Genomic DNA, 56,154 nt, shown 5'->3' on the forward strand with positions numbered 1-56,154 from the left:
CTCGACCTCGACCAGTTGCGCGCCGCGATCGACCGCGCACGGCCAGGTCTGGTGGCCGGCCCGCTCACCGCCCGGCTCATCGAGGGCGGCCGGTCGAACCTCACGTACGCCCTGACCGACGGCACCGGCCGCTGGGTGCTGCGGCGGCCCCCGCTCGGCCACGTCCTGGCCACCGCGCACGACATGAAGCGCGAGCACCGGGTGATCAGCGCGCTGCACCCGACGGACGTGCCGGTGCCGAAGCCGGTGCTGCTGTGCGAGGCCGCCGAGGACAACGGGGCGCTCGGGGCGCCCTTCTACGTCATGGAGTTCGTGGACGGCACCCCGTACCGCACCGCCGAGGAGCTCGCGCCGCTCGGCCCGGAGCGGACCCGGGGCGCGGTGCTCGGCCTCGTCGACACCCTCGTCGACCTGCACGCCGTCGCCCCGGAGGCCGTCGGGCTCGGGGACTTCGGCCGGCCCGAGGGCTTCCTCGACCGGCAGCTGCGCCGCTGGGGCAAGCAGCTCGCCGCCTCCCGGGGCCGGGAGCTGCCCGGCATCGAGGAGCTGCACGCGGCGCTCGGGCGCAGCCTGCCCGACTCGCCCGCGGCCACCGTCGTGCACGGCGACTACCGCCTGGACAACGTCCTGATCGGCCCGGATCCGGCGACGGGCGCCGACCGGATCAGGGCGGTCCTCGACTGGGAGATGTCCACGCTCGGCGACCCGCTCACCGATCTGGGCCTCCTGGTGATGTACAGCGCGAAGCTGGATCTGCCCGGCTCCCCCATCTCCACGACGGCTTCGGCCCCCGGGCACCCGGATCCGGCCGAGCTGATCGAGCGGTACGCGGCGCGGTCGGGGCGCGATGTGTCCGCCGTCTCCTGGTACACGGCGTTCGCCTGGTTCAAGCTCGCCGTGATCCTGGAGGGCATCCACTACCGCTACACGCTCGGGCAGACGGTCGGCGCGGGCTTCGACCGGATCGGGGAGCTGGTCCCGGTCTTCATCGAACACGGACTGACGACCCTTCAGGAAGGCTGAGCCACCATGGACTTCGCGTACGACGCGCGCACCGAGGAGCTGCGGGCCACGCTCCGGTCCTTCATGGACGAGTACGTGTACCCGGCCGAGGCCGTCGCACACGAGCAGCGCGCACGGCTCGCCTCGCCGTGGGACACGCCGCCCGTGGTCGAGGAGTTGAAGGCGCGGGCGCGCGGGCTCGGCCTGTGGAACCTCTTCCTTCCGGACGCCGAGCACGGCGCCGGACTCACCAACCTCCAGTACGCCCCGCTCGCCGAACTCACCGGCCGCAGCCCGCAGTTGGCGCCGACCGCCCTCAACTGCGCGGCGCCCGACACCGGCAACATGGAGGTGCTGGCGCAGTTCGGCACCGCGGAGCAGAAGAAGCGGTGGCTGGAGCCGCTGCTCGCCGGGGAGATCCGCTCGGCCTTCGCGATGACCGAGCCGGACGTGGCCTCCTCCGATGCCACGAACATCACCACGCACATCGAGCGGGCCCCCGACAATCCCGCCGAGTACGTCATCACCGGGCGGAAGTGGTACATCTCCGGTGCGATGAACCCGGACTGCAAGATCTTCATCGTCATGGGCAAGACCGCCCCGGACTCCCCCGACCCGCGCCGCCAGCAGTCCATGGTGCTCGTACCGCGCGACACCCCGGGGCTCGAAGTCCGGCGCGCCATGCAGGTGTTCGGGTACGAGGACCACTACCACGGCGGGCACGCGGAGGTCGTGTTCGACCGGGTGCGGGTGCCGGTGGAGAACCTGATCGGCGAGGAGAACGGCGGCTTCGCCATCGCGCAGGCCCGGCTCGGCCCCGGCCGCATCCACCACTGCATGCGCCTTATCGGCATGGCGGAGCGCGCCATCGAGCTGATGTGCCGACGGGCCGTGTCCCGCGCCGCGTTCGGCAAGCCGCTGGCCGCGCAGGGCGTGGTGCGGGAGTGGATCGCGGACGCGCGGGTCGCGGTGGAGCAGCTGCGCCTCCTCGTCCTGAAGACGGCCTGGCTGATGGACACGGTCGGCAACCGGGGCGCGCACACGGAGATCCAGGCCATCAAGATCGCGACGCCGCGCACGGTCTGCGACATCCTCGACAAGGCGGTCCAGCTGCACGGCGCGGGCGGGGTGAGCCAGGACTTCCCGCTGGCCGAGCTCTGGGCGGCGGCGCGGACGCTGCGCCTCGCGGACGGTCCGGACGAGGTGCACCAGCGGTCGCTGGCGCGGCGGGAGCTGAAGCAGTACCTCTGACGGGACGGATGGGACTTTGGGCCCGGCGCCCCGGCGACTCAAGTCCGGGGAGTCGGGCCCTTCGCCGTGCGGGGGCGGCCGGGCGGCCTGCGTAACGTTGGCAGGTCGTCGAGTGAAAGATCCCCCCTCTGCCATGTCCAGCGCACTGCTTGAAGCACCCGTCCCCGCCGCCGAAGCCGTGGCCCCCGCTCCGGTCACCCCGGTCACCCCGGCCGCACCGGCGCCGAAGCTCGCCAACCCCGGCCCGCTCGGGCTCGCCGCCTTCGCGCTGACCACCTTCGTGCTCAGCATGTTCAACTCCGGCCTGGTCACGAACGCCGCGCTGAGCGCCGTCGTGCTGCCCCTCGCCCTGTTCTACGGCGGTCTCGCGCAGTTCGTCGCGGGCCTCTTCGAGTTCCGCCGCGGCAACACCTTCGCCACGACCGCGTTCATCTCCTACGGGGCGTTCTGGATGGCCTTCGCGGGCTATGTGAAGTTCGTCGTGCCGGGGCTGCCCGCGGCCGACGCGCACCTGGCGACCGGGCTCTTCCTGATCGCCTGGTTCGTCTTCACCCTGTACATGACCGTGGCCGCGATGAAGCTCGACCTCGCGCACAAGGTCGTCTTCGTCTCGCTGTCGCTGACGTTCCTGTTCCTGGCCCTCGGCGACCTGGCGCAGTCCACCGCGCTCGGCCACATCGGCGGCTGGCTCGGCCTGCTCTGCGCGGCCGCCGCCTGGTACACCTCGTTCGCCGTCGTCACCAACGAGACGTGGGGCCGCAAGGCGCTCCCGCTCGGCTGACCGCACCGACGGCGCCGACCGGGCCCGCCGTCACGGGCGCAGCGCCCGCAGCAGCAGGTCGGCCAGGTGGTCGGCGAGCTGCTGCGGGGTGAGCGGCCCGTCCGGGCGGTACCAGGTCGACAGGTGGTGGATCGAGCCGAAGTGGTAGTCCACCACCAGGTCGGCGGGGGTCGCGGTGGAGAAGACCCCCGCCTCCTGGCCCTCCTCGACCAGGGCGCGGAAGCGCTCGTGGTAGCGGCGGCGTTCGGCGCGGACCTGCTTGTTCTTCTCCGGGCTCAGCTGGTGCATGGAGCGGAAGAAGATGGACGCGTCGTCGAGGTTCTCGATGGTGGTCACGACGACGTCGGCGGCGGCGTCGCGCAGCCGCTGCTCGACCGGGGCGTCCGAGTCGGCGTATGCGTCGAGCCGCTCCTGCTGGAGCCGGAGCAGCCGCGCGTACACCTCGTGCAGCAGGTCGTCCTTGGAGCCGAAGTAGTGGTACAGCGCCCCCTTGGTGACGCCGGCCGCCTCCACGATCTCCTGCACCGAGGTGCGGTCGTACCCCTGGTCGGCGAAGAGCCGGGTGGCGGCGGCCAGGAGCCGCTGCGGGACCGGGGTGCCCTCGCCGCCGGAGCCCTCCGCCGGTGCGGACGTCGGTGTGGACACGGCCGCCACCTGCCTTTCTGTCACTCTGTGCACACGTGATCCGGTTGCTCACGTGGTCTTGTGCGCATGGGAACGGAGTTCCCGCCGGAGGATCTTCCCACTCGTCGTCTTCGGCAGCTCCGGAAGGATCTCGACGACCCGCGGATATTTGTACGCCGCGAGCCGCTCCTTGCAGTACGCGGCCAGCTCGTCCGCGGTCGCCGCGGCGCCGGGCCGCAGACTCACGTACGCCTTGACGCTCTCGCCCCGGTACGCGTCGGGGACGCCGACGACGGCGGCCTCGCGCACGGCGGGGTGGGTGTAGAGGACGTCCTCGACCTCGCGCGGCCAGACCTTGAAGCCGGACGCGTTGATCATGTCCTTCTTGCGGTCGACGACGTAGAGCCAGCCCGCCGTGTCCATGAACCCGATGTCCCCGGTGCGCAGTTCACCCTCGGGGAACGCCTCGGCGGTGGCGTCGGGGCGCCGCCAGTAGCCGGGCACGACCTGCGGACCGCGCACCACGATCTCGCCCTGTTCCCCGAAGGGCACCTCGCGCCCGAGGTCGTCCAGGATGCGCACGACGGTCTCGGGGCCCGGCACGCCGACCGCGAGGGTCCCGGAGACCGGGTCGACCGGTGCCTGAAGGCCCGGTGGCACCGAGGCGCAGGGGGCGGTGCACTCGGTGAGGCCGTAGCCGTTGTGGAGGTAGGGGCCGAAGGCGGCGCGGAACCGCTCCACCAGGGCGGGCGGCAGCGGGGCGCCGCCCGAGGAGATCATCACGAAGGAGCCGAAGTGGTCGCGGGTCGCGGCGGGGTGCGCGGCCAGGGCCATGAAGGCGGTGGAGGGGCCCACGGTGTAGGCGGGCCGGTGCTCGGCGAAGGCGTCGAGGACCACCCCGGCCTCGAAGCGGTAGGCGAGCGCGAGGGTGCCCGCGTTGGCGATGCAGCCGGCGACCTGCGCGACCATCCCGGTGATGTGGAACAGCGGCGCCATCGCGAAGTAGCAGGCGCCCTCGGGTATGCCGGAGCCGGTGCGCTGGCGCTCCGCGTTGTAGGCGATGTTGCCGTGGGTGTTCATGGCGCCCTTGGGGGTGCCGCTGGTGCCGGAGGTGTAGCTGATCAACGCGACGTCGTCCGGCCCCAGTTCACGGCCGGCCGGAGGCTTGTGGCCCGCGCGGGCGACGGCCACCAGGTCGTCGGCGTCGGCCGCCTGCGGCAGGCGTGCGAAGTCGAGGACCCGCCGGTCGTCGCGGCTCTGCAGGTCGAGCTGGCAGGCCGTCAGGACGACGCGTACGGGACTGGTGGCGGCCGCCTCGCGCAGATAGGACTCCCAGGCCCGGTCCGCGCAGATCAGCGCGGCCACCTCGGCGTCGGCCAGGACGTGTCCGACCTCTCCCGCCTTGTACATCGGGTTCACGGGCACCACGGTCGCGCCCGCCTTCCAGGCGCCGAGCAGCGCGATGACGAAGTGCGGGGTGTTCTGCAGGAGGATCGCGACCCGGTCGCCGCGGGCCACGCCCCGGGCGGCCAGGTGACCTGCGACCGAGTCGGACAGGGCGTCGGTCTCGCGGTAGCTGAGCCGCCCGTCGAAGTAGGCGAGCGCGGTCCGCTCGGGCGCCGTGGCGACGGCGCCCGCGAAGGCGTGGACCAGGGAGGGGGCGGGGGTGACGGGGGCGCGCTGGGCGTCGTTGAGGCGGTCGAGCCAGGGCTTGGCCGCGTACAGGGAGGCGGCGGGGGGCGGGGGCAGGGTCTCGTCGGTCACCGCTCGGCCGCCTCCCACTTCTGCTGGATGTGGTTCATGTTGGTCAGCCAGTCGTCCGGCTTCGCGGCCCGGGCCCGGTAGTACGCGGCGACCTCGGGGTGCGGCAGGATCAGGAAGCGGTCCTCGGCCATGCCCGCGAAGAGCGCGTCGGCGACGGCGGCCGGCTCGATCGCGGTGGGTGCGAGGACCAGCTCGCCCGCGGACCCGGCGGCCGTGAGCATGTCCGTGCGCACCCCCTGCGGGCAGATCGCGTGGACCTTGAGCCCGCGGTGCCGGTAGGTGAGCGAGAGCCACTCGGCGAAGGCGTACGCGCCGTGCTTGGTCACGCTGTAGGGGGCCGCGCCCACCATGGACAGCAGCCCGGCCGCCGAGACCGTCGACACGAAGCGGCCCTCGCCGCGCTCCAGCCAGGCGGGGAGCAGCGCGTGCGCCGCCCGGACGTGCGCCATCACGTTCACGTCCCACGCGGCGGCCCACACGTCCGCGTCGGCCGCTTCCGTGCCGCCCGAGGCGAGGCCCGCGTTGGCGCAGTACACGTCGACCCGCCCGTCGAGGGCGGCCACCGCGTCGGCCACGACCGCGGACGCGTCGCCCGGCAGCGCGGTCCCGCCGATCTCCCCGGCGACCGCCTCGGCCCGCCCGGCGTCCAGGTCGTTCACCACGACCCGCGCCCCGGCGGCGGCGAAGCGGCGGGCCAGGGCGGCCCCGATCCCGCCTCCGGCGCCCGTGACGACAACTCCCTTGCCCTGGAAGCTGTCCCGGAAGCTGTCCTGGACGCTCTCCGTGCTCTCCACGTTCGGTCTCCTTCGGCCTGCGGCTCGGTGACTCGACGGCAGACTAACCAGTCGGTATGCCGGTACGAAAGAGGGTCGCGTACTACCGTGCGTGACCCGGCCACCTACCGCGTTCCCGGAGGTCACCCCATGATCCTGTCCCGACGCGGCCTGCTCGCCGCCACCACGGCCTCGGCGCTGGCCCCCGCTCCCGGGGGCAAGCGTCCCCTGCGCACCGGATTCGAGCGGCTCGCCGCCGACGGCTACGCACCGCTGCACGGCGCCCGCGTCGGCGTCGTCACCAACCCGACGGGCGTCACCCGGGACCTGCGCCACATCGTCGACGTGCTGCACGCCGACGAACGGGTGCGCCTGGTCGCGGTGTTCGGGCCCGAGCACGGCTTCCGGGGCACCGCGCAGGCGGGCGGCTCCGAGGGGAAGTACGACGACCCGGCGACCGGCCTTCCCGTCTACGACACGTACCAGAAGAGCGGCAAGGAGCTCGCGGAGATCTTCACGGCGTCCGGGGCCGACACCGTCGTCTTCGACATCCAGGACGTCGGCGCCCGCTTCTACACGTACATCTGGACGCTGTACGACTGCATGGAGGCCGCCGCGCTCGCGGGCAAGCGCTTCGTGGTGCTCGACCGGCCCAACCCGGTGACCGGGCGCGCGGCCCAAGGCCCCGTCCTGCACGAGGAGTTCGCGTCGTTCGTGGGGCGCAAACCCATCGCGCAGGCGCACGGGATGACGGTCACGGAGCTGGCCCGGCTCTTCAACGGCGAGTTCCTGAAGCGGCCGGTGGAGCTGGAGACGGTGCGCATGTCCGGGTGGCGGCGGACAGACTTCCACGACGCCTCGGGGCTGCCCTGGGTGCCGCCGAGCCCGAACATGCCGGCCCCGGACACCGCGCTCGCCTACTCCGGCACCTGCCTCTTCGAGGGCACCAACCTCTCGGAGGGACGCGGCACGACCCGGCCCTTCGAGCTCCTGGGAGCGGAGGGCATCGACCGGAAGTGGGCGGCCGCCCTGGAGCGCCTCGCCCTGCCCGGCGTGCACTTCAGGGAGGCGTACTTCGCGCCGACGTTCTCCAAGTTCCAGGGGAAGACCATCGGCGGCGTGCAGCTCCATGTGCACGACCGGGCCGCGTACGACCCGGTGCGCACCGGCGTCGCCCTGCTCGTCACGGCCAAGCGGGTCTGGAGCGGCTTCGCCTGGCGGCCGGACCACTGGATCGACAGGCTCACGGGCTCGGCGCGGTTGCGCACGATGATCGACGCGGGCGCGGACACCGACGCGGTGGTGGGCGCGTGGGCGGACGAGCTCGCAGCGTTCCGCGCGGTGCGGCGGCGGTATCTGAGCTACACCTGACCGGTAGGTCCGCAAGGGGGCAGGCCCTACCGGGGATCGGGGAGCCTGCTGGTTGGCGCGGGGGCCGTCCGGACCGAGAAGCTCATCTCGCGGATTCCATCGGCGAGTTGAGGAGAGTCAGACATGGTACGGACGGCTCGGCGGGGCCTCCCGCTGCTTCTGGTCGCGGCGGCGGGCGCGGGCGTGCTCGTCGCCCCGCACCCGGCCCGGGCCCAGGCCGCGCCGCGCGGCACGGACCCGGTGCCCGCCGTCGAGCGCGCGGCCCACCCCCTGCGCGCCACCGGACCCGGCGGCTTTGACCGGGACCTGCGGCCGCTCGGCCGGATGGTGGGCGACGCCTCGGTGGTGGGCCTCGGGGAGGCCACCCACGGCTCGCACGAGTTCTTCACGATGAAGGACCGGGTGTTCCGCTACCTGGTGGAGGAGAAGGGCTTCACCACCTTCGCGCAGGAGGTGAGCTGGACGACGGGGCTGCGCTTCGACGCGTACGTGCGGGGCGGCAAGGGGGACGTGCGCGCGCTGGTCCACCACGAGCTGGCGAAGACGCCCTGGGACACCGAGGAGTACGTGGAGCTGCTCACCTGGATGCGCGCGTACAACGACCGGCACCCCGGCCGGCAGGTGCGGTTCGTGGGCGACGACCTCAACTACCCCGAGCAGGGCGTGGAGTTGTTCGACGGGATCACCGACTATGTGCGTGCCCACGAGCCGGACCTGCTCCCGCGGATCAGCAGCCTGTACGCGCCGCTGCGGCGGCTCACGGACGGCGACACCTACATGGGCCTGCCGCTCGCCGAGCGCAAGAAGCTCGCCGGGCGGGCGCAGGCGGCGTACGACCTCCTGAAGGAGCGCAGGCCGAAGGGCCGGCAATCGCCCGCGCAGGAGCGGCAGTTCGACTTCGTGCTCCAGCACGCCCGGTCCGTCCTCCAGACCGGCGACATGTACGCCTTCCCCCTCGACACCGACGCGGGCCGGCGGGACGCCATGCTCTACCGGGACCGCGCGATGGCCCGGAACACCGCGTGGTGGCAGCGGCACAGCGGGACCAAGGTGCTGCTGTCGGCGCACAACGCCCATGTGGCGTACGAGAGTTACGATCCGCGCTACCCGAGGATGCAGGGCGCCTTCCTGCGGGACGCGCTCGGCACGCGGTACGTCAGCATGGGGTTCACCTTCGACCGGGGCTCGTTCATGGCGCAGCCCACCGGCAGCGAGACGTGGCGGCGCTTCACGGTCGGGGCGGCCACGCGCGGCATGAACGAGTACACGCTCGACAAGGTCCGCCACGACGACTACTTCGTGGACACCCGCACCCTCCCCAACTCCGCCCGCGCCTGGCTCGGCAAGGCCCGTACGACGCGCAGCATCGGCTCGGGCTGGCCGGACGGCCCGTACAAGATCGGGCTCGCACCCTCGCACGACGTCCTGATCCATCTGCACCGGGTCACTGCGGCCCACCGCCAGTCTCAATGACCGAGACTGGCCGTATCAAGTATTGACTGGCATGTACATCCACCGTGAGAGTTCCGCACGTGCGAACGGATGCGACACCAGCGAAGACAGCCGAAGAGACCGAAGCGGCCGCAGGGGCCGGGGAGTCGGCGAGCCCGGAGAGCCCGGAGAGCCTGCGCCGCGTCGCGGTGGCCTCGTTCATCGGGACGGCCATCGAGTTCTACGACTTCTACATCTACGGAACCGCGGCCGCGCTCGTCCTCAACGACGCCTTCTTCCCGACGCTCGGCTCGGCCAACGCCACGCTTGCGTCCTTCTCGACGTACGCGGTGGCGTTCGCGGCCCGGCCCCTCGGCTCGGTGGTCTTCGGGCACTTCGGGGACCGGGTGGGCCGCAAGTCGGTCCTGGTGGCGTCGCTGCTGATGATGGGCCTGTCCACGGCGTTCGTCGGCCTCCTCCCGGGCTACGGGACATGGGGCATCTGGGCGCCGCTGCTGCTGATCCTGCTCCGCTTCGTGCAGGGCATCGGGCTCGGCGGCGAGTGGGGCGGGGCGGCGCTGCTCGCGGTGGAGCACGCGCCGAGCAGGAAGCGCGGCCTGTACGCGGCCTTCCCCCAACTCGGGCCTTCCGTCGGGTTCTTCGCGGCGACCGGGGTGTTCTGGCTGCTGTCGGAGAGCCTGTCCGACGAGGCGTTCAGGTCGTGGGGCTGGCGCGTTCCCTTCCTGCTCTCGTTCGTCCTTGTCGCGGTCGGGCTCTTCGTGCGGCTGAAGATCAGTGAGACGCCGGTCTTCACGAAGGTGAGGGACGCGCAGGAGGCCAGCAAGGTCCCGACGCTCGACGTCGTCCGCCGCTTCCCGCGTGAACTCCTGCTCGGCGCGGGCGGGATGATCGTCGCGTACGGCCTGTTCTACACCGCCACCACGTACTGCCTGGCGTACGCGACGGGGCCGCTCGGCGTCTCCCGGGACACCATGCTCGGCGTCTCCCTCGTGGCCTGCCTCTTCCTCGCGGCGGGGACCTGGCTGGCGGCGACCCGTTCGGACGGCGTGGGGCGGCGCCGTCTCATCGTCGCGGGCGCGGCGCTCGCGGTGGTGTGGGGCCTTGTCCTCTTCCCGCTGCTCGACACGGAACAGCCCGTCCTGATGGCCCTCGCGGTGGGCGGGGCACTGTTCTGCATGGGTGTGGTGTACGGGCCGATGGGCGCGTATCTGCCGGAGTTGTTCGCCGCGCGGGTGCGCTACTCGGGCGCCTCGCTCGCCTACAACCTGGGCGGGGTGCTCGGCGGCGCGGTGGCGCCGCTGGTGGCGACCCGGCTGCAGTCGGCGTTCGGCTCGTCGTCGGTGGGCTGGTACGTGAGCGGGATGGCGGTCGTCGCGCTGCTGTGCGTGCTCGCGCTGCCGGAGACGCGGGAGCGGGAGCTGACGTAGCGGGGCGGTGCCTCAGAGTGGCGCCTCGGAGTGGTGCCTCAACTCCGCAGCCACCAGCGCTCGTTCTCCTTCTTCAGCGCGTCCCACAGCAGGTTCAGGGGGTGTCCGGGGTCGCAGGAGTCGCGGTCCCCGCGGCGGGCGAACACCCCGACGAGGACCTCCGTGCGCGGCCCGACGTCCCCGACGATGTCGAGCCGCCGAAGGCCCCCCGCCTCCGGGAGGCTGCCGCTCTCGGCGGCCTCCCCGATGCCCTGGGTCACCAGCATCGCCCCGCTCACCACCCCCGAGCGCAGCAGCTCGAAGCCGTAGTGGGCGGCCTCTATCTCGGCGGCGATGGTGAGGTCCTGGCGGAAGTCGGGGCCGTACCAGGACGTCAGGAAGTTGCCGATGAGGCCGCCCGCCGACACCACCAGGGGCATGCCCTTCAGCTCGCTCGCGCCGACCGCGGGCCCCGGCAGCTCCTCCTCGGGGAGGTTCGTGAGGAGGGCGAGCCCGCTGCGGCGCCACTCGATGACGTCGAACGGCGCGAGCTCCGCCTCCTCCTCGCCCTCCACCACGACGATCGAGCCGCAGACCAGGTCGAGTTCCTTGGCGCGCAGGCGGGCGAAGAGGTCGCCGGTGCGGACGTGGGTGACCTTCAGGTCGACGCCCCGGCGTTCGTAGGCGTCGCTGACGCGCTCCACCGCGTCGAGCAGGAAGCCGAGGGTGTAGCGGGTGGAGCCGACCGAGAGGGTGCGGCCCAGTCTGCGGCGGGCGTCGTGGATGCCGTCGTTCCAGTTCTCCAGGGTGCGCCTGGCCAGCTCGACGAGGGCCTCGCCGGTGGGGGTGAACAGGACGTCCTTGCCGCGCCCCCGCTTGAGGACGAGGGCCTCGCCGCAGAGCGCGCCGAACGTGCGGTTCATCGTGTCCAGTTGCTTCTGCACGCTGGACTGCTCACGGCCGAGCAGCCGGGCGGCGGCCAGGGCGGTGCCCGTCTCGTGCACCGCCAGCAGGGTGCGCAGCTGATCCATCGTGGTGTCCAGCAGCTCCGTGGGGTACTGCTGCGGACCTGTTAAGGCCATGCGGGGCGACTCGCTCTCCGACTCCTTTGTCTTTTACGGCAATGCAGCATAGCCGCCGTCGCGCGGGCGGCAGACTTGCGGAAGGCGGAGAGAAAGTGATCCCGGGAACACCCCAAATTATCTGGGGATTTCTTCCAGAAAATGCTGGATGCGTTCGAGGTACCCGTGGAATGGTCGAGCCAATCCCGATCACCCCAACTTCTCTGCAAGGAGAGTCACGCTCGTGAGCCACTACCAGGCCGCTCCTCCCGCGCCCGCCGACGCCCGCCCCAGGGGCCGCGCGGCCCGGCGGCCCGGCACCCTCACCGCCCTCGTCGCGACCTCGGTGCTCTCGGCGGTGTCCGCCACGATCGGCGCCGTCATGGTCTTCGCCGGCGGCAACGGCATGGCCGAGGACAACATCAAGGACGTCATCCAGGACCACCCGGACGTCGTCGGGCTGCCCTCGGGGACGTCCGCCGCGGACCTCAAAGCCCTCACCGGGCCGATGTGGGACGAACTGGTCAGCGACCGCGCCGGCACGCTCTCGGCCCGCGCCGGTTTCGCCATATTCACCGCTGTTTGCCTGCTGATATTCGGGCTGCTCGCCCGGAAAGCGGCGGCGACCTGGTCGCGCGTCCTCATCACCATTTTCGCGGTGGTGGCGCTGATCCCGCATTTGCTCATTCTGGACGACTACGAGCCCGATTCGGTGATGTGGTGCAGCCGCGTGGCCATGTTCGCGGCGCTCGCCGCCATCGTGCTGAGCTGGCTGCCGCCGGTGAACCGGTACGCGAAGCAGCAGAAGCTCCGCTGAACGGCGGGGTCGGTGCCCCAGGGGGGTGGGCACCGGCCCCGGCGCGTAGCACCATGCGGTCGTGGACCCCTACTGGGAACTGACCTTCGACGCCGACGGGGACGCCGACACCGCGCAGCGCGACCGGCTCCTGAGCGGCGTCTCCCATGAGCGCGTGACCGATCTGCTGGTCCTCGCGCACGGCTGGAACAACGACCAGAAGCTCGCCCGCTCGTTGTACCGGCGCTTCTTCGAGCCCTGTCAGGGACTTGCGGGCAGCGGTGTCCGCCTCGGGTACGTGGGCGTGCTGTGGCCCGCGGTCCGCTTCCCCGACGAGCCGATCCCGGACTTCCCCGACTCGGCCACCGCCGCCCCCGCCGCCCCGCCCCGCGACGACCGCGGCCCCGTCCTCGACGAGCCGACGCGCGCCCTGCTCGACCGCACCTTCCCTGGCCGCTCGGCCGAACTGCGGCGCATCGGCGAGCTGTTGGCGGAGCGCTCCGAGGTGCGGTCCCGCTTCGACGAGTACGGGCGTCTGGTGCGCGACCTGATCGCCGTGCACGAGGCGAGCACCGCCGCGCACTTCGCGGACGACACCGACCCGGGCGACCCCGCGATGCTCACCGACGACGTCGTCGAGGTCTGCGAGATGCTCACCGCCTCACTCATCGACGCCGGCGTGCCGAACTTCCTCGGCGGGGTCCGCAAGCGGCTGTGGCACGGGGCGCGGGAGCTGCTGCGGCAGGCGAGCTACTACGGGATGAAGCGACGGGCGGGCGCCGTCGGCGAGTTGGGGCTCGGCCCGGCGATCGGACTGCTCGCACGCGAGTCGACGGCCCTGCGGGTCCATCTGATCGGGCACAGCTTCGGCGGCCGCCTGGTGTCGTACGCGCTGCGCGGGATGCCCGCCGACTGCCGCTGCGTGAAGTCGGTGACGCTGCTCGAAGGGGCCTTCTCCCACTACGCGTTCACGGCACGGCTGCCGCACGCCCCCTCCCGGCACGGCGCGCTGCACGGCATGCAGGGCCGCATCGACGGGCCGCTGGTCTCCTGCCACTCGCGCCACGACGACGCCCTCGGCAAGTTCTATCCCCTCGCCTCGAAGCTCGCCGGCGACTCCAGCAGCTTCCTCGGCCTGTGGGAGCGCTGGGGCGCCATCGGCTACGACGGGGTCCGCGCGGTCGACGGGGCGCGCCGGATCACGCTGGGCGATCCGGTGCCGGGCGAGGGGTGCGTGAGCGTGGACGTCTCGTCGGCGGTACGGCGCGGAGGCCCGCCCGCCGGCGCGCACAGCGACGTCTGCCATGCGGAGCTGGCGCGCGTCGTGTTCGCCGGGGGGCGGATACCTCTCGCGTGACTCACCTTCGTCCAGGGGCGATCGACCTGCTCAGCGGTGCTGCGGGAACTCCACCACCTGCTGGTACGTCGGCCGGTTCTGCCACTGGATCGCGCGGTGCGTGATGCCGCCGAGGGCGCGGTGGATCACCGTGTCCGCGCACCACTGGTCACCGGCCTTGCAGCTGTCGTCGCCGGGGTAGACCTCGGTGGCGGGCTTGGCGGCGGCCCGGCCGAGCGTGGCGGCAAGCCCGTCGCGGCAGGCGTCGAGTTTGCCGCCGCCGCAGTAGACGTCGGCGAGCTTGCCCTTGACGGGCTCGCCGAGGACGGTCCGCAGGTCCTTGTCGGCGTAGCTCCACCAGCCGTTCTGGAAGGCCGATCCGGCGTGCGCGCCGGTGGGCCCGTGGGCGGCGGAGGGAGACTCGTCGACGGGCAGCCGGGAGCCGAACGCGTCGTACAGCTCCTTGCCGAGGCCCGGCTTGAACTCGGCCTCGATCAGCAGCGGCCACCAGGCGTCCATGATGCGCACGGCGTCGGCGTGGGCGTAGGTCCTGGAGCCGGCGGCCGTCTGGTTGCGCGGGGCGCCCGCCTTCTGCCATGCCTCCAACTGCCGGACGGCCTGCGCGAGTTGCGGGTCGTCGACGGGCTTGCTGCGCAGCACCTTCAGGAGCTCGGGCAGGACTTGTTCGCCGCGCAGGTCGGTGATCGCGGCCTCCGCCATGGCCCGGGTCAGCGAGGCGCGGGTGACGCCGCCCTCCTGGGTGAGCTTCTTGACGCGGCCGTCGAGGAGGTCGCCGCGGTGCACGGAGCCGAGGCCGAAGCCGGAGGTGCTGTAGTCGTTCGCCTGCTTGTTGTTCCAGGAGATGTAGTAGTCCTGGCCGATCGACTGCGGGTGTTCGGCGGGCGGGGTCTGCGCCGAGGTGTTGTCCTTCGGGTCGAAGTCCTTCCACTCGTACGCCTGTTGGCCCTGGACCGGGAAGGTCGGGTCGACGTCGGCGGCCCGCTGCGGGTTGGCGCCGCTGTTGTAGTAGGCGATGTCACGGGAGTCGGCGTAGAACCAGTTGAAGGCGTAGCTGATGTGCTGGGCGGCCTTCTGGAACGACGCGGCGTCCTGCACGTACGAGGGGTCGTTGAACATCTGGAAGCCGATGATCGAGTCGGCCTCGTGGCGGTAGGTGGAGCGGAGCGAGACATAGGCGACGGGCTTGCCGCCGACGGTCGCGCGGTGCGTCACGATGCCGTACTTGGTGCGGAAGACCTGCATCCGGTACGAGCCCGCGGCGGTGGAGTCGGCGAGCGTCGGCTGCCACGCGTTCTTGCGTTCCAGCTTCTCCATCGGGGTGCAAGTGCCGCGGTACAGATAGCTCGTCGACTGCTTCGTGGGCGTGCCGCCGCCCGGTTCGCACAGCTCCAGGGCGTAGGTGTCGGTGATGTCCTGCCCGGCGGAGGTGGCCGACCAGGCGTAGTCCTGGCCGCGGCCGAGCTGGACGTACATGCCGACGCCCGCGAAGGAGACGCCGCGCGCGCTGATCCCGGGCCCCTGGAGCTCCTGCTGCATCAGCAGCTGGGGCGCGAAGTAGCCGGTCTGCGGGCCGAAGACGGCGACGGGGTGGCCGCTCGCCGTGTGCTTGCCGGAGACGAGCAGGGCGTTGGACATGCCCTTCTTGGCGCCGTCCTGGCGGAACAGGTCGCCGGGCAGCACGCCCTTGTCGTACATGCCCTGCAGCGGCTTGAGCTTCCCCGGCGCCTTCACGGGGTCCTTCGCGGCGGGCGTCTTCGCGCCGCCCTCCCGGTCGTAGACGAGCTGTTCGCGTTCGACGGAGCCGGGGTCGGGCAGGGCCGTGCCGCGCGCCTTCTCGGGCCTGCCCGCGTACGGGAAGCTGGAGCCGTCGTGGACGGTCTGCACGGCTTCGGGGTCGTTGCGCTCGCGGAAGGACTCCCAGACCTCGGTGCCCTTCTCGACGCCGTACTTCTGCTGGGCGGAGAGCAGCGAGAGCGCGTTGTCGACCTCTCCCCCGCCGCCGTTGCCGAAGAGGCCGCCGACGACGGAGGCCAGGGCGATCATGTCGGTGACCTTGAAGGGCTGGATCTCGCCGGCGTTGGTGACGGCGTCGATCTTGCCGGTGAGGACGTACTCGCCGGGGAAGTAGCGGCCGTTCTTCGACTTCACGCGATAGGCGTTGAGCCCGTCGACGTATGCCTGGGCGTCCTCCATGGCCTGCTTGCCGCGCTCGCCGGAGGTCGACTTGATGTACTCGACCTGCCGTTGCAGGTCCTCCTCGGTGTACGGGGCCTGCGGCCAGAACTCCTGCTCCAGGCCCTGGTTGGCGAGGGCGCCGCCCGCGAACGAGGTGAGCTCGCCGCGCCCGATGTGCCGGAACAGGTCGATGAGCCACATCCGGTCCTGCCCGGCGGCGAAGCCCGCGCCGAACTCGGTGCCGTAGCGCGTCGTGCCCTTGATGTGCGGAATCCCGTACTTCTTGTCGCGGGTGATCGTCACGTCGTCGCGGGGCCTGGTGACGGAGGCGGCCTGGCCCTCGGGGACGCCGAAGGACGAGTCGTTGAAGAACTCGGTGAGTTTGGCGTCGGTGAGGGAGGGATAGCCGGAGGAGAGCGCGTCGTAGGGGCCGACCTGGTCGTCGGCGTGGCCGGGCTGGGTGCCGAGGAGCTTGTGGGCGAGGATCTCGGCGAGCGTCGCACTGCCGTTGGCGCCCGGCGGCAGGATGTCGGCGCACTGTCCGGCGCAGTAGTCGGAGTTCGCCGGCGGCTCCGGTTCCGCCGCTCCCGCCCCGGGCTGAGGCGTCAGAAGGGAGGCCCCGAGGGTGAGTGCCGCGGCCGCGGTGAGGGTTCTGAGCTTGACGATGCGTCGTCGCATGACTGCTCCTGTGACTGCTCCTGCGGATCCTGTGGAAGGACGATGCGGCGGAGGTTACTTGCGAGTTGACGAGGCCGAAAGATGAACATGCGTCGCCTTTTCCGAATCACCACAACGTCGCAGGTGACGGGCACCGTCTCGGACTTCTCATGGAACTCTCACGAAATCCGACGCCGGATCGGGAGCCGATTGGCGTGTCGATACGTCTACTCGGCAACGTCTGAGTTCGTTGACGGAGGTGCAGGGCGATGGCCGGATTCCGGAGTCTCGCGAGACAGGTGCGCGACGCACAGAGCGACCTGGCGCTGCGGCGGTACTCGCTGCGCAAGTGCCTCGAGCGGTTCGCTCCCTACGGCCACCGGGCGACCTGGGACCATCTGAGCTCCCGCGCGGGGTTCGACCCCGAGGACCGGTCGCCCGATCCGACGCGGCTGGTGGCCGCGCTCGACGAGTTGGAGGCGGCGCGCGCGGTCTGGCTCTCGTACGAGGAGAGCTTCGCGGAGCGGCGCCGCAAGGAGAAGCACGACGGCCTGCGGCGGCCGGGCAGTTTCGACGACTGGCACCGCTGTACCTGGGGAGGTTTCGGGGTCGCCTGGTGCGACGACCCCGGTGTCCACCCGGCCGAGCCCCTCGCCGAAGTGCTGCGCCGACTGATCACGGCGCTGGAACGGGAGCCGGGCGCGGCCTGCCCCGTCTGCGCGAGCAGCTCCCTGGTGTGGAAGCACGGGCTCGCGCACGAGCCGAGCGAGGGCCCGGTGTGCACGCACTGCGGCATCGTGGTGCCGGACCCGGTGCTCACCCCGGCGGCCGTCAGCCGGGCGCGGGCGCGCCCGATGCGCCCGCTGGTCTCCGCGTGAACGTCATGGGGTGGCGACGTCGGTGTGGATGGCCAGTTTGAACTCGGCCAGCATGAGCGGCGCGGCGATCCTCACATCGCCCGCGCCGCGCGCCGAGATCTTGAGCCCGACCGGCGTCTGCGGATGCACGAACATCTGCCACACGTACGAGCGGTACTGACCGCCCCGGGTGGGCGCGATGTCGGTGGTGGCCGTCGAGTCGTAGCCGGTGGAGTGCGACAGCGGATCACGCACGAACCGCGACCGGTACTCGGCGGGCCTGCTGTCCGCCTCCCAGAAGACCAGCGCCGTCAGGGTGCCCCACCCGTCGTGGCTGGGCCAGATCAGACCGGAGCGGGCGTCCGGGAACTTCGACGGCGACGTGCCGCCGCGCGCCGGGTCGTGCATGTTCCACGGGTCGTACGACTCCTCGGCCGCGGCGTACGGGAAGCGGACCAGGTGGTACCCGTCGCTGTCGTAGGTGATCTTCTGCGGTCCGGTGCGTGCGGCTTCCCACTTCAGTGAGCAGATGGCGAGTGACATCGGCGTCCCCCTGAGTCCCTGACGGGTGTTGGGTTCCCTGTGTTCTCCTGTACGCATGGTGCGATGGATCCAGCTCTGTGCGAACGGCCCTCGCGGTGCGGAGGACGGTGCGGCGGTGCCCCTGTCGCCCGGTGACCTCGGACGGTCCGTGGCCGAGGCGGTCGAGGCGGGCGCGTGTGATGTGCACGTTCACCCCAAGTCCCCTTGTGGTCAAGACACGTTGGCGCCGCGTGCGGTTGCGGAGACGCTCGCAGCGGTACGGGCGGTGACCACGGTGCCGGTCGGGGTCACGACGGGCGCGTGGGCCGAGGCGGACCCCGAGGAGCGGGTGGCACGGGTGCGTTCCTGGACCGTCCTGCCCGACCACGCGTCGGTCAACTGGCACGAGCCGGGCGCGGAGTCCGTGGCACGGGCGCTCCTCGAGCGGGGCGTCGGGGTGGAGGCGGGGCTGTGGTCCGGGACGGACGGGGCGGAGCTCTTCGCGCGATCGCCGTTGCGCGGGCGGGTGTTGCGGGTCCTCGCGGAGGTGATGGACCCCGACCCCGAGACGGCGACGGTCTCCGCCCGCGCGCTGCTCACCGCGATCGGCCCGACCGAGGGCCGGCCCGTCCTGCTGCACGGCCAGGACGGCAGCGCCTGGCCGGTGCTCGACCTCGCCGCCCGCCTCGACCTGCTCACCCGGATCGGTCTGGAGGACACCCTGCTCCTGCCGGACGGGCAACCCGCCCCATCCAACGCTCAGTTGGTGGCCTCGGGACTCTCCCAGTACGAATCGGCCCACCGCTCCTCGTAGGGCAGCCCGAGCAGCCGCACCCGGGTGCACAGCCCCTCGTCCGCGCCCACGGCGCGCAACCGGTCCGGCCCGTGCGCGCTCAGCCATGCCTGCAGCTCGGCGACGGGCTCGGGCCGGTAGGCGAACTCCGGGGCGTCCGGGTCCGGCCAGTACCACCAGGGAAGGGTCAAGCCCGGCACGTCACTGAGCAGGTCCTCCATCCACGCGCCGGTCGCCCGCAGGAGCAGCCTGTCGGCCCGCCCGCCGACCGGCTGCCGCGCCCAGCGCTCCAGCAGGGGCGTGAGGGTGCCGCCCATGTCGGCACAGACCGCGAACACGTCGGCGATGTCGTACGGGGACGCGTCGTCCTCCAGGAACGCCGCCCACCAGGCGTCGATGAACTCCCGTATCGCGTCGGCCTGGTGCGGCGGCCAGTCCGGCCACCCCACCTGCCCCAGCCCGTTGGCTCCGTAGCCGAGCCCTTCGAACCGTCCGGCCGCGAGGAACTCGGCGAACTGCGGGAGCAGCCTGCGGAGCACGGCCGCGTGGTCGTCGAAGTGGTCGGGCACCTCGTGGAAGAACTGGACCAACAGATCCTCGGGCAGGGCCACTTCGGGGACCCGGAGCAGGGCGATGTCCTGCTCGCCGTAGCAGTGGGTGCAGCCGCGCTCGTGCGCGGCCGCGGTGAGACCGGCGAAGACGGAGCGGATGCGGGCGAGGGAGGCACCGAGCACGGTGGATCCTGACGTGACTCCGGCGGCGGAGGCGGCCGAAGAGCGCGACGCTACCAGACACATTTTCGGTGGCCACCTCGATTCCCGGCGGGGACAGTGGGCGTGATGAAACACGCCACGTGAACCAGGAGCCGAAACCATGTCGACGCTGCGCGTCACCGCCGAAGTGCTGACCGTCCACGAGCACCCGGGCGCCGACGCCCTCGAACTGGCCCAGGTCGGCCTCTACCGGGCCGTCGTCGCGAAGGGCGCCTACCGCACCGGCGAGAGCGCCGTCTACATTCCCGAACAGGCCGTCCTGCCCGCCGAGTTGATCGAGGAGCTGGGGCTCACCGGGCGGCTCGCGGGCGGCAACCGGAACCGGGTGAAGGCGGTGCGGCTGCGCGGTGAGCTGTCGCAGGGCATCGTCTGCCGGCCGCGCGCGCTCGCCGGCGTGGACCTGGCCGCCGCGGCCGCCGCGGGCACCGACTTCGCCGGACTGCTCGGCGTCACCAAGTGGGTGCCGCCCGTGCCGCCCATGATGGACGGGGACGTCGAGGCCGCCCCCGACCTGCTGCCCTGGGTGGACATCGAGAACATCCAGCGGCACCCGAAGATCTTCGAGGACGGTGAGCCCGTCGTGCTCACCGAGAAGCTGCACGGGTCCGCCTGTCTGCTCACCTACTTCGCGGACGACGGGCGGGTGCAGGTCTCCTCGAAGGGGTTCGGCGCCAAGCGGCTCGCCCTGAAGGAGGACGCGCGCAATCTGTACTGGCGCGCGGTCACCGGGCACGGCGTCGCCGCCGCGGCGGCCCGGCTCGCCGACCGCCTCGGCGCCCGCCGGGTCGGCGTCTTCGGCGAGGTGTACGGGGCGGGCGTGCAGGACCTCACCTACGGGGCCGACGGGCGCAGGGACACCCTCGGCTACGCCGTGTTCGACGTCAGCGCGGAGATCGACGGCACGGTGCGCTGGCTCGACGCGCAGTCGCTGCTCGAGGGTGAACTGCCCCTCGTACCACGGCTGTACGAGGGCCCGTACGACGCCGGGCACGTGCTGGAGGTCGCCTCCGGGCGGGAGACCGTCTCCGGGGACGCCCTGCATGTGCGGGAAGGGGTCGTGATCCGGCCGGGCGTGGAGCGGTACAGCTCCGTGACCGGCGGGCGGGCCATCGCGAAGGCCGTCAGTCCCGCCTATCTGACGCGGAGGGGCGGGACCGAGTACGAGTGAGACGGCCTCACGCGGCCCACGCGACCGAGCGCGGCCGGGTGCCGGGCGGGCGCCCGACAGGCGCCGGACGGCGGCTACGTGGCCGTCCGGCGCTCGCCGAGCAGGCGCGAACCCGTCAGCTGCTCGCCGAACACGTCGTCCGGGTTCGACAGCACGCAGGTCTCCAGAGAGAGGCAGCCGCAGCCGATGCAGTCGGTCAGGTGGTCGCGCAGGCGGCCCAACTGCTTGATCCGCTCGTCGAGTTCCGTGCGCCACAGCTCCGAGAGGCGCGCCCAGTCCTCGCGGGTGGGGGTGCGCTCCTCGGGGAGCTCGTCGAGCGCCTCGCGGATCGTGGCGAGCGGGATGCCCACGCGCTGGGCGGCCCGCACGAAGGCGACCCGGCGCAGGGTGTCGCGGTGGAAGCGGCGCTGGTTGCCCGAGGTGCGGCGGCTGCTGATCAGGCCCTTGGACTCGTAGAAGTGCAGGGCGGAGACGGCGGCGCCGCTGCGCGCCGACAGCTGGCCGACGGTGAGCTCGTGGACCTTCTCTGGGATCTGGGGCACCCCTCGAACCCTAATGGCTGCTCCGTTGACATGGATCGGCCCACCCCGCATGCTGAGCAAGCGCTTAGTACGCGTACGCCGCATACGTTGAGGAGGCCGGGAACATGGCAGAGCCGAGGATCTTCGCGTCGCCCGAGGAGCTGCGCGCCGGAGTCGGCGAGCAGCTCGGGCACAGCGACTGGCTGGAGGTCGACCAGAAGCGGATCGACCTGTTCGCGGACGCCACGGGCGACCACCAGTGGATCCACGTCGACGCGGAGAAGGCGGCCGCCGGACCCTTCGGCACGACCATCGCGCACGGCTATCTGACGCTGTCCCTGCTCCCCTCCCTGGTGCCGCAGGTGATGCGGGTCGAGGGCATGAAGATGGGCATCAACTACGGCACGAACAAGGTCCGTTTCCCCTCCCCCGTACCGGTCGGCTCGCGCCTTCGCGCGAGCGCCGTGCTCACGGAGGTGACGGCGACGAAGGACGGCGGCGTGCAGGTGACGGCGACCGTGACCGTCGAGCGCGAGGGCGGCGACAAGCCCGCGTGCGTGGCCGAGTCGGTGTCGCGCTACTACTTCTGAACCGCTTCCCGACTACTTCTGCGCGCCCACCATGCGCAGCACGAGGTCGGCGTAGAGCGCGCCGACCTCGTCGGGCGTCCGGCGGCCCGCGGTGTTGAACCAGCGGGCCACGTCGATGCAGAGGGAGAGCACCGCGAGGGTGGTGCCGGGGACGTTCGGGACGTCGAACTCCCCCGCCCGCACGCCGTCGTTGATGATGTCGCGCACCGCGGCGTCCGACTGGCGGCGCAGCGCCACGATCTCCGTGCGGTGCTCCTCGCCGAGGGCGTCGAGCTCGTACTGGACCACGCGCGCGGTGGTGTGGTGGGCGGCGTGCCAGCCGACGAAGGAGCGCACGGCGGCCGCGAGGCGCTCGGCGGCGCTGCCCGGCGCGTCCACCGCGGTCCGCAGGATGTCGAGGGCCTTGTCGTGGCCGATCCTGCTGATGCGGTGGAGCAGCTCTTCCTTCGTCTTGTAGTGGATGTAGAGGGCGGCCGGGCTCATCCCCGCGCGGCCCGCGATGTCGCGGGTCGTCGTCGCGTGATAGCCGCGCTCGGCGAACGCCTCGACGGCGGCGACCAGCAGCCGCCGGGCCGCGTCCGGGGTGACCTCGGCCCACGGCTGGTCGTCGCCGTGGGTCTCCTCCGGCGCTGCTTCCATGTGCCCTGCTCCTTCTGCCGCCATCGGACAGACACCATACACGGAAGCTGAGCAAGCGCTTAGGGGACGGCGGAGGGAACGGGTCAGGAGGTCTTGAAGGGGTCGTGGTCGGCGAGGATCTTCTCCAGGCGGGCCTGGTCGACCCTGCTGACGATCTGGTCGGCCTCCTGCCGGTCGCGGACCACCTTGGCGAGCGTGAACGCGGAGGTCGTCAGGTAGAGGACGGCGATGGCGAGGAAGGCGCGGATCCACGCGCTGACGTCCAGCTGGTAGATGCCGATCGCCACCGCGGCGAGCGCGATGGCGAACGAAGCGATGGCCTGGCCGTAGTACGCGGTGGTGGTCTGCTGCTTGACGGGCGTCTCAGTCGTGGTGGTCACGGCGAAGAGCATGGCCCGCGGGGGCGCCCCGCTCCATCCGCTCGCATACTCAGTCCGTACTCAACTCCCCTGCGCGGACGGGCGGTCGGAGCGCCCGGCCAGAAGGCGGAGACCCCCGTCAGAAGGCGGAGACCCCCGTCAGGGCGCGGCCGATGACGAGCTTCTGGATCTGGCTCGTGCCCTCGTACAAGGTCATCACGCGGGCGTCGCGCAGCAGCTTGCCGACCGGGTACTCGTCGATGTAGCCGTAGCCGCCGAAGACCTGAAGGGCGTTGTTGGCGGCGCGCACCGCGGCCTCCGAGGCGAAGAGCTTGGCCTTCGAGGACTCGGCCTGGAAGGGCAGCCCGCGGTCGATGAGGTCGGCCACGCGCCAGGTGAGCAGGCGGGCCGCGTCCAGGTCCACGGAGATGTCGCTGAGCAGCTCCTGGACGAGCTGGTGGTGGGCGATGCTCTTGCCGAACTGCTCGCGCTGGGTCGCGTACGTCACCGCGGCGTCGAGCGCGGCCTGCGCGATGCCGACGCAGCCCGCCGCCACCGACATCCGGCCCTTGGCGAGCGCGGACATGGCCACGGAGAAGCCCTTGCCCTCGGGCGCCAGCATCGCGCTCGCGGGCACCCGCACGTCCTCCAGGACCAGCTCGGCGGTGGCCTGGCCGCGCAGGCCGAGCTTGCCGTGGACGGTGTGCCGGGTCAGGCCCGGGGTGTCGGTCGGCACGAGGAAGGCGGAGACGCCCTTGTGGCCGGGGGCGTCGGTGGAGCGCGCGAAGAGCAGCACGACGTCGGCCCAGGTGCCGTTCGTGATGAACATCTTGGTGCCGTTGATGACCCAGTCCCCGTCGGCCCCGCCGTCGCGCACGGCCCTCGTCGCGAGGTTTCCCGCGTCGGAGCCGGTGCCAGGTTCGGTGAGCCCGAAGCAGCCGACCAGCTCCCCGGCGGTGAGCCCGGGCAGCCAGCGGCGCTTCTGCTCCTCGCTGCCCCAGGAGGCGATGGTCTTGGCGACCAGGCCGAGCGAGACGGAGACGATGCCGCGCACCGAGGAGTCGCCCCGGCCTAGCTCCTCCGTGACCAGGCAGTACGCGAGGTGGTCGCCGCCCGAGCCGCCGTACTCCTCGTCGACGGTGAGGCCGAGGAAGCCGACCTCGCCGAGCTTCTTCACGATCGACCGGTCGACGCTCTCGGCGCGGTCCCACGCGATGACGTGCGGGGCGATCTCGCGGTCCACGAAGTCCTTGGCGAGCCTGCGGACGGCGGTCTGCTCCTCGCTGAGCTCCAGGTTCATCGTGGGCACCCCTTCACGGATCGTGGCTCGTCGGCAGCGCGGGACGCCGTCCGCCGAGAGTTAAATTAGCACTGCTAGTTTCAGGCGGCAGCCCTACTATGTGCCGCATGGCCCGACCGCGCAAGCCCCTCCTCAGCCGAGACCGGATCGTGGACGCGGCGCGCGCCCTCGTGGACACGGAGGGACTCGCGGCCGTCTCCACGCGCCGCCTCGCCGCCGAACTCGGCGTGAGCGGGCCGTCCCTCTACAACCACTTCCGCACCAAGGACCAGATCCTGGAGGCGGTGGCGGACTCGGTGAGCGCCCAGGTCGACCTGTCGATGTTCGAACCGGGCGACGGGCGCGACTGGCGCACCGCGCTGCACGACTGGGCGGTCTCCTACCGCGACGCCCTCACCCGGCACCCCCACATCGTCCCGGTCCTCGCACAGGGCCCGGGGCGCCGCCCGGCCGGACTCCGGCTCGCGGACGCGATGTTCGGGGCGATGGTCGACGCGGGCTGGCCCGCCGCGCAGGCCACCTCCATCGGCGCGCTGATGCGGTACTTCATCATGGGCTCCGCGCTCGGCTCCTTCGCCGGGGGCTTCGTGGACGACGAGACGGCCTACGACCCCGCCGACTACCCCCACCTGGGCCAGGCCCATCTGCTCGCCGAGCGCCAGGAGTTGATCGACGAGCGGGCCTTCGAGACGGGGCTCACCGCGCTGCTCGACGGCCTCGCGGTGCAGTTCGAGCAGGTGCGCGTGCTCACGTAGATGTACGATGCATCCACCTTGCGGGGAAACATGGATGCAACACGGGGGTGGGCCGTGCGGTGCTCAACCGGCGCCAGTGGGACGGCCTTTGGCGCCCAGGTCCTGCGCGGACAGGCGCAGGTCGTCTTCCAGCCGAGCGTCGCGGCGGGCGCGGTGTTCTGCGCCGCGCTCTTCGCCGCCGGGTGGCGGTACGGGCTCTACGCGCTCGGCGGGGCGGCCGTCGGCACCGCGACGGCCCGGCTGCTGGGGGCGCCGGACGACCGGGTGGGCGCGGGCCTCGAAGGGTTCAACGCCTGCCTCACCGCGCTGTGCTGCGCGGTGTTCCTCGGCGCCGGACATCCGTCGACGGTGCTGCTCGCGGTGGTGGGCTGCGCCGTCGTCACGGTCGTGACGGCCGCCGTGGGCCGTCTCCTCGGGGCCTGGGGGCTGCCCTCGCTGACCCTCCCCTACTGTCTGCTCGCGAGCGTCCTCACGGTCGGGGCGCCGGGGTTCGAGCGGGTCTGGCACGGGGGCGCCGGGTCCGCCGCGCTCAGCGGACCGGCGACGGGGCCCACGCACCTCCGACTCCCCGACCTGGCCCGGGGGTTCTTCGCGGGCTTCGCCCAGATCTTCTTCATGCCGCAGTGGTACGTCGGCGCGATCCTGCTCGCCGGGCTCTTCGTGGCGAGCAGGCGGGCGGGGGCCGTGGCGTGCCTGGGGAGCGCCGTCGGGATCTGCTCCGCGTGGGCTCTCGGTGCGCCCGCGGAGCAGGTCGCCGACGGGTCGATGGGATACAACTCGGTGCTCGTCGCGGTGGCGTTGTGCGGGGTGTTCCTGCCGGTGCGGGGGGCGAGCCTCGCGTACGCCGTGGTGGGTGCCGTGACCGCTGCGGCGGTCACCCCTGCCGTGGGGGCCCTCTTCTCTCCCTCGGGCGGGCACACGTTCACGTGGCCGTTCGTTCTGACCACGCTGACCTTCCTCGCGGGGGCGGGGTCGTTCAAGCGGCTGTCGTACCCGTGAAAACGAGCCCCCCCGTGAGGACGGGCACGAGCCACCCGTGCGGACGGGCCGAGAACAGCCCGTCCGCACGGGTACGCGGAGGGGCCTAGAACACCACCAGCGCACGCCCTCCCTTGCCTGCCTCCATGTTCGCGAACGCCCCCGGGATGTCCTCAAGCCCGATCCGGTCCGTCACCAGCGCGCCCAGGTCCAGCCGCCCCGCCCGCACGTGCTCCGCGAGCACCGGCAGGTCCGCCGACGGGTCGGAGTTGCCGTAGACGCAGCCCGACAGGGTGCGGCCCCAGTGGAAGATCTCCAGGGCGTTGAACGTGACCTGCTGGTCCTTGCCGCCGATGCCGACCACCGTCGTGCGGCCGCCGCGGCGGGTCGACTCCCACGCCGTGCGGATGGTGACCGCGCGGCCCACGCACTCGACGGCGACGTCCACGCCCTCGCCGCCCGTCAGCTTGCGGATCTCCTTGGCCGTCGTGTCGGAGGCCACCACGTAGTCCGTGGCGCCCGCCGAGCGGGCCAGGTCCTCCTTCGCCGGGGAGACGTCGACCGCCACGATCCGCTCGGCGCCCGCGATCCGGGCCGCCTGGAGCGTGGCGAGGCCGACGCCGCCGGCCCCGTACACCGCGACCGTCTCTCCCGTGCGTACGCGCGCCGCGTGGTGCACGGCGCCGTAGCCGGTGAGGACCGCGCAGCCGAGGAGGGCCGCGTCGGTGAGCGGGACGCCCTCGGGGAGCGGCAGGACGCAGTTGGCGGCGACGACCGTCTCCTCGGCGAACGCGGCGACGTTCAGGCCCGGGTGGAGGTCCGTGCCGTCCGTGGCGCGGCGGGCGTAGACGTTCGCCGCGCCGGTGAGGGCGTTGCCGCAGAGCCATACCTCGCCGCGCGCGCAGGCCGGGCAACTGCCGCACGAAGGGGCCCAGTTGAGGACGACCGGGTCGCCGGGGGCCACCGACGTGACGCCCTCGCCGACCGAGACGACCGTGCCCGCGCCCTCGTGGCCGAGGACGGCGGGGACCGGGACGCGCATGGTGCCGTTGGTCAGGGACAGGTCGGAGTGGCAGACCCCGGCGGCGGCGAGGCGGACCCGCACCTGGCCCGGGCCCGGCTCGGGCAGGTCGATCTCGGTGATCTCCAGGGGAGAGCCGACGGCGGGCAGGACTGCGGCGCGGACCACGTTTTCGTACTCCTTGTGACGTGTCGGGAAGCGTGTCGGGACAGGGGTCTTCAGGACGGGAGGGACTCCAGGACGGGAGGGACTTCAGAACTGGAGGGACTTCGTCTGGAGGTACTCGGCCAGGCCGTGCGCGCCCAGCTCGCGGCCGACGCCCGACTGCTTGTAACCCCCGAACGGGGCCACGGGGTTGAAGCCGCCGCCGTTGATGTCGACCTGGCCGGTGTCCATGCGGCGGGCGAACGCCACCGCCTCCGCCTCGTCTGCCGCCCAGACCGCGCCCGCGAGCCCGTACACCGTGCCGTTGGCGATGCGCAGGGCGTCGGCCTCGTCCTCGTACTTGATGAGCGAGACGACCGGGCCGAAGATCTCCTCCTGCGCGATGGTCATCTCGGGCCGGACGTCGGCGAAGACGGTCGGGCTCACGTAGTAGCCCCGCTCCTGCGGGGGCGTGGAGCCGCCCGCGACGACGCGGGCGCCCTCGGCGGCGCCCTGGTCGATGTAGCCGCGCACGCGCGCGTGCTGCTTGGCGTTGACGACGGGGCCGATGCGGTCGCCGTACTTGGCGGCGGCCGCCGCGGCGAGCTCCACCGCCTCGTCGTACTGGTCGGCGTGGACCAGCATGCGGGTCCAGGCACTGCACGTCTGGCCGGAGTTGGACATCACGTTGGCCACGCCGACGTTCACGGCCTTGGCCAGGTCGGCGCCGGGCAGGATCACGTTCGCGGACTTGCCGCCGAGCTCCAGGGCGACGCGCTTGACGGCCGCGCCCGCGACCGCGCCGATCTGCCGCCCGACCGCCGTCGAGCCGGTGAAGGAGACCAGGTCGACGCCCGGGTGCTCGGCCACGGCCTGCCCGGCCACCGGCCCGAGCCCGGTGACGAGGTTGAAGACCCCGGCGGGCACCCCCGCCTCGTGCGCGACCTCGGCGAAGAGCTGGGCGGTCAGCGGGGTGTCCTCGGCGGGCTTGAGGACGATGGTGCAGCCCGCGGCGAGGGCGGGCGCGACCTTGGCGACGATCTGGTGCAGCGGGTAGTTCCAGGGCGTGATGGCGCCGACGACGCCCACCGGCTCCGCGTACACCGTGGAGTTGCCGACCTTCTCCTCGAAGGCGTACGAGGCGGCGAGCTCCGCGTACGAACCGGCGACCAGGATCGGCACGCCCGCGTGCACCATCTGCGAGAACGGCAGCGGCGCGCCGAGCTCGGCGGTGACGGTCTCGGCGATCTCGTCCTTGCGGGCGACGAGCTGGTCGCGCAGGGCGGTGAGGATCGCGGCACGCGCGGCGGGCGGGGTCGCGGCCCAGCCGGGCAGCGCCTCGCGGGCGGCGCGCACGGCCTCGTCGACATCGGCGGCCGTGCCCGCCGGCACGTGGCCGATGACCTGCTCGTCGACGGGGTTCACGACCGCGATCGTGTCCGTGCCCGCCGCGGGCCGCCAGGCGCCGCCGATGTACATCCCGTCGTGAGCCTTCATCGCTGTCCTCTCGATAGTCGTCCGCCGCCCAAACTAGCGCCGATAGTTTTCTGACACCAGGGCCCTTCTCCGCCGATGACCTTCCCCTGCGCGCCCCCGCCATCCCTCACGGGCGAGGCCACCGGCACGCTTCGGCCAACTGCCTTTCGTGCCGGGAGAGTTGCTGCTTCATGTCGTACACATGTCAATACATCGACTCTCTTGATCTCTGCCCCGCGGCCCGGCCACGCTGCTGATCGCGACGGGAGCGACACTCACCGCTCCCCCCCCCATCTCTGAGGAGGATCCCTCTCCATGGCCGTGCTCCGCAGCAAGAAGACCCTGATCGCCGCGGCGGTCTCCACCGCCGCTCTCGTCGGCGCCCTGTCCGCCCTGCCCGCCCAGGCCGCCCCGGCGACGGGCACCGTGGCCGGCGCCGGGTCCGCCGACGCCGTACCGGGCAGCTACATCGTCACGCTGAAGAAGTCGGAAGGCGTCAAGGCCGCCTCGAGCCAGGGCAAGGATCTGATAGCCGGGCACGGCGGGAAGGTCACCAGGACCTTCACGGCGGCCCTCAACGGCTATGCGGCGCAGCTGAGTTCACAGGAGGCACAGAGACTCGCCGCCGATCCGGCCGTCGCCTCCGTCGAGCAGAACCGGCGCGTGCACGTCGACGCGACGCAGTCCAACGCCCCCTGGGGCCTGGACCGCATCGACCAGCCGAAGCTGCCGCTGAACAAGACCTACACCTACCCGGACAGCGCGGGCTCGGGCGTGACCGCGTACGTCATCGACACGGGCGTGCGCATCACCCACAAGGAGATCAGCGGCCACGCCGTCAACGGCTACGACTCGGTGGACGGCGACACCACCGCCCAGGACGGCAACGGCCACGGCACGCACGTCGCCACGACCATCGCGGGCAAGACCTACGGCGTCGCCAAGAAGGCGAAGGTCGTGGCCGTCCGCGTGCTGGACGACAACGGCTCCGGCACCACCGCCGGGGTCGTCGCGGGCATCGACTGGGTGACCAAGAACCACGCGGCGGGCGCCCCGGCCGTGGCCAACCTGTCGCTCGGCGGCTCCGCCTCCACCGCGCTCGACAACGCGGTGAAGAACTCCATCGCCGACGGCGTCACCTACGCGGTGGCCGCGGGCAACGAGGGCACCGACGCCAAGAGCTTCTCCCCCGCCCGGGTCGGTCCCGCCCTCACGGTCGGCGCCACCGACAACACCGACGCCAGGACCAGCTGGTCCAACTACGGTTCGGTCCTGGACGTCTTCGCACCCGGCGCCAACATCACGGCGGGCTGGAACACCAGCGACACGGCCACCAACACCATCTCCGGTACGTCGATGGCCACTCCGCACGTGGCGGGCGCCGCCGCGGTCTACCTGGCGGGCCACAAGTCGGCCACGCCCGCGCAGGTCGCCACGGCCCTGAAGAACGGCGCCAGCGCGGGCGTCGTGAAGAGCCCGGGCACCGGCTCACCGAACAAGCTGCTCAACATCGTCAAGTGACGCCTCTGTCGGCGTCGTTGCGCTGACGGCCGGTCGATCCGGCGGGCTCCCGGGGGTGGTCGCCGCCTCCGGGAGTCTCCGCGCCTCCGGAAGCCTCCGCCCGGCTGCGCCCGCGCACGCCAAGACCCGCCGCCGCGAGCAGCAGCCCGCCCAGCATCACGAACGGCGCCGCCACCCCCGCGACCCCCGCGATCAGACCCGCCGACGCGGGGGCCGCGACCTGGCCGAGGCGGTTGCCGGTCAGGCGCAGGGCGAGGGCGGTGGAGCGGGCCTCGGGCGGGGCCGCCTGGACCACCGTCGTCATCGACAGGGGCTGGCCGACGCCCAGGCAGAAGCCGAGCAGGACCAGCATCAGCCCCAGCGCCCACACCGGCACGGGCAGCGCGATCCCGGCGCAGAGGAACGCGGCGAGCGCGCACGTCACGACGATCAGGGCGCCCCGGCCCAGCAGGTTGATCAGCGGCGTCATCACGAGGCGGCACGCGATGGTCGCCCCCGCGCGCAGGCTCAGGAGCAGCCCGATCACCGACGGCGCGATGCCCCGGTGCTCGCCGACCACCGGCAGGTACGCGGTGAGGATGTCGGTGGCCGAGAGCACCGCGAGGCTGATGAAGATGCCCGCGGGCACCCCCCGGGCGCGCAGGATGCGGTGGACCGGGACCTTGCCGCCCTCGGGACGGCGCGCCCCGCCCTCCGTACGGCGCTCGATGCGCCACAGCGAGGTGAAGGAGACCGCGGCGACGGCCGCCGACACGAGCAGGGCGAGGGCGCTGGTGCGCGCCATGCCGCCGCCACCGGGTCCGCCGATGAGGGCGCCCGCGGCGATCGGTCCGACGAGCTGGCCGAGCGAGGCGCCGATGGTGAAGTGGCCGAAGTTGCGGTCCTGTTCGGCGGGGGCGGACTGGCGGGCCACGATCGACTGGGCGCCGATCACGAAGCAGAGGTGGCCGAGGCCCATCACCCCGCTCCACGCGGCCATCGCGGCGAGGGAGTCCGCGGTGCCGCTGAGGGCGCAGCCGCCGGAGATCAGCACGACACCCGCGGGGAGCAGCGGCGCGCACCTGCCGTGGTCCGTCCTGCGGCCGAGGGGGACGGCGGCGAACAGGGGCAGCAGCGCGTAGACGCCCGCGATGACGCCGACCGCCCGCTCGTCGGCGCCCAGGGCGAGGGCCCGGTAGGAGACGGCGGGCCGCGCCATCGACACCGCCCCCTGCGCGAAGCTGAAGGCGATGACGAGGCGGAGCAGCCAGCCCCTGCCACCGGGCCCTGCTGGAGCGGGAGTTGCCATGGGGGTCAGATGATCCCGAAGAGCAGGCCCGCGCAGAGGATCACGAGCGAGGTGAGCGCGGCCCACTTCACGGTGAACTTGGTGTGGTCGCCGAACTCGACCTTCGCCATGCCGACGAGGACGTAGACGGCGGGCACCAGCGGGCTGGACATGTGCAGCGGCTGGCCGATGAGGGAGGCTCGGGCGATCTCCAGGGAGGAGACGCCGTGCGCCTGGCCCGCCTCGGCGAGGACCGGCAGGACGCCGAAGTAGAAGCCGTCGTTCGACATGAAGTACGTGAGCGGGATGGACAGGACGCCGGTGACGATCGCCATGTGCGGGCCCATCGAGTTCGGCACGACGTCGACGAGCCACTTGGCCATGTGGTCGACCATGCCGGTGCCCTGGAGGACGCCGGTGAAGACGGCGGCGGCGAAGACCATGCCGGAGACGTTCAGGACGTTGTCGGCGTGCGCGGCGATGCGCTCCTTCTGCTCCTTCATCTGCGGGAAGTTGACCGTGAGGGCCAGGGCCGCGCCGAGGATGAAGAGGACCGGGATGGGCAGCCACTCCATGATCATCGCGGTGAGCAGGGAGACCGTGAGGAGCGCGTTGAACCAGTAGAGCCTGGGGCGCAGGGTGGCGCGGTCCGGGTCGAGGCCCTGGAAGCCCTCGTCGTCGTCCTCGGCGTCCGCGTCGGCGCCCGGACCGGCGCTTCCCGTGGCCTTGTTCGTGCGGCCGTCCGCCGTCCGCGTACGGTCGTCGCCGCCCGCGCCGACGAGGACCTTCTCGTCGGAGGTCGCGGTCTCGGCGGCGGGAGACTCAAGGACCTCGTCGATGGAGAGGTAGCCGAGGCGCTTGCGCTCGCGGCGGCCGAGGACGTACGCGAGGGCGAAGACGCCGACCAGGCCGACGGCGAGCGCCGGGATCATCGGCACGAAGATGTCGCTGGCGTCGAGCTTGAGCGCGGTGGCGGCGCGGGCCGTGGGGCCGCCCCAGGGAAGGGTGTTCATGACGCCGTTGGCGGTGGCGGCCACACCGGTCATCACGATGAGGCTCATCTTGAGGCGCTTGTACAGGGGGTACATCGCCGAGACCGTGATCATGAAGGTGGTGGAGCCGTCGCCGTCGAGGGAGACGATCGCGGCGAGGACCGCGGTGCCGACGACGATGCGGACCGGGTCGGCCTTCGCGAAGCGCAGGATGCCGCGCACGATCGGGTCGAAGAGGCCGACGTCGATCATCACGCCGAAGTAGACGATCGCGAACATCAGCATCGCGGCGGTCGGCGCGAGATCGCCGATGCCCGCGATGACGTAGTCGCCGAGCTTGGCTCCCTTGCCCACCAGGACGCAGAAGAGAGCCGGGATGAGCACGAGCGCCGCGATCGGCGACACCTTCTTCATCATGATCAGCACCAGGAAGGTGGCGATCATGACGAATCCGAGGATCGTCAGCATGAGGGGGTTCCTATCGTTCGCCCTTGAACTGCCGCCCGGGGGTGGCGGTCAGCGAGACGTTAGGGCCCGTTCATCGGCGTTAACAAGATGTTGACGCGCGAGCAATAAGCGCAAAACTCCTGGTCAACGACGTACGACGGGGTGCGCCCTGCTGAGCTGAAGCCTCACGGCACGACGGCCGTGAGCTCCACCGGGAAGCCGTTGAGCACCGCCGTCCCGGAGAGCGGGTCGAGGAGCGTGCCGTCGAGGAGCTCGGGCATGTTGCGCATCCAGCTGTTGTCGGACCGCAGATGGCGGCGGTCGATCCCGTGGGGGTGGGCGAGGAGCCGCTCCAGGCCGATCCCGTCCTCCCGTGCACCGAAGCCGTCCCCGTACGGGCCGGTCACCCGGGAGCCCTCGACGGTGAGGGTGAGGCCGCAGGTGGCTTCGCAGAGTGGGCAGATGCGCAGGGCGGGGCGGGGCATGGTCACTCCCGGGACGGCGGGGCGGGCGCATGGGCGCTCCGGGCGCACCGACCGGTACGCATGGAGGGGAGGGGAGGGGAGCGTCGCGGCCAGTCCGCCGCTCGCCCTGTCGGCCGGTCCGTGGCCGGTCAGTTGCCGGTCAGTCGAAGAGGATCACGCCGTTGCGCGTGCCGACGGCGAGCTCGCCGTGCGGACCCGCGGCCAACGCGGTGCACCGGGAGGGGAGTTCGAGCTGGTACCGGAACCGTGCGTCGCGGAATCCGACCACGGCGAGGCTGGTGCCGCCCGCGACCGCGAAGGCTTCCTTGCCCGGGAGCACGCAGGCGAAGGCGGCGTTCCGCAGGGCGTACCCGCGCAGGCGGGTCAGACCGACGGCGCGTTCCGGGCGCCGCAGCAGCCGGCGCACCCACAGGGCGCGGTGGCGTGTGGACCGCCCCCCGGGACGCCCGAAGTCCCGGAGCAGGGCGGCGAGGGGCACCGTGGCGACGAAGTCACGGTCGATCAGCAGGAGTTCGGGGCCCCCGGTTCCGTCCAGCGCGAAGACGTCGAGCAGGTGCCGCGCATCGAGCCGCGTCCAGCGCCCCGTGGCGGCGTCAAGGACCCGTACCGGCTGTTCGGGCTCGCGTACGAAGACGAACAGCCTGCCGCCGCAGCGCACCGCCCGGAACGCCCCGAACTCCCTGTCCCCCACGGCCGGCGCCAACGGCTGGTCGAGGAGCGGGCCGTCGGCCACGTCGTGGACGGCCAGGCGCAGTTCCCGCACGTCGTCCCACCGCCGTTCGCCGCTGTTCCACAGGGTCTTGATCGGCGCGGCGTTCCAGACGTCCAGCGAGAGCAGCGACTGGGCACCACCCTCCTCCTCGAGGACGGCCAGGCGCGCGGTCGCGCTTCCGCTGTGCGGGACGGGGGTGATCAGGGGTGTGCCCGCCGAGCGGAGCGCCGCCCCCGGCCCGAAGTCCCAGTACTCCAGCAGGCCCCACCGGCTGCGGGCGAACAGCAGGGGTCTCGGGGCACGGTCCGGTGAGCGCCAGTTGACGGTGCGCAGTTCGCGTACGCCGCTGCCGCAGCGGGGCCGCAGCCGCCGGGTCAGGTCACCGAACTCCGCGTCGCGGACCATCAGTGCGCCTTCGCCGCCCGCCACCACCGCGGTCCGCCCCCGTGTCTCGACTGTCGCGAGGGCGGAGACCGGGCGTGCCACGTCGAACGCCTCCGCCAGGACCCATCCCCCTCCGCTCCGGTCCTGCGTGGCCCGCAGCCGCCATACCTGGCCGTCGTAGTCGCCGCAGAGCAGACCCGCGCGCCGCGGGCCCTCCCCCGGAGCGGGCTCCGGGCCGGGTTCCGGGCCGAACGAGACGACGGGCATGGGCATCCGGCGTTCCCATCCGTCGCGATGGGAGACCAGGCGGTGGTCCGTGCCGGAGCTGACCAGGCGGGGCCCGCCCGGCGCGGCGACCAGGGCGAGGGCGCACACCTGGCCGCGGTGCGCCCGGCGCGGACCGCCGAGCGGATGGCACCCGGGCAGCGACCACTCCCGCAGCGTGCCGTCGTCGCCACCCGCGACCAGGCGTCCGGAGCCGTCGGGCGCCAGGGCCAGGGCCGTCGTCCACTGCGGTACGTCGGGTGCGGGCCCCTGGGCGTACATCCGGTCGCCGGCCACGTCCCAGCAGGAGAGGCGGCCCAGGGCTGTGGCGGCCACGACGACGTCCCGGTCGCCCACGCGTCCGGTGGTCAGCGCGGTGACGGGCTCCGGCAGGGTGAACTCCCGCTCGGCTACGGGCAGTCCGCCGCGCAGGGTCAGGACGCGGACCCGGCCGCCGTGCTCACCCGTGGCCACCACGTCCCGGCCGCCCACCGTGTGCCCGACCGTCGCGCAGGCGATGCGCGCGGAGGTCCACACGCCCTGATCCATGATCCTCCGGCGCCACAGCTCGTGCGGCCGTGCCACCTCCCAGCAGCGGAGCTCACCGTCGCGGCCGACGGAGACCAGGGCGGGTGGCGCGCCGGGCGGACCGTGGATCTCGCCGAGCGCGAGGACCGCACCGTCGTGCGCGTTCAACTGGACCGAGTCGGCGACCTGCGCGGTGGGCCAGAACCGCACGACTCCGTCGGAACCCCCCACGCACACCGTGCCGTTCACCGCCTGGACCGCGTTCGCCTCGTGCCGCTGGTCCTGGCCTCCGACCCGGTCGCCGGTCACGAGGTCGTACAACTGCAGTCCGCGCGCGTCCCCTTGGACCGAGACGCAGCTGACGACGCCGAGTTCGAAGACGGCGAGCCGCACTGCCTTTCCCCCGCCGACACGCAGGGGCAGCCCGATGGGGCGGCCACTGTCGAGATCGATCCGGTGCAACTGCCCACGGGTGGTGGCCACGGCGACGATCCACTGCCGGCCGACCCGGCGCACGGCGAGGGCGGCCACCTCACCGGCGTCCGCCAGGAGGGTGCGTACGGGCTCGCGCGCGGTCAGCGAGGTGAGCCGTACGGTGCCGTCCTCGCCCGCGGTGACGAGCAGGCGGCCCTGCGGGTGTCCCGCGACCAGATCGATGAGGGTGACGGGCCCTTCGTGGCCGGTGGCCGTCCCCGTGCCGCTGTCGCTCTGGCCCACGGTGCCGTCGCCGTAACCGAAGAGCAGGCTCCCCGCGGGGAGGCCGAGGGGCGCCGCACACGCGGTGACGGGCAGGGCGGCCGAAGTGCCCTGGACCGGCCCGAACACGCCGGTCAGCTGCGCGGCGCGCTGCTCGGCGAGGTCCTGCCACTCCTCGATCGCGACGTCCGACAGGGCGCGGCGCTGCGCCCGGGTGAGCGGCTGGTACACGCGCTCGCTCCCCAGCTTGTAGACGAGCACGACGCCGCCGCGGAAGCGCAGCACGGCAGCGGCCGGCTCGCCACGGTCGCCCGCGAGGACGAGTACTTGTTCCGGGCCCTGGACGGGGCGCCTGTCGGGTTCGAAGTCGAGCCCCTCGGCCGGTGGCAGCATCCAGATCGATGTGGTGCGGGCCCCGGGCAGCCAGAAGCGGAGCAGGCGCACATGCTCGCTCCACCCCAGCCAGCGGTTGCGCGGCTCCCTGCGCTGGTCGGGCGACAACAGCGCCGCACAGGAAGGGAGCTGGGGCGGAGCCGTCCAGGTCTGCCCCCACAGCTCTTCACCGAGGAGCTCCGTGACATCCGTCCACAGACCGGTCTCCAGGTCCCACAGCGCCTGCCCGCCGCGCCAGGGCGCCATCTCCAGATACTCCGCCCCCTCCCCCGGCGGCCTCGGCACCACCACACCCCAGCCCACCCGGCAGGCAAGCCCCTCGTACCGGCGCGACCCCTCGTGCGGATTCCACGCCGCCCACCGCGCCCGCCACGGCAGCGCCTCCTGTCCCGGGCCGTGCCCCACGTCGCACGAGTCGGCCAGCGCCCGGGCCTTGCGGCACACGGCGGCGAGCCGCAGCCGGGCCCGCCCCTCGGGGTCCGCGCCGCACCCTCCCCGCGCGCGCAGCATCCCTTCCAGGTCGCGCAGCGCCTGACCCGCCCGCCGCCCGTCCGCCGTGCGCAGCCGGGGCAGCGCGGCCAGGAGCTGGCCCGGGTCGGAGGTGAGGACGAACCGCGCGCTCTGCACCAGCGGATCGAGCACGCCGCCCTCACCGGCGTGCAGCGCCAAGTACCGGCGTACGTAGGGGTGGTCGAGCTCACGGAGGACCCGCGTGACCGCCCGCTGGACGTGCGCGGCCTCGTGCCCCTCCCGCAGGTACTCGATGAGCGCCCGGTGGTAGACGCGGTACACCGAGCCCTCGTCCTCGACGCTCTCGACGACGTACGAACCCGCGGCCTGGCGCAGCCACACGACGTCCTCGTCACCGTAGTCACGGCCGCTGAGCACCGAGGCCAGTCGTGGCCACACGCCCGCCCAGGGCAGGCCCGCGCCCTGGGCGAAGGCGAGGGGGAGCAGCAGGTCGCGGGCGCGGCCGGCGAGGGGGCCGAGGCGCTGGTCCAGGTCGCGTTCCATCGCCTCGCCCGGCAGGCGCGGGAGCTCGTCGCGCCAGCGCTGGTCGTGCGGGTCGGGCACCCGCGTGTCCCGGGCGATGGTTCGGGCGGTGATGCGGGCGACCAGGAAGGAGCGGCCCGCGGCCTCGGCAACGGCCCCGGCGATGGCGTCCACCAGGCGGGGGTCGGCCGGGGCGAGCACGGAGCCGGGGACGGTGAGGAGCTTGCGGACGTAGGCGCGGACGGCGTCCGGGTCGCCGTAGCGGTCGTCGTCGAGGTTGACGCGCCGGGCAGCGGCGGACAGCCGTCCCGCGACGTGCGGGCGGGCGCCGATCAACAGCCTGAGGGGAAGCCGGCGTTCGGGGTCGGTGAGCGGGGTGAGGAGTTCCTCGACGGCCTCCTGCGGGGCGAGCGCCTCGTCGAGGGAGTCGATGAGGACGACGAGGGGTTCGGTCCGGGTCTGCAGCTGCGCGGTGAGCGCGCCGAGTGATTCGGCGGCGCAGCCGGCGGCCGCGGCCAGGGCGTCGAGGAGCTGTCTGGTCGACTTGTGGCTGGCGTTGACGGGAACGTCGACGTCGCCCGGTTCCGGCAGGGTCCGCGGGAGCCCGGCGCGGGGCACGGCCGCCGCCCGGTCGGGGTCGGTGAGCACGGCGACCATGCCGAGGAGCGAGGATTTGCCCGAGCCGGGGTCACCGGTCACCACGCACAGCCGCTCGGCCTCCCGCTGCGGGGCGAGCCAGGCGGTGAGGTCGGCGAGGGCCCGGTGCCGTCCGGTGAAGTCCCAGACCTCCTCGGTGGGCAGGTCGGTGCCGCGGGCACGGGGCAGGAAGAATCCGGTCAACTCCCGTTCCCTGGCGAGTCGTTCACGGGAGCCGAGGGCGACGATGGTGTCGATCTCCTCCAGCTTGAGGCCGTCCGCCTCGGGGAGGTGGCGCGGGTTGGGCAGAAAGGCCGGGATGCCCGCGGTGGCGTGCGTGAGCGACCACACGGGCCGCTGCGCAGGCGGCACTTCGGGGTCGCCGGCGATGGCGGCCATGACGTGTTCGAGGCTGATGTGGGCGGGGGCGTGCCCGGCGGTGGCCCGGCGGCGCACGGCCCGGTCGAAGGCCGCCGGGAGCACGCCCGTGTACGTCTCCTCCTTGCGCCGGGAGGAGGCGACGAGGACGAGCCCGGTGCTGCCGTGGTCGGTGACGGGTTCGCGGAAGTGCCGCGCCTCCAGTGCGGCGCGCAGGGCCTTGTCGGTGCCTTCCTCGGAGTAGCAGGCGTCGAGCAGGACGAGGAGCCGCTCGATGGCGGTGTCCTCCCACAGCCCGCCGACGAGGTCCTCGGTGCGCAGGGCCGTTCCGGCCGGGTCGCGGGCGTCGCTGTCGGCGGTCAGGAGGTAGTGGCGGCCGCTGTGTTCGGCTGTGATTCCGTGGGCGGCGAAGTAGAGGACCACGTAGTCGTCGGGGCGGCGCTCGGGTGCGGTGGCGAACGCCCGCAGGGACTTGGCGAGTTGCTCGCGGCTGGGGTCGAGGGGCAGGTCGGCGCCCTTGCGGAAGCCGAGTTCGCCGAGGAAGAGCCGCTCCATGCGGTGCACGTCGTCGGCGAGTTCGGGGCGGCGCGCCTCGGGGTGGGCGGCCACGTCCGTGACGGCGGTGGCGAGCAGGAAGCGGCGCCCCTCGGGGGCGGCGCCCGGCCGCTCAGCCGGGTCCCGCGCCGAGTCCACCGGCCACCGCCAGGCCCGCTTCAGGGGTGTTGAGGTAGCGCGTCGCGTCGTGTGCCCGTGCGCCGTTGTGCACGAGATGCCCGGCGACCCGCTTCCCGAACAGCGGCCCGAGGTCCTTCACCAGCGCGACGACGTCCCCCGCGTCGGCGATGTTCGTCCATCGCTCCACGCCACCGGGCCAGCCGCCGGGCTTGCCGCCCTCCCCCGCGTACAGCCGGTCGAAGACCAGGTTGCGGATGCCGAGGGGTGAGCCGAGGGTCAGCAGGGTGCGCACCGGCCACTCGGGGTGGGCGCACAGGGCTTCGTAGGCGACGACGCTGCCCAGGGAGTGCCCGATGACGACGCGCGTGCGGTCGGTGACGGTGTCCTCGACCACGCGCCGCACGGAGCCCCGCACCGCGGGATCGCACAGGTAGGCGCGGACCTGCTTGAGGTCGAGGACGAGGGAGCGCAGGGCGACGTCGGCGAAGAACCGTGAGCGGCTGAGGGCGGCGAGGGCGCGCTGCACCGGGCGCGGGGTGCGGGCGAGGGTCCGGTCGCCGGGCCCCGCCACGGCCTCGTCGGTGCGCGCGGCCTCCGCCCACAGGGCGAGGAGCAGCTCCGTCTCGTAGCCGTCGGCGACGTCCGAGGCGTCGAGGGGCGGATCCAGCACGGACAGGGTGCGGCCCGGCGGCCGGAAGAGGTGGCCGTAGAAGGCACAGCTGAGGTCGTCCGCAACGAGCGGTGGCGCCTGCGCCCTGGTCAGGCCGTCGCTCAGGGCGGTGTACCAGGAGGCGAGCAACTCCTGCTCTCCCGCGTACTGCTGGCCGATTCCGTGCACACAGACCACCTGAGCCATGACACCCCCTCACGCCGCCCCAGGGTTCAGTTCACCCCGGCAACGGACCGCCGTCCAGGGGCTGTTCAGTCCAGCGTCCGCGCCATGTAGGCCCGCAGGAGCTGACGGGCCTCCTCGATCAGATCAGGACGCCCCGACTCGTCGGTGCGGAAGGCCAGTTGGAGGACGGCGTCGACGGCCTCCACGCCGACGAGGAGGGTGCGGCGCAGCGTCGCGTCCACGGGGCGGCCGAGGTGGCCGCCGAGCAGGGCCGCGAGGCGCTCGGCGACGTGCGAGTTGGCGTCGGGCATGTCCTCGGGGACCGAGGGGATGCCGAAGTCGACCAGGCCGAAGCCGGGCACGGTCCGCTTCATGGCGAGGTACTCGTCGAAGGCGGCGTCCACGGCGCCGCGCCAGTCGCCGACGGGCACGTCGGCCATGCGCGCGGTGATCCGCTGGGCGTACTGGTCGAGGTTGCGGTGGGCGAGCGCGTCCGCCATCGCGCGCTTGTTGCCGAAGAAGCGGTAGACGGAGCCGATGGGCACGTCGGCGCGCTGGGCCACGGCCCGGGTGCTCAGGCCCTCGTAGCCGACCTCGTCCAGGAGGGCGGCGCAGGCGTCGAGGATCCGGGCGAGCCGGTCGGCGCTGCGCTGCTGGATCGGGGCGCGGCGCAGGGCGGCGGCGGGCAGCGCGTCCGGGGCGGGGTGGGTCGTGGAGCTCTGGGCGTCGTCGCGGTGGGGCATCACCCGGAGAGTAGAGCACCGTTCACATTCTTGTGATCCCTCTTGCGGACGGAAACCGCGAATCCTACGGTAAGGCATAGGAATCAAACAGAATCCTGGACGAGGCAGCCGAGGAGCGACCATGAGCGGGGATCAGACAGTGAGCACCGATCAGAGCCGGAAGACCGCGGCAGCCCTGGAATACCTCTCCGGATTCGGCAACGAGCACGGCTCGGAGGCCGTTCCCGGCGCGCTGCCGCACGGCCGCAACTCCCCCCAGCGCGCCCCCCTCGGCCTGTACGCGGAGCAGCTGAGCGGCAGCGCCTTCACCGAGCCCCGGGCGCACAACCGCCGCTCGTGGCTGTACCGGATCCGCCCCTCCGCGGCCCACCCGAAGTTCGAGCGGACCGACAACGGCGCTCTCCGCACGGCCCCCTTCACCGAAACCGTGCCCGACCCCAACCGGCTGCGCTGGAACCCGCTCCCGGAGCCCGCGCCCGGCACGGACTGGCTGGCGGGCCTGTGGACGCTCGGCGGCAACGGCGACGCGACGCAGCGCACCGGCATGGCCGTGCACCTCTACCACGCCAACTCCTCGATGACGGACCGGGTGTTCAGCGACGCGGACGGCGAACTGCTCATCGTGCCCGAGCGCGGCGGCCTGCTGCTCCGCACCGAACTGGGCCTGCTCGCCGTCGAGCCGAGCCAGGTGGCGCTGATCCCGCGCGGCGTCCGCTTCCGCGTGGAGCTCCTGGACGAGAGCGCGCGCGGGTACGTGTGCGAGAACTACGGCGCCCCGTTCCAGCTCCCCGACCTCGGCCCGATCGGCGCCAACGGCCTCGCCAACGCACGGGACTTCAAGGCCCCGGTCGCCGCGTACGAGGAGACCGAGGGCTCCGTCGAGGTGGTCAACAAGTTCTGCGGCAACCTCTGGAAGGCGACCTACGACCACTCGCCGCTGGACGTCGTCGCCTGGCACGGCAACCACGTCCCGTACGTGTACGACCTGCGGCGCTTCAACGTCATCGGCACGATCTCGTACGACCACCCGGACCCGTCGATCTTCACGGTGCTCACCTCGCCCTCCGACACCCCGGGTCTCGCGGGCGTCGACTTCGTCGTGTTCGCGCCGCGCTGGCTGGTGGGCGAGGACACCTTCCGGCCGCCGTACTTCCATCGGAACGTGATGAGCGAGTACATGGGCCTGATCGAGGGCGCCTACGACGCGAAGGCGGAGGGCTTCGTGCCCGGCGGCGGGTCCCTCCACAACATGATGTCGGCGCACGGCCCGGACCGGGACACCTTCGAGAAGGCGAGCGCCGCCGAGCTGAAGCCGCAGAAGATCGACGACGGCCTTGCCTTCATGTTCGAGACGCGCTGGCCGGTCACCGCCACCGAACAGGCCGCCGGAGCGGACCATCTGCAGCGTGGGTACGACGATGTGTGGGAAGGTCTCCAGCGTCATTTCCGGCCGTAACAGGCCACACTCCGGCCCCAACCGGCCGGAATCAGGCCGCTTTCAGGTGGCGAGACAGAGCAACTCGGAGCAGTCGTGACCGCTTTCGCCCCGGACTCGATCGTCCTGAACCGCAAGCTGCCGCTGTGGTACCAGGTGTCGCAGTCGCTGCGCGCGTCCATCCTGGGCCGCGCGGCCGACGCCCCGCTGCGCCTGCCCACCGAGGAACAGCTGGCGGGGCACTACGGGGTGAGCGTGCTCACCATGCGCCAGGCCCTCAAGGAGCTGGAGGACGAGGGCCTGATCAGCAGACACCGGCGGCGCGGCACCTTCATCGAGCCGGGCGCCCGGCGGGGCGCCCCGGTCCGCCTGCTGGGCTCGGTCGACGCGATCGTGGCCCAGCAGTCGGGCATGAAGACCGAGCTGCTCGACCACGGCCGCGCGCCGGTGCCCGCCGAGATCGCCGAGCACTTCCCGGACGTGGCGGAGGTGGCCTCGTACCACCGGCTGCGCCGCGACGCGGAGACCGGCGAGCCGACCAACCACGCCCGCAACCACATACGCCCCGACCTCGCCGACCGCATCGACCTGGACGACCTGGTGCGCTGGCCGATGACGAAGGTCCTGCGGGATGTCGTGGGCGTCCGCATCAGCCGCATCACCGACACCGTCGAGGCCCGCCTCGCGGACCCGGAGACCGCCCGGCTCCTCGACGTGCCGCTGCTGAGCCCGATCCTGCACTACACGGGCATCACCTACGACGAGGAGGGCCGCGCCCTGGACGTGGCCCTCATCCACTACCGCGGCGACCGCTTCTCGTTCACGGTCACGCTCGACGCGACGTGACCGTCCCGGGCGCCCGGCACGACATGACAGCCCCCGCCCACCGCCACGTACCATGCCGACCGTGACGCACGACGAAGCGCCGCCGCTGGCGGACCTCATGCCGTGGTCGGTCGCACCGCTGCGGCCGGGCCGGGGGTGGCCGATGGCGCCGGACACCGCATCCCTGAAGGCCCGTTGGGACGCGTTCGTACGGGCCGACGCGGACGGCCGCGCCGCGCTCCTGCGCCCCACCCGCGCCCGCACTCCGCACACCGCCGTCGCCCAGCTCCCCGGCCACCGCGCAGGGACGGGGCCGCTGGCCGAGGCGTCGGGCCCCTGCCCCGAGCCGGTGCGGATCGCGCACGGCCCCTTCGACGAACAGTTCCTGATACCGGACCACCGCCTCATCGACGTGGCCCGCCCCGAGTTGTGGCGGGTCGCCGACGAGGCACAGCTCTTCCTCACCGAGCAGGGACACGTGCCCGGGGCCGCCGGGCCCGCCCTGCTCGCCTCCGGCGCCCTGCCCGACGGCCGCTCCCCCGCGGGCCGCCCGGGCCGCGTCCGCCCGCTGTTCCGCCGCCCCGGCGGCCACGAACCCAACGTCGCCCCCGGCCTGTTGGCCCACCTGTCCGCCGCGTACGGCACGGAGGTGGGCGCGGTGGACCTGCTGGCCTGGACGCTCGCGGCGGGCCGCGGATCGGCCGGCGGGTGCCGCGTCCCGCTGCCCGGGGACGCCGAACTGTGGCTGCGGGGCCTTGAGTTGGGCCGGTCGCTGCTGCGGCTGCACGTGCGCGGCGACGGCGAGCGCCCCAAGCTCCCCGGCGGCCGCCGCCCCTACGTCCGCGCCCCGCTCCCCGCGCGCCCCACCGAGCTGCGCTACGACCCGGACGAGGAAGCCCTGCTCGTGGGCGAGGAGGGCCGGATCTCCCCGGTGCCCCGCTCCGCCTGGGACTTCGAGGTCAGCGGGGTACGGGTCCTTGAACTGTGGTTCACGCGCCGGACCGAGGCGGCCGAGCCCGGCACCCTGGAGGCGATCCGCCCGAAGGCGTGGCCCCAGGAGTGGACGTCGGCACTCCTGGAGCTCATCACGGTGCTGGCCCTCGTCGCGGAACGGGACCCGGACCGCGAGGAGTTGAGCAAGGCGCTGGCGGACTCACGGCTCCCCGCCGAAGAGCTGCGCCGGGCGGGCGTGCTGCCCGTGCCCGCCGCGGCCCGGCGCCCCGCCTCCGTGCTCGACCACCACGAGGAGGGCCCCGGCGGCCAGTTCGCCCTCATCTGAGCCCGTCCGCCCCGAGCCGCTACTCCGCCCCGACCCCGGTGTTCTGGCAGGCGTGCAGCAGCCACCGCCCGTCGTCCCGCTTCGTCATGACGTACAGCGGCGCGCCCTCCGAGTCCCCCTCGATCGAGTGGTAGACCTGGCGGACCTTCACGGCGGCCACGTCGGGGCGGAGGAACTCGATGTGCGCCACGTCGTAGGTGACCGTCCCGGTCCCGTCCGAGGCGGGCAGCACGGCGCGGGTGAACGCGGCGATGGCGTCGAAGCCGATGAGGACCTTGCCGTGACCCGTGGTCCACAGGGCGTCCGGATGGAAGAGCGCGAGGAATCCCTCGGCGTCCTTGGCCCGCTGGGTGCGCTCGACGGCGGCGACGACGTCCTCGATGGCCTTGATGTCCGCGGCCGTGGCGGTTTCGGTGTTCATGCCGATGATCCTCCGACCTCAAGTCCGCTTGAGGTCAAGGGCGTTCATCAGGAACCTGCCGGTCACCGTCAGTCGGCGGCGAAGGAATCCAGCGTCCGCCCCAGCGCCCGCTCGAAGACGGCCTCCAGGTCGATCGGCCCGGAGTCCTCCTGGAACGCCGCCGCGAGCCGCGGATACCGCCCGCTGGCCACCTGCGCCCCCAAGTAGGCGCTGCGCACCGCGTGTTCCTGCTCCTCGCTCCACGGCAGCGAGCGGGTCCGCTCCGCCGTGGCCAGCTCGTTGGCGACGTACGTCGTCACCACGCTGGTCACGGAGGCGATGAGCTCCAGCTTCGCGCCGTAGGGCAGCTCCAGCGGGTCCAGACAGGCCAGGCAGTGCTCCAGGTAGCGCAGCGCGTTGGGGCTGAAGCCGTAGGCCGGGGACATCAGGCGGGGCAGCCACGGGTGCCGGTGCATCAGGGCGCGCGCCTGCCGGGCGAGGCCGAGGACGTCCGCGCGCCAGTCCCCGCTGGGCTCCTCGTACACGTACTCCGCGCTGACCTCGTCGACCATCAGCTCGTACAGGTCTTCCTTGCGCGGCACGTAGTTGTACAGCGACATCGTGCCCATGCCGAGTTCGCCCGCGACCTTGCGCATCGAGACCGCGTCGACGCCCTCCGCGTCGGCGACGCGCACGGCCGCGGCCGCGATGTCGGCCCTGCTGTGCGCGGGCCTCGGGCCACGGCCCGTGCGCTCGGGGCGCGCCCAGATCACTTCCGGTTCGGCCGCTCGGCCCGCCATGGATCATCACCTCGCGCACCATCCTAGTTACGTACACCGTACGTAGTGCGTTACGGTGGGGCCATGACTTCTACGTACGCTGTACTTAGTGAAGGTCTGGAGAAGCGCTTCGGCTCCGGCGACAAAGCCGTGCACGCCCTGCGCGGGTTCGATCTCGCCGTGCCCGAGGGCACCGTGTGCGGACTGCTCGGGCAGAACGGCGCGGGGAAGACGACGGCGGTACGCCTGCTGACGACCCTGCTGAAGCCGGACGGCGGGACGGCGCGCGTCGCCGGGCACGACGTCGCCACGCAGCCGCAGGCCGTGCGCCGCAACATCGGCGTCACGGGCCAGTACGCGTCCGTCGACGGCGACCTCACGGGCCGCGAGAACCTGCACCTGTTCGGGCGGCTGCTGCGGGCGCCGCGCGGGCGGGCCGACGAGCTCCTGGAGCGGTTCGACCTCACCGGCGCCGCCGACCGGCCCGCGCGCACCTACTCCGGCGGCATGCGGCGCCGCCTCGACCTCGCCTCCAGCCTGATCACCCGGCCCGCCGTCCTCTTCCTCGACGAACCGACCACCGGCCTCGACCCGCACAGCAGGAACGGCATCTGGGAGGCGGTGCGCGAGCTGGCCCGCGAGGGCAGCACCGTGCTGCTGACCACGCAGTACCTGGAGGAGGCCGACCGGCTCGCCGACGACGTCGTCCTCATCGACCACGGCCGCGTCGCCCACCACGGCACGCCCGCCGAGCTCAAGGCACAGATCGGCAGCTACGCGGAGGTCGTCGTCACCGAGGGGGCCGGGGAGCGCGCGCTGCACGCGGCGGCCATGGTCCTCGACCGGCTCACCGGAGCCCGGCCCGACGTCGACCAGGAGCGGCGGACCGCCGGCGCCGTCTGCCTCGACCCGGAACTGACGCTGCCCCGCCTGGTCCGCGAACTCGACGCGTCCGGCGTGCCGCTGGCCGACGCGAGCCTGCGCCCGCCCACCCTCGACGAGGTGTTCCTGCGCCTCACCGTCACCCCGAGCCCCACGGAGGCCGCCGCATGAGCACCGCGATCCTGTACGACGCCTCGGCCGTCCTCGGCCGCCACCTCCAGCGCGTCCGGCACGCCCCGGCGATCCTGATCATGACGCAGACGATGCCGATCGTGTTCCTGCTGTTCTTCGGGTACGTCTTCGGCGGCGCCCTCGCCATGCCGGGCTCCGACTACCGGGCCTACCTGGTGCCGGGCATGCTCGTCGCGACGGCCGCGAACGGCATCATGACCGGGATGTTCACGGCCGCCCAGGACGCGCACCGCGGCGTCATGGACCGCTTCCGCACCCTGCCGATGAGCCGCTCCGCGGTGCCGCTCGGACAGGCGGCCGCCGATCTGCTCACCACCGCGGTCGGGCTGATCCCGCTGGCGCTCGTGGGCCTGGCGATGGGCTGGCGGATCGACGGCGGGGTCGCGGGCGCCCTCGGAGCCTTCGGGCTGCTGCTCCTGCTCCGCTTCGCCACGACCTGGCTGGGCATCCTGCTGGGGCTCGCCTCGGAGAGCGAGGAGGCGGCGGGGCAGCTGGGCAGCGCCACGTTCATGCTGCCGCTGCTGTCGAACGCGTACATCCCCACGGACGGGATGCCGGGGTGGGTGCGGACGGTCGCCGAGTGGAATCCGATCAGTGCCGTCGCCACGGCGGCGCGGGACCTGTTCGGCAACGCTCCGGTGCCGCACGACGCGGCGTGGCCGGTGGCGCACCCGGTGGCCGGATCGCTCGCCTGGTGCGCGGTGCTGCTCGCACTGTGCGTGCCGCTGGCCGTCCGCCGGTACGGCGGCGGGGGCCGGTGACACCGCGCGCGTAGCGAGCCGGTGAGCTACGCGCGTAACGCGGGGCCAACTCCCTTGCGGGAAGGTCTGTTTCAGGGGGGAACGGGAACGGACGCCCTGGCCGGGTCAGGCCGACAGGAAGGCGCCCGCGCCCGGAACTAGCGGCTCCCGAAGAGGGAGCGGCGCAGCCTCCGCAGGGGAGCGAAGAGGGAGACCCGACGCACTCGGGCCCGCCGACCACCGCGGTCGTGCGCCACGTCCCGCGAGGTGAGCTCACGCATCAGCAGCGTCGCCTCGTGGGACTCACGCTGCGGGACGGCGGGGCCGCCCAGCACCGAGAGATGGCGGTCGAGGCGCGAACTGGTCGCACCACTCCCGCACGTGATCGCAGGGACCCTCGCCCTGCTGCGCACCGTTATCTGTTCCATGTCACTCCCCACCCGTACGAGGGCACCCGGCCCAGGGCAGGTTAACCCTATCGCCCCACCCTGACACTCGTGTATCCCGGTCGACTGATTCACCTCCTTCATAAGGAGGTTGACGATTACTCTCCGAATCCGACTGATTCCAGGGCGAGTTGGACAAGAGGGGCAGTAGTGGGCCTCTTCGAGCCCCCGGCGGGCTCGGTGGTGACGGCGAGTGAGCTCGACGCGGGGCCGAGGCGCTCGGCGACGACGGGCGTGGCGCCCTCCAGCAGGCCCTGGGAGCGCGGCGCCGACCCCTCCCGCATCTCCCACAGTTGGTGGACGCGGCCGCGCGGGGCGTCGCCGAGGCCCGTGACGCTCACCACGGCCTGCCCCTGGGACGGGGAGGCGACCACGTTCATGCCGCGCCCCTTCGCGTCCCGTTCCCTGGTCGCGGTGGCGTCGGGCGCGGCCAGGACGTGGGCGATCTCACGTGCGGTGGTCCGCTCCTGGTCGAGACGGTGGTCGGCGCGGGCGAGCCGGACGCCGAGGAGGACACCGGCGGCGAGAATCAGGGCCGCGCCGGTCGCGGCGAGCGGCACGAGCACGGCGCGGGTCCGCGCACGGGAGGGCGGCACCGGAGTGCGGACCTCCGCGGGCTCCTGTTCCGTCAGGCGTACGGAGGCGAGGACCCGCTCACGCAGTTCCGGGGGCGGCGCGGCGGCGGCCGCGCGCGCCAGGCGCACCGTGTCGCCCGCGAGCTCCCGCACCTCCTCCGGGCAGGTCGCACAGCGCGTCAGATGCCGCTCGAAGCGGCGCAGTTCCCGCGGGGTGAGCGCGTCCAGGGCGTACGGCACGGCGAGCGAGTGCACACCCCGCCGGGCCGCCGCGTCCCGCCGCGCGGCGTCGTCCCGGAGGGGCGCTCCCCCGCCCCAGGGCCACTTCACGCCGCCTCCCCCAGGCAGTCGCGCAGCCGGCGCAGCCCCTCCCGCATGCGGGTCTTGACGGTGCCGAGCGGCACGGACAGGCGCCGGGCCACCTCCCGGTACGTGTAGCCGTCGTAGTAGGCGAGCGTCACGGCCTGGTGCTGGAGGGCGGTGAGCCGCTCCATGCAGCGGCGCACCCACTCGCGCTCCATGGCCACCTCCACCTCCTCGGCGACCTGGTCGAAGGCGGGCACGTCGGCCCGCCGGGCCACCCGCTGCTCGCGCTCCCCCGCGGCGCGCACGCTGCGCACCCGGTCGACGGCTCTGCGGTGGGCCAGCGTGAGGATCCACGACTGGGCGCTGCCGCGCGCGGGGTCGAAGCGGGCGGCGGAGCGCCACAGTTCGAGCAGGACCTCCTGCACGACCTCCTCCGACTGGGCGGAGTCGCGCAGCACCCTGCGCACGAGTCCGTACACCGGACCGGCCACCAGGCCGTACAGCTCTTCGAACGCCTTCTGGTCACCGCGGGCGACCAGGGGCAGCAGCTCATCGGCGTCCACCGTTCCCCCTTCCGCATCTCTCCGTACGTCTCCATGGGGGGCCTGGCTCGGGCTCATTGTGGGGGTGCTCCGGGGCAGTGGGAAGCCCGGCGGAGGCGCCCGGAGACCCGGGAAATACGTACGCGGAACACCAAACCGCCGGAGCGGCCGCGCCGAATGGCTTCCGTCAGGCGGTCGCCGCGAGCGCGCGCGGCCGCGACCACGGATCCACTCAGAGAAAGCGACGGACGCGATGACAGCAATCGCCAGGAGCACGGCGGGCCGACGGGGCCTCGCCGCGCTCATCTGTGGCGCGCTGGCCGCCGGGGGGCTCGCAGCCGCCGGAGTCAGTGCGCTCCAGCCGGGGGCGGCGGGCGCCTCCAGCCACCGGGAGGCCCCGCTGATCTCGGGGCAGCCGCAGTACGACAACACGGACGTGTACGCGTTCGTCAGCCCCGACAAGCCGGACACCACGACGCTCGTGGCCAACTGGATCCCCTTCGAGGAGCCCGCGGGCGGCCCGAACTTCTACCTGTTCCCCGAAGACGCCCAGTACGACGTGCACATCGACAGCGACGGCGACGGACAGGGCGACCTGCTCTACCGCTGGACCTTCGAGACCCAGCGCAAGAGCGGCGACACCTTCCTGTCCAACACGGGCCCGGTGACAAGCCTCGACGACCCCGACCTGAACGTGACGCAGACGTACGACATCGACCTGCTGCGCCTGAAGGAGCAGAAGGTGGTCTCCACCAAGAAGGTGGCGGACAACCTGCCCGTCGCGCCGTCGAACGTCGGCAAGGCGTCGATGCCCGACTACAAGAAGCTGCGCGACCAGGCGGTGCGCACGGTCGACGGCGGCGGCACGTCGTACGTGGGCCAGGCCGACGACCCGTTCTTCCTGGACCTGCGGGTCTTCGACCTGCTGTACGGGGGTGACCTCTCGGAGGTCGGCCGGGACACGCTCAAGGGCTACAACGTGAACACCGTGGCCCTGCAGGTGCCGACCGCCCAAATACGCCAGTCCGCGGACCAGCCGGTCGTCGGGGTCTGGTCGACGACGCAGCGCAAGAACGCCAAGGGCGACTGGACGCAGGTGTCGCGGCTCGGCAGCCCCCTCGTCAACGAGGTCGTGGTGCCGCTCAAGGACAAGGACAAGTTCAACGCGTCCGCGCCGTGGAACGACTCCCAGTTCCTGAAGTACGTGCAGAAGCCCGAGCTGGCACAGCTCCTGCAGAAGATCTACAAGATCAAGGCCCCGGCCGAGCCCCGCAAGGACCTGGTCTCGGTCTTCCTGACCGGCGTCAAGGGCCTCAACCAGCCGCCGAACGTCCGCCCCGCGGAGGCCCTGCGCCTCAACACGTCCATCAAGCCCACCAGTTCGCCCAAGCGGCTCGGGGTGCTCGACGGTGACAACGCGGGCTTCCCGAACGGGCGGCGGCTCGCGGACGACGTCGTGGACATCGAACTGCAGGCCGTCGCGGGTGAACTCGTCGGCGCCAAGAACGACCTGGGCGACGCGGTGAACGTGAACGACCAGCCCTTCGGCACCAGCTTCCCGTACGTGGCGCTGCCCACGTCGGGCTCGCGCGGCCCGCTGGCCAAGACGGACAAGGGCTCGGCACGGGACGCCCTCAACGGTGGTGCGGTGCCGCAGCGTCCCGCCGCCTCCGACGACTCGACGGACACCGTCCTGATCGCGTCCGCCGCGGCGGGCGCCGCCGGGGTGCTCCTCGTCGGCCTCGCCCTGGTGTGGTGGCGGACCCGGCGCAGGGAGACCAGCTGATGCGGCGCTCCCTCGGGCGGACCGCGGTGGCCGCCGCGGCCCTGGCGCTCGCCCTGACCGGGGGCGCGGTCGTGCTCGGCGGTACGCACGAGGCGGGGCGGTCACCGATGGTGGCCGCCCCGGCCCCGCCGCGAGGCGAGCTGCGCTCCGGCGACCTCGACCGCGGCATCCCCGCCCTCCAGGCCCATCTGCGCACCCAGCCACGGGACTTCGCGTCCTGGGCGACGCTCGGCACGGCCTATGTCGAGCAGGCCCGCACCCACGGTGACCCGTCCCGCTACCGGGCGGCCGCCCGCGCCCTGGACCGGTCCCTGGCCGTGCGCCCCGGCAACGACGCCGCGCTCGCGGGGCGCGCCGCGCTCGCCGCCGCCCGGCACGACTTCAAGGGCGCCCTGCGCCACGCGGACCGCGCCCTCGCCGTGAACCCGTACGGCGAGCGGGCCCTGTCCTCGCGCGTGGACGCCCTCGTGGAGCTCGGCCGCTACCGGGAGGCGGCCCGCGCGGCGGACCTCGCCGACGAACGGCGGCCCGGCATCCCGGTGTTCACCCGGTACGCGTACGTGCGGGAGCTGCGCGGCGACGCGGCGGGCGCACGCCGCGTCCTGAACCGCGCGCTGGCCTCGGCGACGGCGCCGGGCGACGTGGCGTACGTGGCGACGGCGCTCGGTCAACTGGCCTGGCGCCAGGGCATGTACGCGACGGCCGAGCGGCACTGCGGCCGGGCGCTCCGGGCCCAGGCGGCCTACCTCCCGGCGCTGGAGTGCCGGGCACGCGCGCGCGGGGGACGCGGCGACACGGCCGGGGCGCTCCGTGACCTGCGCGAGGTCGTGGCCCGCTACCCGCTGCCCGGCCCGCTGGTGGAACTCGGCGAACTCTACGAAGCGAAGGGCGACATGCGGCAGGCACGGACCCAGTACGGACTCGTGAACACCTGGCTGCGGCTGGCCCGCGCCAACGGCGTCAACGCCGACCTGGACACGGCCCTCGCCGCCACCGACCACGGCGACAAGAAGGCCGCCCTGCGCGCGGCCCGCGCCGAGTGGTCCCGCCGCCGCACGGTCCACACCGCGGACGCCCTCGCCTGGGCGCTGCACGCGGCGGGGCGCGACGAGGAAGCCCTGGGACACGCCCGCAGGGCCACCGCGACGGGCTTCAAGGAGGCGTCGTTCTGGTACCACCGCGGCATGATCGAGCGCGGCGCGGGCGAGAAGGGCGCCGCCCGCCGCTCCCTGAGGACGGCGCTGGACCTCAACCCGGCGTTCTCGCCCACCGGTTCGCGTGCCGCGCGGGCGGCGCTGCGGGATCTGGGGGACGGGGGGAGCACCTCATGAGTCGAGGACGGATGGGCGGGTGGTGGCGCGCAGGCGTACAGGAAGCGCTGCCGCTCGCGCAGCGTGGGCCGCGCACAGCACGCCCGCCGCTCGCTGAGCAGGAGCGGCGCACACCGGGCCTGCCGGTCCCGTCCGGCAGCCCGGCACACCGCCGACCGGACGGCCGGGCGCGTGGGCGGAGGCGGCCGCGCCGCGCCGTCCTGCGCTGCCTGGCCGTACTCGCGGGCGTCGCCGCCCTGCTGGCCCTGCCCGCCACCGCCGCCTCCGCCCACCCCCTCGGGAACTTCACCGTGAACCGGTACGACGGGCTCGTCGTCGCCCCGGACCAGGTGCGGATCGACCACGTGGAGGATCTCGCGGAGGTCCCGGCCACCCAGGCGAAGTCCCGTATCGAGGCGGTCGGGTTGAGCGGGTGGGGGCGGGAGCGGTGCAGGGACGCGGCCCGGGACAGCCGGGTCAGCGTCGGAGGCGACGCCGTGCGGCTCGACGTCGTGTCGGCACGCGCGCGCGTGCTGCCCGGGCAGGCCGGGCTCGACACCCTCCGGGTGGAGTGCGCGCTGCGCGCCCCGCTCACCCACCAGGGCAGGGCCGAGGTCCGGTTCCGGGCCGCGGGCCGACCCGGGCCCGGCTGGCGGGAGGTCACCGCGCGCGGCGACCGCATGACGCTCAAGGGCTCCGACGTGCCCGGTGAGTCCGTCTCACGGCGCCTCACCCGGTACCCCAAGTCGCTGCTCTCCTCCCCGCCCACCGCCACCACCGCCGCGCTGCGTGCCCTGCCCGGCGGCCCCGCACTCGCCGAGGAGCGGCCCGCGGCGCCGCCGGTGACCTCCGCGCTCCCCCGGGGCGCGGACCGCTGGACGCAGGCCCTCACCTCTCTCGTCGCCCGCCGGGACCTCACGCCCGCCTTCGCCGCGCTCGCCCTCGGCACCGCCCTGGTGCTCGGCGCGCTGCACGCGCTCGCGCCCGGACACGGCAAGACGCTGATGGCCGCGGCCGCCGCCGCCCGTGGGCGCGCCTCGTTCCGCGACGTGCTGCCGCTCGCCGCCTCGGTGACCGTGACCCACACGCTGGGCGTGGTCGCGCTCGGGCTCCTCATCGCCGGCGGCTCCGCGGCCGCGCCCTCGGTGATCGCCTGGCTCGGCGTCACCAGTGGCGTGCTCGTCGCGGGCGCGGGGGCGATGCTCCTGCGCCGCGCCTGGCGCAGAAGGAACAGCGGCCACGGCCACAGCCACCGTCACGACCACCACGGTCACGGCCACCCGCACGGGCACGAGCACGAGCACGGACACAACCATCACGGCCACCACCATCACGACCACGACCACGACGCCCCGCCCACCGTCCGCGGCGCCCTCTTCCTCGGCTTCGCCGGGGGGCTCGTGCCCAGCCCCTCCGCCGTCGTCGTGCTCGTCGGCGCCGCCGCGCTCGGCGAGGCGTGGTTCGGGGTGCTGCTCGTCCTCGCGTACGGGACGGGGCTCGCCGTCACGCTCACCGCGGCCGGGTTCCTCGTCGTGCGCGTGGGCGCCCTCGCCGGGCGGCGGGCGGCGGGGCGGCGCGGCCTCGGTGGCGTGCGCCGAGTCGCGCACCGATTCGTGCCCCTGGGCTCCGCCTGCGTCGTCCTCGCCCTTGGGTGTGGATTGGTGCTCAAGGGGGCGGCAACGGCGCTCGGTTGAGGTAATTTTGTCGAGAATCGCCTAGGGCCTGATCCGCACGGCGGGCCCCAGCTGGGCACGGCTTCCGAGGGGGCGCCCGTGAGCGACGACGAGCGTGTGATCGCAGGGCGCTACCGCCTCACGTCCCCGCTCGGCGAGGGCGGCATGGGCACGGTGTGGCGGGCGCGCGACGACGTGCTGGGGCGCGAGGTCGCCGTCAAGGAGGTGCGCGCCCCCGCCGGGCTCCCGGCCCCCGAGGTGGACCGGCTCTACGCGCGCCTGGAGCGCGAGGCGTGGGCCGCCGCCCGCATCCCGCACCGCAATGTGGTGACCGTCTACGACGTGGCGAGCGAGGACGGCCGCCCCTGGATCGTGATGGAGCTCGTCCGCGGGCTCTCGCTCTCCGAAGTGCTGGAGGCCGAGGGGCCGATGCCCCCGCAGCGCGCCGCGCACATCGGCGCCGAGGTCCTCGCCGCCCTGCGCGCGGCCCACGAGGCGGGGGTCCTGCACCGCGACGTGAAGCCGGGCAACGTCCTGCTCGCCAACGACGGCCGCGTCGTCCTCACCGACTTCGGCATCGCCATGGTCGAGGGCAGCTCGGCCCTGACGATGACGGGCGAGGTCGTCGGCTCGCCCGAATTCCTCGCCCCGGAGCGGGCGTTGGGGCAGCGGCCGGGGCCCGCCTCCGACCTGTGGTCCCTGGGGGTGCTGCTGTACGCGGCGGCGGAGGGCAACTCGCCGTTCCGCCAGGACACCCCGCTGAGCACGCTGCGCGCGGTCGTCGACGAGGAGCTGCCCCCGCCGCGCCACGCGGGCCCGCTCACCTCGGTCATCGAGGGGCTGCTCCGCAAGGACCCGGCCGAGCGCAGCTCCGCGTCGGACGCCGAACGCGATCTGCGCCTGGTGGCCGCGGGCGGCTCCCCGCGCGCGGAGACGCCCCCGGCCTCCTACCAGCCGACAATCACCGCGCCGTTCCGGCCCGCCCCGGAGCCGGCCACTCCGGCGACCCCGATGGGGGCCACGGCCCCGTCCGGCACCCCGCTCCCCTCCTCCGGCACCACGACCACCACCACAACTGGCCGCTCCCGCCGCTCCATCGTGGCTCTCGTCGTCGGCCTGATCGCCCTCGTGCTGGCCCTGGGCGGCATCACGTACGCCCTGGTCAACAAGGACGACGGCGGGGGCGGCAGCAGTGGGGGCAGCACGGGCGGGGACACGGGCGGCAGCGGTGGCGACTCCGGCGGCAAGAGCGGCGGCAACAACAGCGGCGGGTCCACCGGGGGCAACGGCGGCTCCACGGACGGTGGTTCGGGCGGCGACGGCGGGAGCGGCACCACGGGAGGAGGCGGAGGGAGCGGAGGGAGCGGAGGGAGCAGCGGCAACGGGGGAACCGGGGGTTCCACCACCAAGCCGCCCCAGTCCGTGAAGGTCCACGTCTCGGGCGCGCACACCCAGTACTCGGGCGCCTGCCCGCCCGTAGCCGGCCAAGCCCCCACCTTCACCGCGACGTTCACGGTGGGCCGGGTGCCCACCACCGTCGAGTACCGCTGGGTCACGGCCTCGGGCGAGCCGAGCGACCCGGGCTGGAAGAGCCTCGCCTTCCCGTCGGGCGGCGGGAAGACGAAGCAGGTCAATCACGTCGAGCTGAACTACGACGCGACGGGCGGAGGGACGTACGAGAACTCGATCAGCGTCGAGGTCCGCTCGCCCGTGAACGCGACGTCCAACTCCGTCTCCTATGCGGTCACATGTGAGACGGAGACCCCGACGGGCGGGGCCTCCACCTCTCCTTACGACGCCACGCAGCCGAGCGGCTAGACGACTGGGCGACTGGGCGACTGGGCGACTGGGCGACTAGGCGACCGAGCTGAACGCGGGCAGATAGCCACCGGACTGTCCGGCGGCCGTGGGGTGGTAGGACTCGCTGATGTTGGTCCACTCCAGGCTGTGCAGCCAGGAGCTGCCGGAGCAGATCTCGTGGCCGGTGAACTCGTCGGTCACGGAGGAGAAGGTGAAGCCGTGGTCGGCCGCGCGCTTGGCCGTGGCGGCGTTGAGGTAGTCCGCGGCGCCGTTGATCGCGGTGCGCTTCTTGTCCGAGAGCCCGACGGAACAGCTGCCGCCGATCTTGTAGAAGCGGGGGTAGCCGAGGACGACGACATGCGCCGAGGGGGCCTTGTCGTGGATCGCGGTGTACGTCTTGTCGAGATTGCCGGGGAGCGTCGAGTCGACGTACTTCTTGGCCTCGTCGATGCGGGCGAGGCAGCTGCTGTCGGAGCCGAGGACGCAGTCCTGCATGACGTCCGCGAAGCCCGCGTCGTTGCCGCCGATGGAGATGGAGACGAGCCCGGTACCGGAGCCCAGCGGTCCCAGCTGGTTCGCCACGACATCACCCGTACGGGCACCCGAGCAGGCCGTGAAGGAGAAGCTCGCGGGCGAGTGCGCCGCCGCCCACAGGACCGGGTACGCCTTCGTGCTGCGCTTGCAGTTGCCACTTCCGCTGTCGTAGCTGCCGGACCCGACACCGGAGGAGTAGGAGTCGCCGAGTGCCACATATCCGGTGGCGGCGGCCTGTTGGCCGCTCTCTTCGGCTGCGTGTGCCGCCGCGGCCCCGGTCAGGGCGAAGACGACGGAGAGGAGGAGTGAGGAAGCGTATGCCGTAATTCGGGACA

Annotated in this window: 49 protein-coding genes (2 of these 49 running past the window's edge); 24 read left to right on the forward strand and 25 right to left on the reverse strand. The window is 72.9% G+C overall.

The features are described from left to right. From ACQB60_RS17785 to ACQB60_RS17795, 3 genes are all read left to right on the forward strand, one after another. Positions 1-1,023 carry the 3' portion of a phosphotransferase family protein gene (locus tag ACQB60_RS17785; RefSeq protein WP_496926952.1) on the forward strand. Its footprint begins 24 nt before the window's first position, so 1,023 of the gene's 1,047 nt are visible here — the last part of the coding sequence; its start codon lies beyond the left edge, outside the window; its stop codon occupies positions 1,021-1,023. A gap of 6 nt (positions 1,024-1,029) precedes the next feature. Then, positions 1,030-2,253: an acyl-CoA dehydrogenase family protein gene (locus tag ACQB60_RS17790; RefSeq protein WP_496926953.1), complete on the forward strand. Its 1,224-nt coding sequence runs from the start codon at positions 1,030-1,032 to the stop codon at positions 2,251-2,253. A 133-nt stretch (positions 2,254-2,386) separates the two neighbouring features. Then, positions 2,387-3,034, forward strand: a complete 648-nt coding sequence (locus tag ACQB60_RS17795) for an acetate uptake transporter (RefSeq protein WP_496926954.1) — start codon at positions 2,387-2,389, stop codon at positions 3,032-3,034. Positions 3,035-3,064: 30 nt separating this feature from the next. On the opposite strand, the gene ACQB60_RS17800 is transcribed toward ACQB60_RS17795, so the two are convergent. The 3 genes from ACQB60_RS17800 to ACQB60_RS17810 are packed head-to-tail and all read right to left on the reverse strand — an operon-like array spanning position 3,065 to position 6,216. Then, entirely contained in the window at positions 3,065-3,679 is a 615-nt protein-coding gene (locus ACQB60_RS17800; RefSeq protein WP_496926955.1) for a TetR/AcrR family transcriptional regulator, read from the reverse strand. Positions 3,680-3,727: 48 nt separating this feature from the next. After that, positions 3,728-5,422, reverse strand: coding sequence for a class I adenylate-forming enzyme family protein (locus ACQB60_RS17805; RefSeq protein ID WP_496926956.1), 1,695 nt, complete (start codon positions 5,420-5,422; stop codon positions 3,728-3,730). After that, positions 5,419-6,216: an SDR family oxidoreductase gene (locus tag ACQB60_RS17810; protein WP_496926957.1), complete on the reverse strand. Its 798-nt coding sequence runs from the start codon at positions 6,214-6,216 to the stop codon at positions 5,419-5,421. The genes ACQB60_RS17805 and ACQB60_RS17810 overlap by 4 nt, the downstream gene beginning before the upstream one ends. A 129-nt stretch (positions 6,217-6,345) precedes the next feature. Between ACQB60_RS17810 and ACQB60_RS17815 the strand changes: the two genes are divergently transcribed. The 3 genes from ACQB60_RS17815 (at position 6,346) to ACQB60_RS17825 (ending at position 10,445) form a co-directional block, all read left to right on the forward strand. Next, positions 6,346-7,566, forward strand: coding sequence for an exo-beta-N-acetylmuramidase NamZ family protein (locus ACQB60_RS17815; protein ID WP_496926958.1), 1,221 nt, complete (start codon positions 6,346-6,348; stop codon positions 7,564-7,566). A gap of 123 nt (positions 7,567-7,689) precedes the next feature. Beyond that, positions 7,690-9,039 carry an erythromycin esterase family protein gene (locus ACQB60_RS17820; protein ID WP_496926959.1) on the forward strand — a complete coding sequence of 450 codons (1,350 nt, stop codon included), beginning with the start codon at positions 7,690-7,692 and terminating at the stop codon, positions 9,037-9,039. Positions 9,040-9,098: 59 nt separating this feature from the next. Beyond that, positions 9,099-10,445 (forward strand): MFS transporter, encoded by a 1,347-nt coding sequence (locus ACQB60_RS17825; RefSeq protein WP_496926960.1) that lies wholly within the window; start codon positions 9,099-9,101, stop codon positions 10,443-10,445. A gap of 38 nt (positions 10,446-10,483) precedes the next feature. Here ACQB60_RS17825 and ACQB60_RS17830 read toward each other — a convergent pair whose 3' ends face one another. Then, positions 10,484-11,506, reverse strand: a complete 1,023-nt coding sequence (locus ACQB60_RS17830; protein WP_496926961.1) for a LysR family transcriptional regulator — start codon at positions 11,504-11,506, stop codon at positions 10,484-10,486. Between the two features lie 223 nt (positions 11,507-11,729). Between ACQB60_RS17830 and ACQB60_RS17835 the strand changes: the two genes are divergently transcribed. Next, positions 11,730-12,302, forward strand: coding sequence for a hypothetical protein (locus tag ACQB60_RS17835; protein WP_496926962.1), 573 nt, complete (start codon positions 11,730-11,732; stop codon positions 12,300-12,302). 61 nt (positions 12,303-12,363) lie between these two features. Continuing rightward, a complete protein-coding gene (locus ACQB60_RS17840) occupies positions 12,364-13,638 on the forward strand; it encodes a serine-threonine protein kinase (RefSeq protein WP_496926963.1) in 1,275 nt (424 codons plus the stop codon). 30 nt (positions 13,639-13,668) lie between these two features. On the opposite strand, the gene ACQB60_RS17845 is transcribed toward ACQB60_RS17840, so the two are convergent. Further along, positions 13,669-16,491 (reverse strand): penicillin acylase family protein, encoded by a 2,823-nt coding sequence (locus ACQB60_RS17845; RefSeq protein WP_496926964.1) that lies wholly within the window; start codon positions 16,489-16,491, stop codon positions 13,669-13,671. Between the two features lie 248 nt (positions 16,492-16,739). Here ACQB60_RS17845 and ACQB60_RS17850 point away from each other — a divergent pair, with 248 nt between their 5' ends. Continuing rightward, positions 16,740-17,348 (forward strand): hypothetical protein, encoded by a 609-nt coding sequence (locus tag ACQB60_RS17850; RefSeq protein WP_496926965.1) that lies wholly within the window; start codon positions 16,740-16,742, stop codon positions 17,346-17,348. A gap of 3 nt (positions 17,349-17,351) precedes the next feature. On the opposite strand, the gene ACQB60_RS17855 is transcribed toward ACQB60_RS17850, so the two are convergent. Then, positions 17,352-17,870 (reverse strand): hypothetical protein, encoded by a 519-nt coding sequence (locus tag ACQB60_RS17855; protein ID WP_496926966.1) that lies wholly within the window; start codon positions 17,868-17,870, stop codon positions 17,352-17,354. A 55-nt stretch (positions 17,871-17,925) separates the two neighbouring features. Between ACQB60_RS17855 and ACQB60_RS17860 the strand changes: the two genes are divergently transcribed. After that, positions 17,926-18,663: a 3-keto-5-aminohexanoate cleavage protein gene (locus ACQB60_RS17860; protein ID WP_496926967.1), complete on the forward strand. Its 738-nt coding sequence runs from the start codon at positions 17,926-17,928 to the stop codon at positions 18,661-18,663. On the opposite strand, the gene ACQB60_RS17865 is transcribed toward ACQB60_RS17860, so the two are convergent. Continuing rightward, the gene (locus ACQB60_RS17865) at positions 18,609-19,376 is read right to left on the reverse strand and encodes a hypothetical protein (RefSeq protein WP_496926968.1); all 768 of its coding nucleotides are present in this window, start codon (positions 19,374-19,376) and stop codon (positions 18,609-18,611) included. The two genes, ACQB60_RS17860 and ACQB60_RS17865, sit on opposite strands and share 55 nt — an antisense overlap. A gap of 139 nt (positions 19,377-19,515) precedes the next feature. Here ACQB60_RS17865 and ACQB60_RS17870 point away from each other — a divergent pair, with 139 nt between their 5' ends. Further along, on the forward strand, positions 19,516-20,583 hold the full coding sequence (locus ACQB60_RS17870; RefSeq protein ID WP_496926969.1) for an RNA ligase (ATP): 1,068 nt from the start codon (positions 19,516-19,518) through the stop codon (positions 20,581-20,583). Positions 20,584-20,657: 74 nt separating this feature from the next. Here ACQB60_RS17870 and soxR read toward each other — a convergent pair whose 3' ends face one another. Continuing rightward, positions 20,658-21,125 carry a redox-sensitive transcriptional activator SoxR gene (gene soxR, locus ACQB60_RS17875; protein ID WP_496926970.1) on the reverse strand — a complete coding sequence of 156 codons (468 nt, stop codon included), beginning with the start codon at positions 21,123-21,125 and terminating at the stop codon, positions 20,658-20,660. Between the two features lie 104 nt (positions 21,126-21,229). On the opposite strand from soxR, the gene ACQB60_RS17880 reads away from it, so the two are divergent. After that, entirely contained in the window at positions 21,230-21,694 is a 465-nt protein-coding gene (locus ACQB60_RS17880) for a MaoC family dehydratase (RefSeq protein WP_496926971.1), read from the forward strand. A 12-nt stretch (positions 21,695-21,706) separates the two neighbouring features. Here the strand turns inward: ACQB60_RS17880 and ACQB60_RS17885 are convergent, their stop codons facing one another. From ACQB60_RS17885 to ACQB60_RS17895, 3 genes are all read right to left on the reverse strand, one after another. Then, a complete protein-coding gene (locus ACQB60_RS17885) occupies positions 21,707-22,333 on the reverse strand; it encodes a TetR/AcrR family transcriptional regulator (protein ID WP_496926972.1) in 627 nt (208 codons plus the stop codon). A gap of 83 nt (positions 22,334-22,416) precedes the next feature. Further along, entirely contained in the window at positions 22,417-22,713 is a 297-nt protein-coding gene (locus ACQB60_RS17890) for a YiaA/YiaB family inner membrane protein (protein WP_496926973.1), read from the reverse strand. Between the two features lie 118 nt (positions 22,714-22,831). Continuing rightward, positions 22,832-23,992, reverse strand: a complete 1,161-nt coding sequence (locus ACQB60_RS17895) for an acyl-CoA dehydrogenase family protein (RefSeq protein WP_496926974.1) — start codon at positions 23,990-23,992, stop codon at positions 22,832-22,834. A 107-nt stretch (positions 23,993-24,099) separates the two neighbouring features. Here ACQB60_RS17895 and ACQB60_RS17900 point away from each other — a divergent pair, with 107 nt between their 5' ends. After that, on the forward strand, positions 24,100-24,747 hold the full coding sequence (locus tag ACQB60_RS17900) for a TetR/AcrR family transcriptional regulator (RefSeq protein ID WP_384845520.1): 648 nt from the start codon (positions 24,100-24,102) through the stop codon (positions 24,745-24,747). A gap of 54 nt (positions 24,748-24,801) precedes the next feature. Beyond that, on the forward strand, positions 24,802-25,746 hold the full coding sequence (locus ACQB60_RS17905; protein ID WP_496926975.1) for an urea transporter: 945 nt from the start codon (positions 24,802-24,804) through the stop codon (positions 25,744-25,746). A gap of 85 nt (positions 25,747-25,831) precedes the next feature. Here ACQB60_RS17905 and ACQB60_RS17910 read toward each other — a convergent pair whose 3' ends face one another. Continuing rightward, positions 25,832-26,914: a Zn-dependent alcohol dehydrogenase gene (locus ACQB60_RS17910; protein ID WP_496926976.1), complete on the reverse strand. Its 1,083-nt coding sequence runs from the start codon at positions 26,912-26,914 to the stop codon at positions 25,832-25,834. 84 nt (positions 26,915-26,998) lie between these two features. Beyond that, the gene (locus ACQB60_RS17915) at positions 26,999-28,387 is read right to left on the reverse strand and encodes an aldehyde dehydrogenase family protein (protein WP_496926977.1); all 1,389 of its coding nucleotides are present in this window, start codon (positions 28,385-28,387) and stop codon (positions 26,999-27,001) included. A gap of 294 nt (positions 28,388-28,681) precedes the next feature. Here ACQB60_RS17915 and ACQB60_RS17920 point away from each other — a divergent pair, with 294 nt between their 5' ends. After that, positions 28,682-29,887, forward strand: coding sequence for a S8 family peptidase (locus tag ACQB60_RS17920; RefSeq protein WP_496926978.1), 1,206 nt, complete (start codon positions 28,682-28,684; stop codon positions 29,885-29,887). Here the strand turns inward: ACQB60_RS17920 and ACQB60_RS17925 are convergent. The 6 genes from ACQB60_RS17925 to ACQB60_RS17950 all read right to left on the reverse strand — a co-directional run bounded on the left by ACQB60_RS17925 (position 29,880) and on the right by ACQB60_RS17950 (position 40,315). Further along, the gene (locus ACQB60_RS17925) at positions 29,880-31,175 is read right to left on the reverse strand and encodes an MFS transporter (RefSeq protein ID WP_496926979.1); all 1,296 of its coding nucleotides are present in this window, start codon (positions 31,173-31,175) and stop codon (positions 29,880-29,882) included. The two genes, ACQB60_RS17920 and ACQB60_RS17925, sit on opposite strands and share 8 nt — an antisense overlap. 5 nt (positions 31,176-31,180) lie before the next feature. After that, complete coding sequence (locus tag ACQB60_RS17930; protein ID WP_496926980.1) at positions 31,181-32,614, reverse strand: CitMHS family transporter; 1,434 nt, start codon at positions 32,612-32,614, stop codon at positions 31,181-31,183. 164 nt (positions 32,615-32,778) lie between these two features. Beyond that, entirely contained in the window at positions 32,779-33,078 is a 300-nt protein-coding gene (locus tag ACQB60_RS17935; protein ID WP_496926981.1) for a hypothetical protein, read from the reverse strand. 139 nt (positions 33,079-33,217) lie between these two features. Continuing rightward, positions 33,218-38,755, reverse strand: a complete 5,538-nt coding sequence (locus tag ACQB60_RS17940; protein WP_496926982.1) for a caspase family protein — start codon at positions 38,753-38,755, stop codon at positions 33,218-33,220. Next, positions 38,730-39,593 carry a hypothetical protein gene (locus ACQB60_RS17945; protein ID WP_496926983.1) on the reverse strand — a complete coding sequence of 288 codons (864 nt, stop codon included), beginning with the start codon at positions 39,591-39,593 and terminating at the stop codon, positions 38,730-38,732. Before ACQB60_RS17945 ends, ACQB60_RS17940 begins: the two co-directional genes overlap by 26 nt. 65 nt (positions 39,594-39,658) lie before the next feature. Next, complete coding sequence (locus ACQB60_RS17950) at positions 39,659-40,315, reverse strand: TetR/AcrR family transcriptional regulator (RefSeq protein ID WP_496926984.1); 657 nt, start codon at positions 40,313-40,315, stop codon at positions 39,659-39,661. 121 nt (positions 40,316-40,436) lie between these two features. Between ACQB60_RS17950 and hmgA the strand changes: the two genes are divergently transcribed. The 3 genes from hmgA to ACQB60_RS17965 all read left to right on the forward strand — a co-directional run bounded on the left by hmgA (position 40,437) and on the right by ACQB60_RS17965 (position 43,854). Next, on the forward strand, positions 40,437-41,771 hold the full coding sequence (hmgA, locus tag ACQB60_RS17955; RefSeq protein WP_496926985.1) for a homogentisate 1,2-dioxygenase: 1,335 nt from the start codon (positions 40,437-40,439) through the stop codon (positions 41,769-41,771). A 75-nt stretch (positions 41,772-41,846) separates the two neighbouring features. After that, positions 41,847-42,596 carry a GntR family transcriptional regulator gene (locus ACQB60_RS17960; protein ID WP_496926986.1) on the forward strand — a complete coding sequence of 250 codons (750 nt, stop codon included), beginning with the start codon at positions 41,847-41,849 and terminating at the stop codon, positions 42,594-42,596. A 52-nt stretch (positions 42,597-42,648) separates the two neighbouring features. Further along, entirely contained in the window at positions 42,649-43,854 is a 1,206-nt protein-coding gene (locus ACQB60_RS17965; protein ID WP_496926987.1) for a type ISP restriction/modification enzyme, read from the forward strand. Positions 43,855-43,873: 19 nt separating this feature from the next. On the opposite strand, the gene ACQB60_RS17970 is transcribed toward ACQB60_RS17965, so the two are convergent. Together ACQB60_RS17970 and ACQB60_RS17975 are read right to left on the reverse strand one after the other, a co-directional pair. Then, on the reverse strand, positions 43,874-44,275 hold the full coding sequence (locus ACQB60_RS17970; protein ID WP_496926988.1) for an SgcJ/EcaC family oxidoreductase: 402 nt from the start codon (positions 44,273-44,275) through the stop codon (positions 43,874-43,876). A gap of 68 nt (positions 44,276-44,343) precedes the next feature. Beyond that, on the reverse strand, positions 44,344-45,054 hold the full coding sequence (locus ACQB60_RS17975) for a TetR/AcrR family transcriptional regulator C-terminal domain-containing protein (protein WP_496926989.1): 711 nt from the start codon (positions 45,052-45,054) through the stop codon (positions 44,344-44,346). A gap of 63 nt (positions 45,055-45,117) precedes the next feature. Here ACQB60_RS17975 and ACQB60_RS17980 point away from each other — a divergent pair, with 63 nt between their 5' ends. Both ACQB60_RS17980 and ACQB60_RS17985 read left to right on the forward strand, forming a co-directional pair. Beyond that, on the forward strand, positions 45,118-46,086 hold the full coding sequence (locus ACQB60_RS17980; protein WP_496926990.1) for an ATP-binding cassette domain-containing protein: 969 nt from the start codon (positions 45,118-45,120) through the stop codon (positions 46,084-46,086). Next, positions 46,083-46,868 (forward strand): ABC transporter permease, encoded by a 786-nt coding sequence (locus ACQB60_RS17985; RefSeq protein ID WP_496926991.1) that lies wholly within the window; start codon positions 46,083-46,085, stop codon positions 46,866-46,868. Before ACQB60_RS17980 ends, ACQB60_RS17985 begins: the two co-directional genes overlap by 4 nt. A 137-nt stretch (positions 46,869-47,005) precedes the next feature. On the opposite strand, the gene ACQB60_RS17990 is transcribed toward ACQB60_RS17985, so the two are convergent. From ACQB60_RS17990 to sigK, 3 genes are all read right to left on the reverse strand, one after another. Beyond that, positions 47,006-47,275 carry a hypothetical protein gene (locus ACQB60_RS17990; RefSeq protein ID WP_384845553.1) on the reverse strand — a complete coding sequence of 90 codons (270 nt, stop codon included), beginning with the start codon at positions 47,273-47,275 and terminating at the stop codon, positions 47,006-47,008. A 116-nt stretch (positions 47,276-47,391) separates the two neighbouring features. Further along, a complete protein-coding gene (locus ACQB60_RS17995) occupies positions 47,392-48,123 on the reverse strand; it encodes an anti-sigma factor (RefSeq protein WP_496927106.1) in 732 nt (243 codons plus the stop codon). Between the two features lie 71 nt (positions 48,124-48,194). Next, a complete protein-coding gene (sigK, locus tag ACQB60_RS18000) occupies positions 48,195-48,737 on the reverse strand; it encodes an ECF RNA polymerase sigma factor SigK (protein ID WP_496926992.1) in 543 nt (180 codons plus the stop codon). Between the two features lie 232 nt (positions 48,738-48,969). Here sigK and ACQB60_RS18005 point away from each other — a divergent pair, with 232 nt between their 5' ends. The 4 genes from ACQB60_RS18005 (at position 48,970) to ACQB60_RS18020 (ending at position 55,303) form a co-directional block, all read left to right on the forward strand. Beyond that, a complete protein-coding gene (locus ACQB60_RS18005; protein ID WP_496926993.1) occupies positions 48,970-50,502 on the forward strand; it encodes a DUF4331 domain-containing protein in 1,533 nt (510 codons plus the stop codon). Next, positions 50,502-51,833 (forward strand): tetratricopeptide repeat protein, encoded by a 1,332-nt coding sequence (locus tag ACQB60_RS18010; RefSeq protein WP_496926994.1) that lies wholly within the window; start codon positions 50,502-50,504, stop codon positions 51,831-51,833. The genes ACQB60_RS18005 and ACQB60_RS18010 overlap by 1 nt, the downstream gene beginning before the upstream one ends. Beyond that, positions 51,830-53,506 (forward strand): nickel transporter, encoded by a 1,677-nt coding sequence (locus ACQB60_RS18015; RefSeq protein WP_496926995.1) that lies wholly within the window; start codon positions 51,830-51,832, stop codon positions 53,504-53,506. The genes ACQB60_RS18010 and ACQB60_RS18015 overlap by 4 nt, the downstream gene beginning before the upstream one ends. Before the next feature lie 144 nt (positions 53,507-53,650). Further along, complete coding sequence (locus ACQB60_RS18020; protein WP_496927107.1) at positions 53,651-55,303, forward strand: serine/threonine-protein kinase; 1,653 nt, start codon at positions 53,651-53,653, stop codon at positions 55,301-55,303. Between the two features lie 36 nt (positions 55,304-55,339). On the opposite strand, the gene ACQB60_RS18025 is transcribed toward ACQB60_RS18020, so the two are convergent. Then, positions 55,340-56,154, reverse strand: the 3' portion of a protein-coding gene (locus tag ACQB60_RS18025) for an SGNH/GDSL hydrolase family protein (RefSeq protein ID WP_496926996.1). Its footprint extends 7 nt past the window's final position; 815 of the gene's 822 nt are visible here — the last part of the coding sequence; its start codon lies off the right edge, out of view — the gene reads right to left on this strand; it ends in the stop codon at positions 55,340-55,342.

The sequence above is a fragment of the Streptomyces odontotermitis genome (genome assembly GCF_050510915.1).
Classification (GTDB): domain Bacteria; phylum Actinomycetota; class Actinomycetes; order Streptomycetales; family Streptomycetaceae; genus Streptomyces.

Excerpts from the sequence above, each read along its gene's own strand:
- ACQB60_RS17935 (WP_496926981.1), bottom strand. The coding sequence starts at position 33,078 with ATGCCCCGCCCCGCCCTGCGCATCTGCCCACTCTGCGAAGCCACCTGC.
- ACQB60_RS18005 (WP_496926993.1), top strand. The coding sequence starts at position 48,970 with ATGACAGCAATCGCCAGGAGCACGGCGGGCCGACGGGGCCTCGCCGCG.
- ACQB60_RS17795 (WP_496926954.1), top strand. The coding sequence starts at position 2,387 with ATGTCCAGCGCACTGCTTGAAGCACCCGTCCCCGCCGCCGAAGCCGTG.
- ACQB60_RS17930 (WP_496926980.1), bottom strand. The coding sequence starts at position 32,614 with ATGCTGACGATCCTCGGATTCGTCATGATCGCCACCTTCCTGGTGCTG.
- ACQB60_RS17975 (WP_496926989.1), bottom strand. The coding sequence starts at position 45,054 with ATGGCGGGCCGAGCGGCCGAACCGGAAGTGATCTGGGCGCGCCCCGAG.
- ACQB60_RS17815 (WP_496926958.1), top strand. The coding sequence starts at position 6,346 with ATGATCCTGTCCCGACGCGGCCTGCTCGCCGCCACCACGGCCTCGGCG.
- ACQB60_RS17895 (WP_496926974.1), bottom strand. The coding sequence starts at position 23,992 with ATGAACCTGGAGCTCAGCGAGGAGCAGACCGCCGTCCGCAGGCTCGCC.
- ACQB60_RS17900 (WP_384845520.1), top strand. The coding sequence starts at position 24,100 with ATGGCCCGACCGCGCAAGCCCCTCCTCAGCCGAGACCGGATCGTGGAC.
- ACQB60_RS17990 (WP_384845553.1), bottom strand. The coding sequence starts at position 47,275 with ATGGAACAGATAACGGTGCGCAGCAGGGCGAGGGTCCCTGCGATCACG.
- ACQB60_RS17845 (WP_496926964.1), bottom strand. The coding sequence starts at position 16,491 with ATGCGACGACGCATCGTCAAGCTCAGAACCCTCACCGCGGCCGCGGCA.
- ACQB60_RS17880 (WP_496926971.1), top strand. The coding sequence starts at position 21,230 with ATGGCAGAGCCGAGGATCTTCGCGTCGCCCGAGGAGCTGCGCGCCGGA.
- ACQB60_RS17965 (WP_496926987.1), top strand. The coding sequence starts at position 42,649 with ATGCCGACCGTGACGCACGACGAAGCGCCGCCGCTGGCGGACCTCATG.
- ACQB60_RS17980 (WP_496926990.1), top strand. The coding sequence starts at position 45,118 with ATGACTTCTACGTACGCTGTACTTAGTGAAGGTCTGGAGAAGCGCTTC.
- ACQB60_RS18020 (WP_496927107.1), top strand. The coding sequence starts at position 53,651 with ATGGGCACGGTGTGGCGGGCGCGCGACGACGTGCTGGGGCGCGAGGTC.
- ACQB60_RS17820 (WP_496926959.1), top strand. The coding sequence starts at position 7,690 with ATGGTACGGACGGCTCGGCGGGGCCTCCCGCTGCTTCTGGTCGCGGCG.
- ACQB60_RS17855 (WP_496926966.1), bottom strand. The coding sequence starts at position 17,870 with ATGTCACTCGCCATCTGCTCACTGAAGTGGGAAGCCGCACGCACCGGA.
- ACQB60_RS17870 (WP_496926969.1), top strand. The coding sequence starts at position 19,516 with ATGTCGACGCTGCGCGTCACCGCCGAAGTGCTGACCGTCCACGAGCAC.
- ACQB60_RS17860 (WP_496926967.1), top strand. The coding sequence starts at position 17,926 with ATGGTGCGATGGATCCAGCTCTGTGCGAACGGCCCTCGCGGTGCGGAG.
- ACQB60_RS17970 (WP_496926988.1), bottom strand. The coding sequence starts at position 44,275 with ATGAACACCGAAACCGCCACGGCCGCGGACATCAAGGCCATCGAGGAC.
- ACQB60_RS17945 (WP_496926983.1), bottom strand. The coding sequence starts at position 39,593 with ATGGCTCAGGTGGTCTGTGTGCACGGAATCGGCCAGCAGTACGCGGGA.
- ACQB60_RS17985 (WP_496926991.1), top strand. The coding sequence starts at position 46,083 with ATGAGCACCGCGATCCTGTACGACGCCTCGGCCGTCCTCGGCCGCCAC.
- ACQB60_RS17830 (WP_496926961.1), bottom strand. The coding sequence starts at position 11,506 with ATGGCCTTAACAGGTCCGCAGCAGTACCCCACGGAGCTGCTGGACACC.
- hmgA (WP_496926985.1), top strand. The coding sequence starts at position 40,437 with ATGAGCGGGGATCAGACAGTGAGCACCGATCAGAGCCGGAAGACCGCG.
- ACQB60_RS18010 (WP_496926994.1), top strand. The coding sequence starts at position 50,502 with ATGCGGCGCTCCCTCGGGCGGACCGCGGTGGCCGCCGCGGCCCTGGCG.
- ACQB60_RS17925 (WP_496926979.1), bottom strand. The coding sequence starts at position 31,175 with ATGGCAACTCCCGCTCCAGCAGGGCCCGGTGGCAGGGGCTGGCTGCTC.
- ACQB60_RS17950 (WP_496926984.1), bottom strand. The coding sequence starts at position 40,315 with ATGCCCCACCGCGACGACGCCCAGAGCTCCACGACCCACCCCGCCCCG.
- ACQB60_RS17885 (WP_496926972.1), bottom strand. The coding sequence starts at position 22,333 with ATGGAAGCAGCGCCGGAGGAGACCCACGGCGACGACCAGCCGTGGGCC.
- ACQB60_RS17915 (WP_496926977.1), bottom strand. The coding sequence starts at position 28,387 with ATGAAGGCTCACGACGGGATGTACATCGGCGGCGCCTGGCGGCCCGCG.
- ACQB60_RS17790 (WP_496926953.1), top strand. The coding sequence starts at position 1,030 with ATGGACTTCGCGTACGACGCGCGCACCGAGGAGCTGCGGGCCACGCTC.
- ACQB60_RS17850 (WP_496926965.1), top strand. The coding sequence starts at position 16,740 with ATGGCCGGATTCCGGAGTCTCGCGAGACAGGTGCGCGACGCACAGAGC.
- ACQB60_RS17920 (WP_496926978.1), top strand. The coding sequence starts at position 28,682 with ATGGCCGTGCTCCGCAGCAAGAAGACCCTGATCGCCGCGGCGGTCTCC.
- ACQB60_RS18015 (WP_496926995.1), top strand. The coding sequence starts at position 51,830 with ATGAGTCGAGGACGGATGGGCGGGTGGTGGCGCGCAGGCGTACAGGAA.